This window comes from Mycobacterium sp., from assembly GCF_032159775.1.
In the GTDB taxonomy this organism is placed as follows: Bacteria; Actinomycetota; Actinomycetes; order Mycobacteriales; family Mycobacteriaceae; genus Mycobacterium.
This window is the reverse complement of record NZ_JAVHWK010000131.1, coordinates 1-43,089: the sequence shown is the minus strand read 5'-3', so window position 1 is coordinate 43,089 and position 43,089 is coordinate 1. Positions and strand designations below refer to the sequence as shown.

The window sequence follows — 43,089 nt, the reverse complement described above, 5'->3', positions numbered from 1 at the left end:
TTGACGCCGCGAGTGCCGAGGACGACTTCGTAATGGCCGATCAACTCGTCGCAGATCGCGGGCCAGGTGCGGCCGAGCACGCTGCGGCGGGCCGCCACCGAATAGCGCTGCCTCTCGGCGAGTAGGTGATCGACGGCCGTCGTCAGCCGTGCCTCGAACTCGATGACCGGCAGCAGCAACCCGGTGTGCATGGGCGCCACCAGATCTCGGGGTCCACCCGCATCGGGCGCTACGACCGGCAATCCCGACGCCATCGCTTCCTGCACCGCCTGGCAGAAGGTCTCGTGCTCGCCCGGATGGACGAAGACGTCCATGCTGGCGTACGCGGCGGCAAGTTCCGCGCCGTAGAGCGCACCGGTGAAATGGGCGGTCGGCAGCGCGGATTCGAGCTTGGCCCGGTCCACGCCGTCGCCGACGATGACGAGTTGCAAGTCGTCGCGTCGGCCCAGCACGGCGAGGCGGTCGACGTGCTTCTCCGGCGCGAGGCGGCCCACGAAGCCGACGATGGACTTGCCGTGGGGTGACCAGGTTTGGCGCAGCCGCTCATCACGGGCCGATGGCGCGTATCCCGCGATGTCGACCCCTCGCGCCCATTTGTGGACTCGGGGAATGCCGTGTGCAGCAAGGTTTTCCATCGCCGATACCGACGGCGCGAGCGTCATGTCCGCGCGGCTGTGCAGGTGACGCGTCCAGGCCCAGGCGGCTCGGGCGGCGATGCCCATGCCGTAGCTCTGCGCGAAACCCGCTACGTCGGTCTGAAACACCGCGACGGTCGGCACGCCGAGATGGCGCGCGGCGTGTAGACCACCGTAACCGAGCAGTGCCGGCGACGCGAGGTGCACGACGTCTGGGTCGAATCCCCTCAGTACCTTCACCATTCGCGGCCGCGGCACACCTAGGGGCAGCGAGGTGACTTTCGGAAACATTCGTGACGGCACCCGGTGAACACGTACGCCGTCGTGGACGCGATCCGCGGGCGGCTGGCCCCGCGGTGCGTCGGGCGCGATCACGAGGACTTCGTGACCGTGGTGGCGGAGGTGCTCGATGACCCGAAGCACCGAGTTGGTGACGCCGTTGACATTCGGGAGGAAGGACTCTGCGACGATCGCAACGCGCACACCAAGATGGTGACATCGTCGGCTGTCGGCAAGGTTGCGTCTTGGGATACGACACGCAAAGTTTGCATGCCAACAGGTCAGAACATCGGGCGTCCGCGGGCGGGTAGTGTGCGCACAAGGAGGACGGTTGACATGCGAATTCCTCGCCTGATGGCGGTAACGGCGGCGGCCGTGCTGATGTGCGCCGTCGGTTGCACCAACCAGATCAGCGGCACTGCGACACAGGATCCGACCCAGCCTCCGCTGGCCCTCAGCGAGGACGGATACGGCATCGTCGCGGGCGATCCCGACGCCCCGGTGCAGATCGAGCTGTACACCGAACCGCAGTGCAGCCACTGCGAAGAACTGCAGTCGTCCTTCGGCAACGACATCGAGCACTACATCAACCTCGGCGAGCTTGTGGTGACCTACCGCCCGCTGACGTTCCTGGACACGCCGACCACGGACCGCCATTCGGCGCGGGTCGCCAATGCGTTGTTCCTCGCGGTCGGGGCGCCCGGCTCGACCGACGAGGCCGACAAGTCGTCGGGGCCGGAGTTTCAGCGTTTCGTCGAAGACCTATGGGCCCATCAGCAGCCCGGCGGCCCCGGACCCAGCGACGAGGCGATGGCGAGGATGGCGCAGGAGTCCGGCATCCCCGACAGTGTCGCGAGCAAGATTCGCGACGGTGCCGCTCCCGACAACCTCGACATCGACGAGATGTCCGCCTACAACTACGGCGGGTTGATCGGCATAGATCCGATAACCACCGGAACCCCAACGGTTTACGACCTCAACACGCAGGAGAAGGTCGACGTTCACGACGACGACTGGCTGGACAGTTTGATGGGTTCGTCGGCCTGACCCGCTAGCCGTCGCTCGAACAGCGACAACCCCATCAACGCCGCCCCTGCGATGAGCCAGCCGACCACGGCGATCGATCCGGCCGGAATGATCGCCAGCGCGGCGTTGCGATGCTGCACTCGGACCAGATCGGGATTGTCTTTGTCGTACTCGACGTAAATTCGCATGCCCGTGTCCAATTCGGACGGATACAGCACACCTAGCTCGGGCCGGTAGGTGACGCGGTCGGGTGTGACGAACTCGATCGTCGAGCGTCGCGGTCCCGCACTCAGCACCTCAGCCTCGGCTACCCCCATGTTGCCCGCGATCTGCCGGTCGTTGCGCCATGCGCCGAGCACCAGCAGCAGGGACTGCAGTGTCACCAGGCACGCCACGATGACGATTGCGATCCTCATCCGCCGAAAGTTCCGTGCGGTGCGGGTCTCTCCGGGTTCGCCGTACAGGTGCGGATTGACGATGCGCACCAACCGCTTCACCGGTTCGATCACAACGCCGCCTTGATCGACGCGTGCAGCGCCCGCAGCGACGACCGGTCGGCCTTCACCTCCAGTACCCGCATACCGTCGAACGGTTCGTCCAGGGCGGCGGCAAGATCGCCGATCTCCATCTGCCGGCTATCGACGTGGTAGGCCCGGCACAACGCGCCGACATCCACGTCGTGCGGTGTGCCGAAAATTCGCGACGACACATCGGAGAACCGCGGATCACCCTGCTCGAGCAATTCGAAGATGCCGCCGCCGTTGTCGTTGGACACCACGATCGTCAGATGCCGCGGCGTCGGCTCGGTCGGCCCGATCAGCAGCCCCGAGCTGTCGTGCACGAAGGTCAGGTCACCGATCAGCGCGACGGTCCGGCCGCCGGTGCGGTCGTGTGCCAAAGCCGCGCCGATCGCCGTCGACACGGTGCCGTCGATACCGGCGACGCCGCGATTGGACCGCACCGTGATGCCACGCGGGTGCAGGCCGACCAGCGCGACATCGCGCACGGGGTTCGACGCCCCGAGCACCAGCTGATCACCAGCACGCAGTGCGTCGGCCACTTTCGCGGCGACATGCAGCCCGGTGGTCAACGGGTGCGCCTCGAGTTGATCGCGGACCGCCTGGCAGGCCTGGCTGTGGACGGCGGCGCAGCGACGCAGCCAGGCCGGGTTCGGGGCACCGCTGGTAGCCGCACGGGTGCCGGTGGCCTGCGAGTTTCCCGAGACGTCTGGCCACCGCGGCCCGGTCGTCAGTGCGAACACCGGCACCGACGAGTCGGCCAGCAGCGCAGAGACAGGGCGGTGCAGCGTGGGCCTGCCCGCCATGATCACCTGTTGCGGACGCAGCAGCGCCAGCGCCATCGGATGCAGCGGGTTCTCGGCGGGCGGGGCGGTCGGTTCGGCGACCGTCGGAAGCGCCGCAAGGTTCGGATGCACGCCTGCGCCGTGCCCGGCGATGACGACCGTGTCCGGGGTCAGGTCGATGTCCAGGGGCTGATCGAACGTCACCGGCGGGGTGTAGGTCCACGGCTTTCCGCCCGGCCGGCCCTGCGGCGCGTACGACGTCGAGGCATCCTGGTCGCGGTCGGGCACCAGCGGCTCGCGCAGTGGAATGTCGAACTGCACCGGCCCGGCGTTCGCTGTTCGAGAACCGGTGGCGGCCACCAACACTCGACAGGTCGCCGAGCGCCACTGCGCATTGAATTCGTCCATCCGCTCCGGTGAGGCTTCGGCCAGCCCGAGGCTGATGTTCTCCCTCACCTGCGTGCCGAAATAGCCGAGCTGTTCCATCGTCTGGTTCGAGCCGGTGCCCAGCAGTTCGTAGGGCCGGTTGGCTGACAGCACGATGAGCGGCACCCGCGCGTAGTTGGCCTCCACCACTGCTGGGCCGAGGTTGGCAACCGCGGTGCCCGACGTCATCGCCACGCAGACCGGGGCGCCCTCGGCGACCGCCAGCCCGATGGCCAAGTAGCCCGCGGTGCGCTCGTCGATGCGAACGTGCAGCCGAACCCGGCCTGCGCGGTCGGCGTCGTGCAGTGCGAATGCCAGCGGCGCGTTACGCGAACCGGGGCACAGCACGATGTCGCGCACGCCGCCGCGAATGAGTTCGTCGACGACGACACGTGCCTGTGCCGTCGATGGGTTCACCACTACAGCCTATTCGCCGAAAAATTTCAGCGCCGCCGCGTTCACCACCTGCGGTTTCTCGATGAACCCGAGGTGTCCGGTGTCGGAAATCTCCAGGTAACGGCCGTTCGGCAGGGCGTCGGCGACCTCACGGCCAAGGTGTGGCGGCAGCACAATGTCGTCGCCGAACCCGAGGACCAGGACCGGCGCCGTAATACTTCGGTAAGCGGGTAGCCGGTTGTCGCGCGGGCCGACGTCGAGTTGGGCCCGGATGCCCGGCGTCGGCTTGCTCGGCCACATGGTGAACATGTCGATCCAGTCGCGGACCGCGAGGTCGTCGTTGAGCGTCGCAGGCGAGAAGCTCTCCAGCAGCCGCAGCTTCGCGTCGTAGGCGGCAGGCAGCTCGACGCCGGAGTCGGCCAGCTCGGCTTCGGCCGCGCGGAAGAACTCGCGGGCCCGGTCGTGACGGCCACGGGTGGCCATCAATACTGCCGAGCGGACCAGTTCGGGACGGGCCAACATCAGCTCCTGCGCGATGAAGGAGCCCATCGAAACCGACACGATCCGCACGGGTGCGGCGTCCAGGTTCTCGATCAGCGCAGCGGTGTCGGCGACCATCTGCTCGACGCCGAACCCATCGGCCTGCTCGGTGGCGCCGATCCCCCGGTTGTCGAAGGTGATCGCCCGGTAGCCGGCCCGAACGAAATCGGGAACCTGATACAGCTGCCAGGTACGCCCCGCGCCGCCTCGACCGGCGATGAACAGCACCGGTTCGCCGGAGCCGCGTTCGTCGTAGGCCAGATTCACCCAGCAGAGGCTACGCGAGCGCGGCCCTTGCGGCGCTTCGTCCGGGCCCGCTCGATCGCGTGGTCCCACAACAGTCCGGTCGCGGCTTTCAGCTGCTTGGGTTTGACCAGATCCTTGCCCATCAGCGCGACGGCCCCCGCCTTGGTGGTCGCCGACGCCTTCGACATGTGGCCGGAGTCGAACGGCGGCTGCGGGTCGTACTCCATCGACAGCTGGATGACCTTGGCCCGTCCTTCGCCGCCGATCTGGCCCGCGAGCCACAGCCCGAGGTCGATCCCTGCCGAGACACCGGCACAGGTCACGATCCTGTTTTCGGCGGAGTCCTCCGCCGATACGATGCGCTCATCGCCGACAGGTTTGACGCCCAACGCCTTGAGCGCCGACAGCGCCGCCCAGTGCGAGGTGGCTCGCTTGCCCTCCAGCAGCCCGGCCGCCGCGAGCATGATCGAACCCGAGCACACCGACGCCGTCCACATCGCGGTCTCATGCGCCTTGCGCAGCCAGTCGAGCACCTTCTCGTCGCGGGCATGCTCCATCGTGGAGAACCCGCCCGGCACGAGAATGACGTCCGGAGAGGGAGTTTCATCGAACGAGTGCGTCGCACCGACCACGAGCACGCCGGAGTCGGCGGTGATCGGTCCCGGCTCATGCCACACGAAGCGCATGTCCGCGTCGGGCAGCATGCGCAGGCTTTCGTACGGTCCGATGAAATCCAGTGCGGTGAAGCCGGGGTACAGCACGATGGCGATCTGCATGATTCCTCCTCTAGGCGAATGTCTTGCGGTACTGGTCGGGCGAAATGCCCATTCTTCGAACGAAATTGCGGCGCAACGTCTCTGAGGTGCCGAAGCCGCAGCGCGCTGCGATCACTGTGACGGTGTCGTCGGTCTCCTCCAGCTGTCGACGCGCAGCCTCGGTCCGGATGCGCTCGACGTACGCACCGGGCGCCTCACCCACCTCGTCGGTGAACACCCGGGTGAAATGCCGAGGGCTCATCGCGGCCCTGCCTGCCAGATCGGAGATGGTGTGTGCAGCACCGGGTTGCGCCTCGATCGACTCCTGCACCTCTCGGATCGGCGCCCGCTTGGCGCGAGGCATCCACACGGGTGCGGCGAACTGGCTCTGCCCGCCCGGCCGACGCAGATAAAGCACCAGATAGCGGGCCACCGTCTGGGCCACCTCGGTGCCGTGGTCCTGCTCGACCAGCGACAGCGCAAGGTCGATTCCAGCGGTGACACCGGCCGCCGTCCAGACCGTCGGCGAGCTTTGCACGAAGATGGCATCGGGATCGACTGCGACGGAGGGAAACTGGCGTGCCAGCTCATCGGCGAACGCCCAGTGCGTGGTCGCCCTGCAGCCGTCGAGCAGACCCACCTGCGCGGCGAGGAACGCACCTGTACACACGCTGACGACGCGGCGGGCGGTTCCCGACACCGCCTTGACCCAGTCGACGACGACGGGGTTCTTGCGCGCGTCGTCGAGACCCCATCCACCGGGGAGCACCACGGTGTCGATGGGCCCGTCGGGATCAGGCAGCGGTTGGGCGACGAGCACCAGGCCGGTGCCGGTCGCGATTTGCGCCCCGCCGACGGACGCGATCGTCACGTCGTAACCCTCGTCGGCGCGGTTCAGTGCGGCCAGGTTCTGCGTCGCGCCGGTGAACACGTCGAACGGCCCCACCACGTCCAGCGCCTGAACGCCGGGGAAGCCGAGGATCACCACCGATCGCGTCACCGTCTCAGTGTTGGCTACTCCGGCGATGGCGTCTATGCCCTGTACCCCACAAATTAGGCCATCGTGTCTCTATGTCGGCGAAAGCGCTGAACAGAGCGGAATGATCATTAACATAGGCGCCATGCTTGCCACGCTGCGAAAGCTTCTTGCCGTCAAGATGACGATCGCCGAGTGGATCGGGACGGCCATCCTGGCCGCCATTCCCTACCTGGTGATCGGCATGCTCTGGACGCTCACGCACATCGACCACCTCAACGAGCTTGGCCGCGTCGACCAGGTGGCGTCACTTGTGGTTTCGGTCATCAGCTGGCCGGTACTGCTGTTCTCAGACGTGTGCGTGGCATGACCGGCACCCGGATCTCGGTGACGAGACAGGCCGCGCGCTGGGATCCCGAGGCCGAGGTTTCGGTGAAAGAGGCGATGGACTTCTGGTCGTTCGCCGCCGCGGCGGCCAACGTCGTCATGCAACTGGCGTCGCCAGGAGTTGGATACGGCGTGGTCGAGAGCAAGGTCGACGCGGGCAGCATTCTCAAGCACCCGTGGAAGCGACTCCGGACGACGTCCCAGTACCTCGCCGTCGCGGTGTTCGGATCCGAGGAGGACCGCGCCGCGTTCCGTGCAGCCGTCGACGGAGCACACCGCCAGGTGATCTCCACCCCCGAAAGTCCGGTGAAGTACAACGCCTTCGACCGCGAACTCCAGATGTGGGTGGCGGCATGCCTTTTCGTGGGCCTCGAGGACACCTATAAGCTGCTGCGCGGTGAAATGACAGCCGAACAGGCCGAACAGTTCTATCGCTCCTCGTGGACATTGGGAACCACCCTGCAGGTCACCGAGGACCAGTGGCCCGCAACCCGTGTCGAGTTCGACGCGTACTGGGATGACGCATGCTCACGGGTGGTCATCGACGAGTCGGTCCGCGAATATCTTTCCGACCTGATCAACCTTCGGATGATCAACCCTGTGCTGGGGCTGCCATTTCGGCCGCTCCTGAAGTTCCTGACCGTCGGATTTCTCGCGCCCGTTTTCCGGGACGCGTTGGGTGTGCGTTGGAGCAGCGGCAAGCAGCGCCGATTCGAATGGCTGTTCCTTCTGGTGGCATTCGTCAACCGATTCCTGCCGGTGTTCATCCGTCAGGGCGGCAGCCACATCGTGCTGGCCGATGTGCGCAGGCGGGTCCGCGCGCACAGCAGCCTGATATGACGATGACGGGTCTGCGTCGGCTGCTCAGCCGCAAGGTCAGCATCGAAGCGATGCTCGAGTTCGCACTGTGGATGGCGATCCCCTACCTGGTCATCGGAATCGCGTGGACGTTCGTCAACGCCGACGACGTCGCTCGGGTCGAAAGCCACTTGGAGACGCGCCTTCCCGCCGGCTCCGAGCTGGCCGCGTTCGGCGCGACGACCGTGCTGTGGCCGCTTCTCCTATTCGGCCCCGAGATCTGTGCGCCCTGATGCGTAGCACGCCGTGATCCGGCCGATCCACCACTGCCGCCGCTGCGGTGACGCGGCCAATCCCTGCAGCCGGGCGGGATCCGGTGTCACCGTCGCGACGGGCAGATAGCCGTCGACGGGCGTCAGCGGTTCGGCGACGTCTTCGACGAACAGTCCGCCCGTCCCCAACCCGCATGCGTGCGGCAGCTCCGGTAGGGCGCCTGCGGCGAGAAGCCCCCGGCTGATACCGACCGCAGAGTCCAGCGCGCTGGAGACCACGACCGGTATATCGATCTGCCGGGCGATGTCGAGCATCTTGGCTACTCCACCCAACGGCGCGACCTTCAGCACGGCGATGTCGGCGGCGCCCGACCGTACGACATGTAACGGATCATCGGCCTTGCGGATACTTTCGTCGGCAGCGATCGGCACGTCGACAAGGCTGCGCAGTTCGGCTAGTTCCGGGACCGTCGCGCAGGGTTGTTCGAGGTACTCCAGCGGCCCGTCGGCGGTCAGCGCCCGCGCGGCCTCGAGTGCCTCAGCGACAGTCCAGCCGCCGTTGGCGTCGACGCGCACCGCGAGCCCCTGATCACGCACGGCGTTGACGCGGGCCACGTCATCGGCGAGCGTCTGGCCCGGCTCGGCGACCTTCACCTTGGCGGTGCGCGCGCCGGGGAAGCGGGCCAGCACCTCGGGCACCCGCCCGGCGGCGACGGCGGGCACGGTGGCGTTGATCGCGATGCGGTCGCGGTGCGTCGGCGGGGGCGGTGTGTATGCGGCCTCGATCGCCGCCGCCAACCACGCCGCAGCTTCGGGCGGGTCGTATTCGAGAAAGGCGCCGAACTCGCCCCAGCCCGCAGGGCCGTCGAATAGCGCCAACTCGCGGACGGTGATGCCGCGAAACTTCACCCTCATCGGCAGGGCGACCACATGCAGACGATCGACGATGTCGGTTACCGACGGCACGATGTCATCGCTTTCTGGCGCCACTCCTCGGTCAGAAGATGCAACTTACTCTCCGTTCTCCGTCGCCGCAGGCTCGCCGCCCTGGGCGCCGGTGTCATCGCCGCCGGTGCCACTTCCACACCCGCACCGGTGGCCGTACCGCAGACCGCATCACCCAATGTCGCACTGGGTGCACTCGCTGACCTTCTGCCGCCGCCGAGCGTCGGCTCGCAAGCGCTGCTGGCAATCGGCGATGCAATCGCCTTCGGAGCCGGCGTCGCCGTCGCGCCCGCCGTGGCTGTGTGCGGGGCACTGCCGCCGTTGCCGCTCGTTCCGCCTAACGTGCAGCTGAGCCTGCTGACCGGCACGCCCAACCTGGGTGCCGGCAACAACGGCGACTTCAACGTCGGCCTCAACAACACCGGCTCCCGCAACTTCGGGAACAACAATATCGGTGCGTTGAACTTCGGCTCCGGCAACGAGGGCGCGTTGAATGGCGGTATCAACAACGTCGGTGCTGGCAACGTCGGAGTTGGTAACCAAGGCGTCGCCAATGTCGGCTTCTTCAACCAGGGCAGCGGCAAAATCGGCGCCTTCAACACTACGAACAACAACATCGGTGTCGCCAACATCGGCATCCGTAACCCGTTGGGGCCTGCGGCATCCAGTGCGGTTGGCAGCCAGGCAGCGGCTAAGCAGACCAACGCGACCGTCGGAGCGAAGAAGAGCAAAGACGACTAACCACTGATCAGTCTCACAGCGTCATCGCCCAGCTGCGACCACGGTTGCCGCTGGGCGATGACGTGTCAGGTTTAGTTTCGAACCTGTTGGGATATACTTAAGATACTTAAGTATTGAATCCAAACAGGAAGGGGCCGCATGCAGCTCCGGACTTTGTCTCTCAACGCGCTGGCCGTCGCCGCAACCGGTGTTCTCGGCGGACTGGCGAGCCGGCCTGCGCAATCGGCGTGGTATGCAGCGTTGAAGAAGCCCGCGTATCAGCCTCCGCGACAAGCGTTTCCGATCGTCTGGCCGATCCTGTATGCGGATATCGCCGCCGTGTCGGCGTCCACCATCGACGACCTCGATGCGCGTCATGAGAACGACAACAAGCGGGCATACACCGCGGCGCTGGCCGCCAACCTCGTTCTCAACGCCGGCTGGTCCTGGCTTTTCTTCACCAAGCGACTGCTCGGAACGTCGGCGATTGCAGCCGGTGTGCTGACAGTCAGCAGCGCTGATCTGACTCGGCGCGCCGCGGCTGTCCGCGGTACCCGGGCCGCACCGCTTGCCCTCTATCCGCTGTGGTGCGCGTTCGCCACCGTGCTGTCCACCCACATCTGGAAGCTCAATCGAAACCGATGAACATCACCAAGCTGCCCGGCCAGATTGCGGAGTCCGTCCTATCGATCGTCGGCATTCGACTCGGCACCGAAGAGCCACACCACATCAGCACGCCGTTGACCGACGATGTCGAGCTCCGCAGGTACGGTCCCCGCATCGCCGCGGAAACGACGGTCGTTGCCGACGACGAGGATCGCGCCCGCAGTATCGGGTTCAGACGCCTCGCCAGATACATCTTCGGCGGCAACCACCGCGATCAAACGATCGCCATGACGGCACCGGTGGCCCAGCAGTCCGATCGGGGCGGCGACGACATCGCGATGACGGCTCCGGTCGGCCAGTCCCGGGTGTCCGACGACCGTTGGACGATTCGGTTCTTCATGCCGTCCAAGTGGACGATCGACACGCTGCCGACGCCAGACGACGACGAAGTCGCGTTGGTGACAGTCCCGGGAGAGACAGTGGCGGTACTGCGATTCAGCGGCGACCGTAGCTCGACCGCCGTCACCGCCAAAACCGAGGAGCTGCAGAGGAGCCTGCGCGACAAGGGAATCGACACAGCGGGCGAACCCGTTGCATGGTTCTACGATCCGCCGTGGACTCTGCCGTTCCGTCGCCGCAACGAAATCGCCATCCCGGTAGCGGGTTGACCCCGGATCAGGCCGTCTCGTAGCAGGATTGCAGCTTCATCACCTTCCATGGCCGCCGTCCGCCGACGACGCGGAGCCCTCGCCGCGTGGCGGTGACAGGCCCGATACGGCCCATGAGCATCCTCATCATCGTCGACGCGGGCGCCCTCAGGACGGCGTCGGGTCTGTCGGTCGGTTGACGAGGGCGCATCTCGGCGGTCCCGTCATGCACATGAATCACGTATGGTCGGGCACCCGGAACTTTGAGTGCCACACACATGTCGATGGCGGGGTCGAGGTCTGAACGCACGTACGCGGGTGACACCTCCGCACCTTCGCGGAGCATCAGCAACATGTCGCGTTCGCGAATCTCCCATGGCACCCCAACAGCTCGCGCGATGTCCTCGCCGTGGAAGGCCAGCTCCAACAGCCAGTTGATCTGCGCAACGATCCCGGAAACCTCTATGCCGTAGTGGAATTCGACGGAGTAGTCCTTGGCCAGGCTGTCGAAGAGTTCATCCATCAGCGGGTCGAGCGACTTGAGTTGGTCGACGAGTACAGGGATGGGCGCGAGCAGCGCTTCCATCTCCTCCTGGTTGATCTGGTCCAGCTCACGCGGCGTGCGGGCGCGCCGAAAATCGCCGGTCTCGCCGACCGCACGATAACGCTGGGCGACCGACACGACGTGGGCCACGATGTGCTGAACATCCCACGCCGAGTCCGGGCATTGAGCACTCGGGTCTGCGGCGAGCGCGAGTTGATAGAACCGCCGGCGCATGTCCTCGATGCGGTCCCTCAACTCGGCGCGGTCGGTGTCCACGATCGCGTCGTGGTCCGTTTGGTTCATGTCGCGCCCCCATACTCCAATGTGGAGCATAAAGTTACTCCACATTGGAGTATTGTCAAGAGATGCCTTCCAAGCCGACGACCACATCGTTCGCGCTGCTCGGCTTGCTGGCCCTGCAGCCGTGGACCGCATACGAGATCGTCGCCCAGATACGACGGGGCCTCTACCTTTTCTGGCCACGCTCTGATGCCCACTTGTATGCGGAACTCAAGCGGCTCGTCGAGCGCGGGCACGCCACCGCGGAGGTGGTCGATGGGCCGCGTCGCCAGCGCACGCGCTACACGATCACACCGGAAGGCCGCGCGGCACTGCAGGAATGGTTCGGCACCGAGCCCGGCCCCCCCATCGTCGAAGTCGAGGGGTTTCTCCGGATGTTCCTCGGGGACCAGACCACCAAAGACAGCCTGCGCGACTCGCTGGAAGCCACCGCGCGGCAGGCCCGCGAGTTCTACGTCAAGGGTTACGCGGTGGTCCGGGACGTGCTCGACACCGGCGGGCCGTTCCCGCAACGGCTTCATCTCGTCGAACCGATGGGCATGTTCATGAACGACTTCTACCGCTTGCTCATTCAATGGTGCGAACGCACGATCGCCGAAATCGATGAATGGCCGGACACCAAGGACGTCGGCCTGACACCGGAAACGCGAGAGCGGTTGGAGCGGATGCTCGCTCAGCCCGAGCCGTAGACCTTCCGTCCAGCGAGATAGGTTGCGCGGATTTCGAGGTCGGCGATGTCCTGGGCCGCCACGGTCCGCGGATCCGCCGAAAGGACAACGAAATCCGCATATTTGCCGACTTCCAGCGAGCCGATCACGTCGTCGCTGAAAAGCTGCCATGCCGCGTCGATCGTCTGGGCCCGGATGGCCTGATCGACGGTGAGCAACTGCTCAGGTCCGAGCACCCGACCACTGGGCGCGGTCCTGGTAGCCGCGACGCTGATGTTGCGCAGCGGCTCTTCGGGCGTTACGGGCGGATCGTTGTGCAACGAGATGCGCATACCGGTGGCGACCGCGGATCCGCATGGCATCCATCGTGATCCGTGTTCGGCCCCGAAGAGCCCGTCGACGATGATGTCGCCCCAGTAGTGGATCTGGTCGACGAAGATGCTGCAGGTGACGCCGAGATCGGCTGCGCGCTGGAGTTGTTCGTCACTGATCGCGCCGACGTGCTCGAGCCGCAGCCGGTGATCGGTGCGCGGGTGCTTCTCCAACGCCTCCTCGTAGACGTCGAGAATCGTGTCGACTCCCTTGTCGCCCTGGACATGGCAGGCCATCTGCCAGCCCAGCGGGAAGTAGGCCTCGACGATTTCGGCGAGCTGTTCGCGGGTGTAGTTGGCGTGCCCGCACGACCCCGGCACCACACCAATGGCACGCGTCGCGGCGGTGTCCAGGTACGGGAAGGACAGATCGATGTTGCCGACCCACGGCGAGCCGTCGACCCAGATTTTGATGCCCACCTGACGCACGGTGTCGTCGCCGTTTGTCACAGACTCGTCGGTGGTCATCTCGGCGGTCGACATCTCGTAGGTGCGCAACCGGACCGTCAGTTGGTCGCGCAGTTGGTCGAGCATCGGCCGGAACATCGGGTCGAAGGCCATCTCCGAACACGTTGTCAGCCCGGCCCGGTTCAGCCGCGCGCATTCGGCGAGCAGCATCGCCGGGTAGTCGCTGGGCTGTATCGCGCCGGCCAGCAAGGGAAACACCGCGCCGGTCTCCTCGGCGGTGCCGTCCAGTTCGCCCGAGGCGTCGTGACCGTATTGGGCGCCCTTCGGGTCCGGGGTGTGGCGGGTCAGCCCGCTTCGAGCCGCCGCCGCCGAGTTGAAGTACGCCTTATGGCCGGAGTTGTGAATGATGACCAGCGGGGTGTCGGGCGCGATGCCGTTGAGCCAGTCGAGCGTCGGCTCGGGAAGCCCGTTCTGCAGGAGCGGATCCCAGCCGTTGAGATACGCCCCGTCGTCTCCGCGTTTGGTCACCTCGGCCTTGACCGCAGCGACGACGGTGTCGGCGTCGGCGATCGTCACCGGCCGGATGTCGACCAGCCGGTCCGACAACGCGATCGCCTCCATCAGCGGGTGCCCATGCGCCTCGATCAGCCCCGGCAGCGCACAGCCATCGCCGATGTCGATGACGTCGGTGTCGGGCCCGATGAGCGGTTGGATGTCGGCCCGGCTGCCGACGGCTGTTATTCGACCGTCGGCCACTGCCATCGCCGCAGCGGTGGGTTGTGCGTCGTCGACGGTCAGAACTGTTCCGTGGATGACAAGTTCGGCTTTGGGCACACCGTCATCTTGCTGGACGACGGTTGGTTGACGGCAGAAATGATCCCAGCCCAGGCGGGAGAGGCGCCTGGGCCGGGGAGTACGTGGCTGATCAACCACCGAGCGCGGCTGCCTCGGCATCCTTCTCGGCGGCCTGAGCCTCGATAGCGTCCGCCGCGGCCATGCCCTTGGCCACCGCATCCTTGTCCGGGCTCAGCAACGAAGCATCCAGACGCGCCTGGTTGGCCTGTGCACGCAAGCTTGTGGCTTCAGCTTTGAGCGAGGCGGCCTTCTTCTGGTTTGCAGCCTTCGTCTCTGCGTCTGCTTTCGCCTTCGCTTCCGCGTCGGCTTTCGCCTGCGCGTCCGCCTTGCCCTGCGCGTCAGCCGCAGCCTGCGCATCTGCCTTGGCCTGGTCGCCGTTGCCGGTGACCGGAGCCTGCTGCACGGGCGCCTGCTGCACCGGGGCCTGCTGAACTGGGGCCTGCTGGACCGGGGCCTGGCCGGGGATCGTGATGACGCGCGGAGCCGGGTTGTTCACCACGACCGGGGCGCTCGGCGACGAGGTGGTGTCCAGCGACGGGATGTTGATCTCCGAAGGGATGTTGAAGACCGTCGACGGTGCGCTCTGCGCGCTGGTGGTCTCCACGTTCGAGTTCTTCATGCCGAGCATGAGCGCGAAGGCGCCGATGCCGATGGCCAGCAGGGCCAGCGCGCCCGCGGCCATCTTCATGCCCGAACCGGAGTTCTGCGGCGCGACCGGCATCGGCGCGTACTGCGGCTGCGGGGCAGGCGCGTAGTAGGTGTTGGGCTGGCCGTAGTAGCTGTTCTGGGGGCCGTAGTAGCCGTTCATGATCTCTCCCGTTGGTGCTGGCGCTTCCCGGTTCGGGCTGCTCTCACGGGTAGGAGCGCTGGGCGTACGCGACTCGCACGCTTTTCTCGAAGACTTTTGAAAGTTTTTTTCGGGCCGTGTCGATTCGGCGGGGTTGTCGTTCGACGTGTCAACGAGGGCACGATGGACGTGCCCCTTCACCACAGATCGAAGGAGACAGAAATGTCGCGCTACATGCTGATCATGCGGTCCACCCCCGAGGCCGAGGTCGCGATGCAAGAGGCCAACATCGACTTCAGCGAGATCATCGAGTCGATGGGCCGGTTCAATGAGGAGCTCATCAAGGCCGGTGTGATGCTGGCCGGTGAGGGCCTGACCGGACCTGAGGACGGCTTCGTCGTCGACTACAACGCCGATCCCCCGGTTGTCACCGACGGGCCTTACACCGAGGCCAAGGAGCTTTTCAACGGGTTCTGGATCCTCGACGTGTCCTCGAAGGAAGAGGCCAAGCAGTGGGCGCAGAAAGCGCCGCTGGGCAAAGGCGTGAAGCTCGAGGTGCGTCGGGTCTCCGAGTCGGACGAGTTCCCGATGGACAACCCGTGGATCAAGAAGGAGATCCAGTGGCGGGCCGACCTGGCCGAGAAGATCGCCGCTCAGGCGCGCGCGGACGCCGACAAGCTGGCGCGCTGATCCTCGCCGAAACGGAATTCCAGCACCGGAAGTGCGAGTAACAGCGTGCTGGAATTCCGTTTCGCGAGGACGCCGTTTACGTGGCGCGGATCCGGATGGGTCCGCGCCAGGCAGCGTCCGGGTCGAGCACCTCGCCCTTCTGGGAGATCTCCACGTCGCCCGAGCGGGCCAGCTGGCGTGCAATGTCGCGGGCGTCGTCCATCAGGTCGCGCCAGTCATCGCCGCCTACCTGTCGCGCCGCGTCGGACGGACAGATGGTCTTGGCCGGACCGCGCTCGCGGGCGAGATCGAGGATCGCCGCGCGCAGCTGCTGATTCACGCTTTCAGTCAAGCCGATATGCCCGGCCCTTGAAACCATTTCTGTAACACGTTCTAATCTGAAGGCATGAGCGACCTGCTGCGCCATCCTCTGCACTCCGGCCACCTGACGGTTGATGCCCTCAAGCGCAACAAGAACAAGCCGGTGCTGTTCCTCGGCGACACCACCCTGACCGGTGGCCAGCTGGCCGATCGCATCAGCCAGTACATCCAGGCGTTCGAGGCACTCGGTGCCGGCACAGGCGCGGCTGTCGGCCTGCTGGCGCTGAACCGGCCCGAGGTGCTGATGATCGTCGGCGCCGGCCAGACGCAGGGCTATCGACGAACCGCCCTGCACCCGCTCGGGTCGCTGGATGACCACGCCTACGTGCTGAACGACGCCGGGATCACGTCGCTGATCATCGACCCCAACCCGATGTTCGTGGAACGGGCGCTGGGTCTGCTGGAGAAGGTGCCGGGTCTCAAGCAGATCCTGACCATTGGGCCGGTGCCGCCGGAGCTCTCCGACGTCGCGGTCGATCTGAACGCCGAGGCAGCGAAGTACGCCCCGCAGCCGTTGGTCGCCGCGGAGTTGGCACCGGACACCGTGACGGGGCTCGCGTTCACGGGCGGCACGACCGGCAAGCCCAAGGGCGTCATGATGACCGCCCAGGCCACCAGCACGATGACGACGATCCAGCTCGCCGAATGGGAGTGGCCGGAGAATCCCAAGTTCCTGATGTGCACCCCGCTGTCGCATGCCGGTGCGGCATTCTTCGTGCCGACGATCGTCAAGGGCGGCGAGATGGTTGTGCTGGCCAAGTTCGATCCAGCCGAGGTGCTCAAAACCATTGAAGAACAGAAGATCACAGCGACGATGCTGGTGCCGTCGATGATCTACGCACTGATGGATCACCCGGACTCGCATACCCGCGACCTGTCGTCGCTGGAGACGGTGTACTACGGGGCGTCGGCAATGAACCCCGTCCGCCTCAAGGAGGCGATCGCGCGGTTCGGGCCGATCTTCGCGCAGTACTACGGCCAGTCCGAGGCGCCGATGGTGATCACCTATCTGGCCAAGGCCGACCACGACGAGAAGCGGCTGACCTCATGCGGGCGTCCGACATTGTTCGCCCGTACGGCACTGCTCGGCGAGGACGGCCAGCCGGTGCCCCAAGGCGAGGTCGGCGAGATCTGCGTTTCCGGTCCTCTGCTGTCGGGCGGGTATTTGAACAAACCGGAGGCGACGGCCGAGACGTTCCGCGACGGCTGGATGCACACCGGCGATCTGGCCCGCGAAGACGAGGACGGCTTCTGGTACATCGTCGACCGCACCAAGGACATGATCGTCACCGGCGGCTTCAACGTGTTCCCCCGCGAAGTCGAAGACGTTGTCGCCGAACATCCTTCGGTCGCACAGGTCTGTGTCATCGGCACCCCCGACGAGAAGTGGGGTGAGGCGGTGACCGCCGTCATCGTGTTGCGGCCCGATGCACCGACTGATGACGAGGCGGTGGCGAAGGTGACCGCCGAGATCCAGTCCGCCGTCAAGGACCGCAAGGGTTCGGTGCAGTCGCCCAAGCAGGTGATCGTCGTCGACTCGGTGCCGGTGACCGCATTGGGCAAGCCGGACAAGAAGGCCGTGCGCGCACAGTTCTGGGAGGGTGCAGGCCGCGCCGTCGGCTGACTTCTCCGCCGCGAGGTGACCCCTCGGCACAATGGGCACGTGTCATCGACTGAGATCCGCCAGACCGTCGACGCGGTGTGGCGAATGGAGGCCGCCAGGATCGTGGCCACGCTGACCAGGGTTGTCGGCGACGTCGGGCTCGCCGAGGATCTGGCGCAGGAGGCGCTGGTGGACGCGCTGACCCAGTGGCCGGACACCGGCGTGCCGCGCAACGCGGGCGCGTGGCTGACCACCGTTGCCAAACGCAAGGCGATCGACACCTGGCGAAGGCAGGACAGCCTGGACGCCAAGTACGCGACGCTGGCGCGCGATCTGGAGACCCGAATCGACGGGCCCGCTTGGGATCCCGACCGGATCGACGACGACGTGCTGCGGCTGATCTTCATCTCGTCTCACCCGGTCTTGTCTCGCGAAGGCCAGATCGCGCTGACCCTGCGCGTGGTCGGCGGCCTGAGCACCGACGAGATCGCCAGGGCGTTCCTGACGTCGACGCCGACGGTCGCGGCGCGGATCACCAGAGCCAAGAAGACGCTTGCGGCGGCCGACGTGCCGTTCGAGGTGCCCGACCGATCGGAGTTTCCGCAGCGGCTGTCGGCCGTGCTGTCGGTGATCTACCTGATCTACAACGAGGGCTACTCGGCCTCGTTCGGTCAACGCTGGGTCCGCGACGAGTTGTGTACCGAGGCGCTGCGCCTCGGCCGGGTGCTCGCCGCTCTGGTGCCCGACGAACCCGAGGTGCACGGGCTGGTGTCGTTGATGGAGTTTCAGTCGTCGCGGTTCGGGGCGCGCACCGACGCGGACGGCACACCGATCCTGCTGGAGGACCAGAACCGCACGAAGTGGGATCGTGCGCAGATCGGGCGCGGGATCGCTGCGCTGGAGCGCGCCGCGCAGGCCGTCGAAAAGCGGGGCACCGGCTGGGGACCCTATGCGTTGCAGGCCGCGCTGGCCGAATGCCACGCAAGCGCGCCGACGGCTCGCGACACCGACTGGCGCCGGATCGTCACGCTGTACGACGGATTGATACAGATCGCGCCCTCCCCGATCGTCGAGCTGAACCGGGCCGTCGCGGTCGCGATGGCTGACCCCACCGAAGGGCCCCGCGTGGCGCTCGAGATCGTCGACGGGCTGACCGGGCTCGACGGGTCCTATCTGCTGCCCAGCGTGCGCGGGGAGCTGCTGGCCCGCGTCGGCCGCAACGACGAAGCCGCAGCCGAATTCGTCAGGGCCGCCGAACTCACCGACAACGAGCGCGAGCGAGAGGTATTGACCGACAAAGCTGTTCGGGTGCAGACGGGCTAGTTCCGGGCACGCCGGTGCGTGCCGCAACCGACGGGACCGGCCGCTGTGTCGAAGACGTCGTCGGTGTCGCCGCCCGTCATCCGATAATTGCCGACGGGTGCCGTGAATTCCACACGCGCGCGCCGTGACAGGATTCCGGCATGCAGGTACGTGCCGTGATGTTCGACTATTCGGGCACCCTGTTCCGCCTCGAAGAGGACGACAGCTGGTTCGAGGGCATGACCGTCGACGAGCGCGAGGTCGACGGACACGTGCAGGCCGAGTTGATGCGCAGGCTCACCGCCCCGACCGGTCGCTCGGTCGACATGACCCCGCAGGCGTATGAAGCGTGGGTCAATCGCGACCTGGCGCCACATCTGCACCGCGAGGCGTATCTGCATGTGCTGCGCAAGTCGGGACTTCCCGACGAGCACGCCGTCGCGCTCTACGAGCGGGTGATCAACCCTGGGTCGTGGACCCCGTATCCCGACACCGCAGAGGTGCTCGAGAGCCTTCATCGTCAGGGCATCAAGACCGCGGTGGTCTCCAACATCGCCTTCGACGTCCGACCCGCGTTCGAGGCGATCGGCGCGGCTGAGCACGTCGACGACTTCGTGCTGTCGTTCGAGGTAGGCGCGGTCAAGCCGTCGGCCGCGATCTTCCAGACCGCGCTGACACGGCTGGGCGAAATGCCCGAGTACACGGTGATGGTCGGCGACAGCGAGGAAGCCGACGGCGGCGCCCGGGCACTCGGCTGCGGGTTCTTGCTGGTCGACCCGCTGCCGACCGCGCAGCGACCCCACGGCCTGCGCAGCGCGCTGACCGGCTACGGCATCGACCTGCACAAGCAGTAGCGTCGGGACATGCCCGACGGCGAGCGCATCCGGCCACCGCGGTGGCTCAAGCCGGTCAACAAGGTGTTCATGGTCATGCTGCGGCTCGGCGTGCCGATTTCCCGCGTCGAGTCACCGGTGGTGCTGACGGTGCCCGGCCGCAAGACGGGTAAGCCGCGCTCGACGCCGGTCACGCCGATGGATGTCGACGAAAAGCGCTACGTCGTCAACGGCTATCCCGGTGCGGACTGGGTCGACAACGTACGCGCCGCGGGTGAGGTCACGCTCACGCAGGGCAGACGGACCGAGCGGGTTCGAATGGTGGAGTTGGCGCCCGAGGATGCGCGCCCGGTGCTGCGGGCGTTTCCGGCCGCAGTGCCCACCGGGGCGGATCTGATGAAGCGGGTCGGCCTCCTCACCGAGGGCACCCCCGAGGAGGCCGAGGGCTTGGCGGGCCGCTGCCCGGTGTTCCGCATCGAGCCGGTCACGTAGCGTCGCGGTATGTCCAACAGCGAGCGCATTCGGCCGCCGCGGTGGCTGAAGTACGTCAACAAAGTGATGATCGGCGTTCAGCGGCTCGGTTTCGGATTCGGTGGTAAGGGGCCGGTGATCCTGACGGTCCGCGGCCGCAAATCGGGCAAGCTGCGCTCGACGCCGATCACCCCGATGACCGTCGACGGCACACGGTATGTGCTCGGGGGCCTACCCGGCGGCGACTGGGCGGCCAACGTACGCGCCGCCGGCGTCGTCGAACTGCGCCAGGGTCGAAACACCGAACAGGTTCGGTTGGCGGAACTTTCACCCGAGGAGGCCCGGCCGCTGCTGCGGCTGTTCCCGACCGAGGTGCCGACCGGTGTGAGCTTTCTCAAGAACGCGGGCCTGGTGACGGGACCCAACCCCGACGAGTACGAGGCACTGGCCGGCCGCTGTCCCGTCTTCCGCTTCGATCCGGTAAGCCCATGAGCGAGAACCCTTTTGACGCCGCGCGCTGGCAGCCCGTCGCCGGCGTCGAGCTGACCGACATCACGTATCACCGCCATGTCGTCGACGGTGCGCCGCAGCCGACCGTGCGGGTGGCGTTCGACCGGCCCGAGGTTCGCAACGCGTTCCGCCCGCACACCGTCGACGAGTTGTACCGGGTTCTGGACCACGCTCGGATGTCACCCGATGTCGGCGTCGTGCTGTTGACCGGCAACGGGCCGTCGCCGAAGGACGGCGGCTGGGCGTTCTGTTCCGGTGGCGACCAACGCATCCGGGGCCGCACCGGCTACCAGTACGCCGAAGGCGATACCGCCGACACCGTCGACGTCGCCCGCGCCGGACGCCTGCACATCCTCGAGGTGCAGCGGCTGATCCGGTTCATGCCGAAGGTCGTCATCTGCCTCGTCAACGGGTGGGCCGCAGGCGGCGGGCACAGCCTGCACGTGGTGTGCGACCTCACCCTTGCCAGCCGTGAACACGCCCGGTTCAAGCAGACCGACGCCGACGTCGGCAGCTTCGACGGTGGTTACGGCAGTGCGTATCTGGCCAAACAGGTGGGGCAGAAGTTCGCCCGCGAGATCTTCTTTCTCGGCCGCCCGTACGACGCGGAGCAGATGCATGCGATGGGCGCGGTGAACGAAGTCGTCGACCACGCGAACCTGGAGACGGTGGCACTGGACTGGGCCACCACAATCAACGGCAAGTCGCCGCAGGCCGTTCGGATGCTCAAGTACGCGTTCAACCTGAGCGACGACGGTCTGGTGGGCCAACAGCTATTCGCCGGTGAGGCAACGCGATTGGCGTACATGACCGACGAGGCCGTCGAGGGCCGCGACGCGTTCCTGGAGAAGCGCGACCCCGACTGGAGCCCGTTCCCCCGCTACTTCTAGCGAAATCACTCGGCGGCGGCGGCGGCGCGGCGGGCATCGCGGCCCGTCTTGAGCAGGCTGACCACCGTCGTGACGGTCAGCGTCGCGACGATGAACAACAGCGACGTGACGATTCCGATCTCGGGCAGATGGAACGAGCCCAGGTGGTCGAGGCGGGAGTGGTGCAGAGCCTCGACGATGAGCTTGATCCCGATGAAGCCGAGCACGACGGCCAGTCCCTTGCTGAGGTAGACGACCTTCTCCAGGAGCCCGCCGATCAGGAAGTACAACTGCCGCAGACCCATCAGCGCCAGCGCGTTGGCAGTGAAGATGATGTACGCGTCGTTCGTCAGCCCGAAGATCGCCGGTATCGAGTCCAGCGCGAACACGACGTTGGCAATGCCGATCGCGGCGATGACGATGACCAGCGGGGTGAACATGCGCCGCTTGTCGACACGGGTGAGGAGCTTGCGTCCGTCGTAGTCGTCGGTGAGCGGGAGGATGCGATGCAGGAACCGCAAGACGGGGTTCTTGTGGACGTCCGGCTCGTCGTCGGGATCCTCGAGCGCCAACTGGATCGCCGTATAGACCAGGAAGCCGCCCAGAATGTAGAACACCCAACTCCAGGCCGCAATCGCCGCGGCGCCGGCGAAGATGAACACGGCACGGAGTACCAGCGACAGCACGATGCCGATGTAGAGCACCTTGTCCTCGGCCAACTCGGGCACTCCGAACCGGGCCATGATGATCATGAACACGAACAGGTTGTCCACGCTCAGGCTGTACTCGGTGATGTAGCCGGCGACGAACTCCTGCCCACTGGAGCCCGGCGCGAAGACGAAGAGCCCGACGGCGAACACCGCCGCGAGGCCGATGTACACGAGGACCCAACGGACGGCGTCCTTGGTGGTGACCGTGCGCTGTCGCCTGCCGATGACCGCCAGGTCGATGACCATGATCGCGACCAGCACCACGACGGTGATGATCCAAATCAAAGGGGATACGGCTGAAATCACGGTCGACCTCCGGACGGCATGACGCAACGGCCCGAAGGTCTCTTCCGCCTCTGGCACTCGCCAGAGACCGGCACCGCCGGGTCGGCCGTGGGGCCTTCCGTGATGACGACGAGTGCCGCGGAGGAATACTCCCCTTCACGAACATGCAGAACTATAGTCCGCGTTCCAGAACTTGTCGCGTCCCAAGGCGCCCTAGAAGCGGAACGTCGTCTGCCCGTGCGGTGACTTCGCGAACGCAAGCACTTTGCCGGGTGGCACGCGGAAGACATGCGCGATGTGACTCTCGCCGCCTTCGTCGGAGTGGCTGAAGCCGTCGTCGGTCGGCGTGTAATCCCAGTCGCCGTGGTACTTTTCGCGGATGGTGTCGGCGAGTTTGGTCAACCTGTCGATACCGGTGACCCGTTGCGCGTTGCCTTCGACGACCACATCGAGCCCGTCGTTCCATGTGTTGACACCTGTCGTGACGGCCACCGCCGTGTTGCGGTTGAGGTTCTGCGCCTTCTGCTCTTCGGGGCCGGTGCAGAACACGAAGGCGCCGTCCACCCACGCCCCGACGAGCGGGGTGATGTGCGGTCGTGCGTCGGCGCGCACGGTGGTCAGCCAGTAGAGCTCGGCGGACGCGAGCGCGTCGCTGACTCGCTGCCAGCCGACGGCTTCGGAGGCTTCGCTGAACCGGGTATCGAGCTTTCCCTTGATCGCCATACCCATACCGACCCTGCGCAGGCGCCCGATTCATCGCGAAACGGAATTCCAGCACCAGAAGTGCGAGAAGGGCGGTGCTGGAATTCCGTTTCGCGGAGGTTCATAGACTCTGCGGGTGAGTAGAAGCCCACTGCGGCGGCTGACCGACGAGCTGGTGCTGGCCAGCATGCGACCACCGATCGCTCCGCAGTTGATGTCCCGCCGGGCCGGCCAGCGCGACATCGACCTCGACGGCAAGCGCATCCTGATCACCGGCGCATCGTCGGGCATCGGTGAGGCGGCAGCTATCAAGTTCGCCCGCCTTGGCGCCACCGTCGTCATCGTCGCCCGCCGTAGGGACCTGTTGGACGACGTCGCCGACCGGATCCGCGCCGACGGCGGCGACGCGCTCGCCATCGACTGCGACCTCGCCGACCTGGACGCCGTCGACGCACTCGCCGCCCGAGTGGAAAAGGAAATCGGCGGCGTGGACATTCTGGTCAACAACGCGGGCCGGTCGATCCGTCGCCCGCTGGCCGAGTCGCTGGAGCGCTGGCACGACGTCGAGCGCACGATGACCCTCAACTACTACTCGCCGCTGCGGCTGATCCGCGCCCTCGCTCCGGGCATGCTCGAACGCGGCGACGGCCACGTCATCAACGTCGCGAGCTGGGGGGTGCTGAGCGAATCCACCCCACTGTTCGCGGTTTACAACGCGTCGAAGGCGGCGTTGTCGGCGGTGAGCAGGGTCATCGAAACCGAATGGGCGCACAGCGGGGTGCATTCGACGACGCTGTACTACCCGCTGGTGGCGACTCCGATGATCGCGCCGACGAAGGCGTACACCGGGCTGCCTGCACTCACGCCCGCCGAGGCCGCCGACTGGATGGTGACCGCCGCCCGTGTTCGGCCGGTGCGCATCGCCCCGCGGATGGCCGTGACCGCCAGAGCTCTCGACACCGTCGCCCCCGGCTGGCTCAACGCGCTGATCAAGCGGCAGCGGCTACAGCCGGGCGCCTGACGCCCCTGTGCCGGATCGCGCATGGGACGTGATAAACCAGAGTCATGGAGATCCTGGCGAGCAGGATGCTCCTGCGGCCCGCCGACTATGACCGCTCGGTGCGGTTCTACCGCGACGAACTCGGCCTCGCGATCGCCCGCGACTACGGGGCGGGCACCGTCTTCTACGCGGGTCAATCACTGATCGAACTGGCCGGCCACGGGGAACCGAACGCGAGCGGCGCGCTGTGGCTGCAGGTGCGCGACGTCTACGCCACCGAGAAGGAACTGACCGACCGCGGTGTTCCCATCGCGCGCGAAGCCCGGCAAGAGCCCTGGGGCCTGCACGAGATGCATGTGGCCGATCCCGACGGCGTCATGCTGATCTTCGTGCAGGTTCCCGAGAACCATCCGCTGCGCCGCGACACAAGGAACTGACGCCGCCGGCGTGAACCAGTTCAGTGTGAGCAGTCCGCCAGTGGCCAACCGACGGAGGCCAGCCGAGCCGCGACCTGGTGGATCTCCTCCGGGTTCGGCTCCTTGGCGATCAGGTTGTGCACGGCGGTGCGGATCTCGTCCTCGCTCACGGAGTCGGTCGCGGCCGATTTCTTGAGGACCGCCTGCGCAGCCTGGACGACCTCATCCTCGGTCAACGACCGCTTCAAGAGAGCAAGCAGCGCAAAGTAGTCCTTCTGCGGCACACCCTCGGGATATCCCTGGTGCAGCCATCCGAGGACGTTGCTCAATACGCCCTGGTTTGTCTCGGTCATGTGATCTCCAGTCACTTCTTGGGCATGAACGGGAACGGATCGAAGCCGAAATGGTGGAGGATCGTCGCCCTGGTGATCCAGACGACAGCGGTGATGATCACCCACGCGACAAACACGAACAGCGCTATACCGAAGTACTTCATCGCCGGGTTGGACGAATGGGTGGTGCCGTCGGCCTCCGTGACGCCTGCCCCGTTGGAGTAGGCCACCAGTCCTCCGGCGAAGACTGCGGGCAGACCGGCGCCGAGAACGAGCCCGATGATCAGCACCTTGAAGATGCTTTCGAAGTAGGTCATCGTCTTCCTTTGTTTCAGGGATCAGCGCGGTCAGACCGCGGACGTGTCCTTGGGCTTAGTGGCTTCGCGCACTTCTGCCGGAACGACCGAGTTGGTCGTGGCGTCCCAATCGGCGTTGACGTTGCTGCTGTCGACCTTCTGCTTCTGGGCGCGCCACCAGATGTAGGAGGACAGCGCGCACAGGATGACGAAGATCAGCCCGTCACCGACGAGGTCGGAACCGGTGAGCGACTTGACGCCGTGGGAGAGCCAGTAGGACAGTGCGCCCATGATGCCTGCGGCGGGCAGCGTGATCAACCATGCGATGGCCATCCGGCCCGCAACCGCCCAACGCACCTCCGCGCCGGGCTTGCCGACGCCGCTGCCCAGGATCGAGCCCGTCGCGACGTGCGTGGTCGACAGCGCCATACCGGCGGCACTGGAGCTCAAAATGATTGCGGCCGAGGATGCTTCGGCGGCGAAGCCTTGCGGCGACTCGATTTCGACAAGACCCTTTCCGAGGGTCCGGATCACCCGCCAGCCTCCGATGTAGGTGCCGAGGCCGATGGCCAACGCGCAGCTGAAGATGATCCAGAACGGCAGGCCGTCTTTCTTCACATCGCCGGTGAGGTGGCCGGTGGTGATGAGCGCGAGCGCAATGACGCCCATCGTCTTCTGCGCGTCGTTGGTGCCGTGCGACAGCGCGACCAGCGAGGCGGTGGCGATCTGGCCCCATCGGAAGCCCTGTTCACGCCGCTTCTGCAGCACGCTGCGGGTGATCCGGTACACCAGCCAGGTGCCGCATCCGGCGACCAGGCATGCGATCAAGGGCGCGGCGATCGCCGGAATCAGCACCTTCGAGGTGACGCCGCTCCAGTTCACGCCCGCCATACCGAGTGCGGCAAGGCCGGCGCCGATCAACCCGCCGAACAGCGCGTGCGACGAGCTGGACGGAATGCCGAACAGCCAGGTGAGCAGGTTCCAGAGAATTCCGCCGATCAGGCCGGCGAAGATGATCGTCAGGCCCATGGACGCGTCGATGTTGGGGATGAGTGCGCCGGTCTTGCTGTCCTGCACCTTCAACACCGACGTGGTCACGGTGACCGCGACCTCAACCGACAGGAACGCACCGACCAGGTTGAGAACGCCTGCCAGCAGCACGGCCGTCTTGGGCTTCAATGCGCCGGTGGCGATCGACGTCGCCATCGCGTTCCCGGTGTCGTGGAAGCCGTTGGTGAAGTCGAACGCCAGTGCCGTAACGATCAGCAGCACCAGGATGATCATCTCTGCGCTCATGATTGCCAATTCTGATGGATTCTCAATGGATTTGACCAGCCGCTAGTCACCCTAAAGGCCCCTTCCGAACAGGCACTTTGCCGTATCCCGGTAGGTGTTCATTCACTGTTCACCTTCCGTCTCGGGCATGTTTGCCTGCGGCGACGACCCGGGCCGCCGAAGCGGTGTTTCCACTATCGTGCTTTCGTAGTGTCAGTTTCGGTCAGCCACGCCGTCGGGAGTGCAAAACGGTGAACAAATTTCTCACCAAGATCGTCGCGTGGATCACCGCGGGATATCCCGACGGCGTGCCTGGCCCGGACCGCGTCCCCCTGTTCGCTCTGATGAGGCAACGCCTGACCGAGGACGAGGTCAAGGCGGTCACAAAGGAATTGACGAATCGCGGCGAGTTCGACCATGTGGACATCGGGGTTTTGATCACCCAGCTCACCGACGGACTGCCCACACCCGCAGACGTCGAACGGGTCCGTGCCCGGCTGGCCGCCAAGGGCTGGCCGCTCGACGATCCCCGGGATGCCGAGGAGACGGAATAGCCGTCCTCCGCCCCGTCCCCGTGCCGCCAGGACCGGCGGCATTGTCGGTGCTGCCCATCGTGGAGTCAGTGTTGGCCGGCGAGTCCGCGATGCTGCCCGTTCCCGCCGACGATGACCGCCAAACCCGTTTGCTGACAACCTCATTGAGGGCCGGCGAAGAAATCGACGACGATGTTGCGGTCGTCGTCTCGACGTCGGGAACCACAGGCCATCCGAAGGGCGCGATGCTCACCGGCGCCGCGCTGACAGCCAGCGCGGATGCCACGCACCGGCGACTCGGCGGTCCGGGCAGGTGGCTGCTCGCGTTGCCCGCCCATCACGTCGCAGGGTTGCAGGTGTTGGTGCGCAGCGTGATTGCGGGTCGCGCGCCGGTCGCCGTTTCGCCCCGGTTCGAGGTGTCTGAACTGCCCGCGGCGGTTGCGGCGATGGGGCCCGGCCCCCGCTACGCGTCGCTGGTGGCTGCGCAACTGGACAAGGCGCTGGCGGATCCGTCGGCATGCGCTGCGCTCGCCGAACTGGACGCCATCTTGATCGGAGGCGGCCCGATGCCCCCGCGTATTGCGGAAAAGGCTGCCGCAGAACAGCTTTCGGTACACCAGACGTACGGCATGAGCGAGACGGCGGGCGGGTGCGTGTACGACGGCGTTGCGCTGGACGGAGTGCTGGTACGCATCGGTTCGGATGGTCGAATCGCCCTCGGTGGCGCCACCCTGGCCAAGGGGTACCGAAATCCGCCGGAACCGGATCCGTTCGCCGAACCCGGCTGGTTCGTCACCGATGACGTTGGCGCTCTTGATAGTTCGGGTGTGCTGCGGGTACTCGGTAGGACCGATGACGCGATCAGCACCGGCGGGCTCACCGTCTTTCCGCACCTGGTTGAGACGGCGTTGGCGTCACATCCTCGGGTGGCCGACTGCGCGGTTTTCGGCGTTCCCGACGCGACCTTGGGCCAGCGGGTGGTCGCCGCTGTGGTGGCAGCCGACGGTTACGCGCCTCCGACGCTGTCCGAACTGCGAACCCACGTCAAGACGACGCTGGACCCGACGGCCGCGCCGCGCGAGGTGCACATCGTCGATGAGCTTCCCCGACGCGGCATCGGCAAAGTGGACCGACGCAAGCTGATCGCTGAATTCGGCGACTGAGCTAGCATCGAAGAAATGATTCGTACACTTGCGGTCGCCGCAGCCGCGTCCGCCGTCCTCGCCGCGGCCGCGCCCGCCTCAGCGGATCCTGCGGACCTGGACACCACCACTTACGCGATCGGCAAGTGCTACGACCCAGGTCAGCCCGTGGAGGGACGGCCCACATCGTTCGCGTACAACTGCAACAACACCGGCGTCATACAGGACATGACCTGGAGCGCTTGGGGGGCCGACGGGGCACAGGGAACCGGCACCGACAGCTCGGTCGAGTGCCAGCCCAACTGCGCACAGGGCGCTACGCTCGTCAACCCCATCATCGTGCACGCCTGGAACCCGGTGCCGTCACGCAGTGCCGCGTGCCCGCAGGACGTGGAGTTCTACAGCGACCTGACGATCGCCTACCCGCACGGTGTGCCTCCGTGGATCAAGCCGGACACAACATGGTCTCCCGGAACCGATTTCGTCACCGTCGACGGTATGCCCGCGGTGCACTTCTCGGGCTTGACACCTACCTGCGAACCCCTGTGAGGCGCTGAGCGCTCTCAGGCGGGAACCGGCTTCAGCGGGTCGTGCCCGATCGTCATCATGCGGTGCCGCCAGGCCTCGTCACCGGCCGTCGGTGTCATGTCCGCGCTGCGGCCGCTTTCGGGGCGCGTCGTTGAGGGTGGTGGCGGGCGGTCGCACGACGTCGGTCATCGGCGCAGTGTCGCAGAAAAGGACGTCGCACAAATGAACTTCCGTCGAGCATGATGTAGCCATGCGTCGTGAAGTCACCAACGTCGAGGACCTGCGGAAGGTCGTCGGGCAGCCCAACCACTACGTCGCGAACAAGGTCGGCAGGCGCCTCTCCACCGCGCAGCAGGATTGGCTCGCGCACTCGCCGCTGTGCTTCGTGGCGACGACGGACGCGGACGGCCGCGTCGACGTGTCACCCAAGGGCGATCCGCCGGGCTTCGTGCATGTCATCGACGACGCCACGATCGCGATTCCGGAGCGGCCGGGCAACAAGCGAGTGGACGGCTACCTCAATGTGCTCCAGCGCCCTCACGTGGGCACGCTGTTTCTGATTCCGGGTCGAGGGGACACCCTGCGAATCAACGGGTCTGCACGCATTCTCGCCGACGCGGACTACTTCGACGAGATGGTGGTGCAGGGAAAGCGGCCGATCCTGGCACTGGAGATCGACGTCGAGGAAGTGTTCTTCCACTGCGCCAAAGCATTTCTACGGTCCGACACCTGGAAACCGGAGAGCTGGAATCCGACCGCTGTGCCCAGTGCCGCGCGGTTGGCCCAGGCGTTCAAGACCGACATCAGCCTCGACGAGCTGGAAAAGTACTACGCCGAGGACAACTACCGCACGATGCTGTACTAGATCTGGTTGATGCCCCCGTCGACCGGAATGTCGGCACCGGTGGTGAATCTAGCCGGTCGGTATGAGGGACACCATCTCGTCGGCGGCGGCCTTCAGCTGTGCGGGCTTGGCGCCGCCCTTGTGCAGCGCCTCCTGGCCGCGCATGAAGGCGAGAAGCGTGCCCGCCAGCGCCTGAGGGTTCTGCCTGGCGTCAACGGTTCCGTCACGCTGCGCTTCCTTGATGCACGCGACGAGTTCGTCGCGCCACGTCGTGTACGCGAGCTCGACCTTCTTCTCGACGTCGTCGTCGGTGGCGCCGAGTTCGGCGGCGCTCTTGGCAATCAGGCAGCCGCGCCTGTCCTTGTCTGCGACAAGCGCTTTGGCCTGCAGCCGGATGTGACCGGCAAGCCGTACGTAGGCGCTGCGTTTCGGGTTGCGCAGGCTGGCGCGGACCTCGTCGAGTGACGACGAGATGTAGTCGTCCAGTGCCCGCAGGTAGAGCGTGTGCTTGTCGCCGAACGCGCCGTAGAGGCTTCCTTTACCGAGCCCGGTGGCGGCAGTCAGGTCGTCAACCGACGTCGCGGCATAGCCACGCTCCCAGAACTCATCGCGGGCAGCCGCGACGACCTCGTGCTCATCAAATGTCCGGGGACGCGCCACACCAATACAATACGTCCGTTCTGGAACGAATATTCCGAATCACTTGACGAGCACCGCCCGCGTGTAGAGCAGCTGGAAACCCTGCCGTTGCACGTTCTGCTGAGATTTCGAACCCGGCGCCGTGGTGACGACGGCGATGTCACAGCCGGCCGCGGCGGCGTCGGCGAGGCGGGTCGACAGCAGCGCGGACTGCACGCCCTGCCTGCGAAACTCCGGTGCCGTTGCGGCGCCGACCAGTTGCGCGACCCCGTTGGTAATGCGCAAGCCGCCACCGCCTGCAACGACTCCGTCCCGCAACGCGAGATATGTCCGCGCGCCCGCCGCGACGAGGTCGCGTTCGGCCCGCTCGACGATTTCGAGGGGAAAGTCCTCGTGGGTGGCGACTCCTTGCTCGTCGGGGTGGGCGAAGCCCGCGACCACCACCTCGAGCCAATCGTCGAGCTCATCCTCTCCGCTCATGCGAATGTCGATCGCGTCGAACACCGGCGGCTTCGCGGAGGCGTTCAGCGACCTGCCGAGTACGTTCTCGAACGCGACGAGCCGGTAGCCCCGGCCGGTCAGCATCGCGCCGATCTCGGGATCGGCCAGATTGGTCAGCTCCACCTGGGTGGAGGCGCCACGGGTGGCGTACGCCCCTTCGATCTCCCCGATGAGGTCGTCGCTCGGCAACCCGCCGAAGCCGAGGCCGACGACCTTGTTGAACGGTGCGCCGGCCTCGCCAAAGCACGCGAACCCCCCTGCGACAGGTATGACGAAAGCGAGGTGGGGGTGGCGTCGAAGCGCCGCATCCGTGCCCGCGGCGATCAGCTGCGCCTCAGCCGACTCGATGCGCGCGGCGAGTTCGGTGCTGCAGAAGAGGGGTTCGGTCACGGCACCCATGAAACACCGTGGCAGTTATCCACCCCCTACCCTGGCGGTCGTGCCCAAGCTGCAGATAGGTCGCAGGGAGTCGGTGGCGGTCGGTGGCGCGGTGCTCCTGCTGGTGGCGGCCTTCGTCGTCCCGCACCTACACCTGGGCACCGTCACACCGCTGATCGACGCCACCCCGGAACGCTTCCGCGATTTCGCGGGAACCGCTCCGATCTTCGGGTGGTGGAAGGCCCATGTCGGGTGGGGTACCGGTCCGGCGATCCTGATCGGTGTCGCCGCGGTGCTGTGGGGGCCGAGCCTCGCGCAGCGGCTGCCGTGGCGCGCCGTGACGCTCACGGTGTGGGCGACGTCCTGCTTGTGGGCCTTCTCGCTGGCGATGATCGACGGCTGGCAGCGCGGCTTCGCGGGCCGGCTCACCGCGCGCCACGAGTATCTGCGCCAGGTGCCAACCATCACCGACATACCCGCCGCGCTCAGCAGCTTCTCCCGCAGAATCCTCGACTACCAACCCGATTCGTGGATCACGCACGTGTCCGGCCATCCGCCGGGCGCGCTGCTGACGTTCGTGTGGCTGGACCGTATCGGCCTTGGCGGCGGCGCGTGGGCCGGGTTGCTGTGCCTGCTGGTCGGGTCCAGCGCGGCGACCGCGATCATCGTTGCGGTCCGCGCGGTGGCCGACGAAGAGGCGGCGCGGCTTGCTGCACCGTTTGTCGCGGTGGCGCCGACGGCCATCTGGGTCGCGGTCTCGGCCGACGGGTATTTCGCGGGCGTGGCCGCGTGGGGCATCGCCCTGCTGGCGCTGGCCGCCAGACAGAAGGTGCGAGTACCGCTGCTGGTCGCAGGCGGCGCCGGAGTGTTGTTGGGCTGGGCGATCTTCCTCAACTACGGCCTCGCGCTCATCGCGTTCCTGGCGCTAGCAGTGCTGATCACCGCCGTCGACTGGCAATCGGCATTACGCACACTCGTGCCCGCCGCCGTGATGGCGGGGTTCGTCGTCGGCGCGTTCTTCGCCTTCGGCTTCTGGTGGTTCGACGGCTACCACCTTGTGCAAGAACGCTATTGGCAGGGCATCGCCCTTGACCGGCCTTTCCAGTATTGGTCGTGGGCCAACTTCGCGTCGGTGGTGTGTGCGATCGGGCTGGGCAGCGTGGCAGGCATCGGCCGGGCACTCAACATAGCGGCCATCCGTAAGAATCCGGGTCTGCACGTGCTGGTTCTCGGCGCGCTGCTGGCGATCGTCTGCGCCGACTTGAGCATGCTGAGCAAGGCCGAAACCGAACGCATCTGGCTGCCGTTCACGATGTGGCTGACCGCGGCGCCCGCCCTGCTCCCCCCGCAGTCACACCGCTTCTGGCTGTCCCTCAACGTGATCGGAGCTCTCACGGTGAACAGTTTCATTCTGACGAACTGGTAACACTCTGGCCCATATCGGACACTCACCACGAGTAACCGATGTGGAATGGAGTGATGACGGTGGACGACGAACCCAGCCGGCCGCCGCCGGCGGACTTCCGCCGCGAACTTCCCCGTTGGCGCAGCCCGCTGCGCGGGCTCTGGCTGACATCGATGTTCGGCTCGGTGCTGCTGGTGGTTCTGCCCGTCGTGATCCTCACCGGCCTGCTGTCCTATATCGCCTACGGACCGCAGTTCGGGCAGGCCATCCCCGGCGATGTGGGATGGCTGAAGCTACCGACCTTCGACTGGCCGGCCGAGCCGGCGTGGATCTACCGACTCAACCAGGGCTTGCACGTCGGGCTCGGCCTGATCCTGATACCCGTGGTGCTCGCGAAGCTGTGGTCGGTCATCCCCCGGCTCTTCGCCTTCCCGCCGGCACGATCGATCGCGCAACTGCTGGAACGCATTTCACTGCTGATGCTGGTCGGCGGGATTCTGTTCGAGATCATCACCGGCGTCCTCAACATCCAGTACGACTACATCTTCGGGTTCAGTTTCTACACCGCCCACTACTACGGCGCCTGGGTCTTCATCGCCGGCTTCGTGGTTCACATCACGATCAAGATTCCCAGGATGTGGACCGGTCTGCGGTCGATGTCGATGCGGGAGGTATTGCGCACCAACCGTGCAGAGACCGTGCCCGAGCCCTACGAACAAGACGGTCTGGTGGCCGAGAACCCCGCAGCTGCGACGATCAGCAGGCGGGGAGCGCTCGCACTGGTCGGGGGCGGGGCGGTTTTCATGGCGGTCATCACCGCGGGACAGACGCTCGGCGGATTCACCCGGCACGCCGCGCTGCTGCTTCCGCGCGGCCGGACGCGTGGCGACGGGCCCAACGACTTCCAGGTGAACCGGACCGCGTGGGCGGCGGGAATCACGCCGGACGCCACCGGTGAACAGTGGCGCCTCACGCTGACCGGCGGGCCGACGAAGGTGGTGATCGACCGCGCAGCCTTGACCGCGATGCCGCAGCACACGGCCCGGCTGCCGATCGCCTGCGTCGAAGGTTGGTCGACCACCGAGACCTGGTCCGGCGTACAGCTGGCCGAGTTGGCGCGACGTGCCGGTGTACCGAACCCGACGTCGGCGTTCGTGCGATCCGTTGAACGCCGCGGCGGGTTCAACCGTGCGACCCTGCAGGCGAATCAGGTGATCCACCCGGATTCCCTTCTGGCGCTGCGCGTCAACGACGCTGACCTGTCACCCGATCACGGCTATCCGGCGCGGATCATCGTCCCCGGCCTGCCTGGCGTTCACAACACCAAGTGGGTCGCCTCCATCGACTTCAGGACGGGCTGACCCATGCGCCCGGTGCTGAACCGATTCCGCACGGTGTACGGTTCGAATCCGCTTCACCTGCTGACACTCGTCGCGGGTTTCGCGCTGTTCGGTTACGTCGTGGCGACCATCAAGCCGACGACGCTGTGGAACACCAACACCTGGTGGCAGTCGATCCTGGTCTGGTTCGCGGCGGCCATCATCGCTCACGACCTCGTGTTGTTCCCCGTCTACTCGCTGATCGATCGGCTCTTGGTGACAGGCAGTCGATTACGGCCGCGCGCGAAGGCATCGGTATCGGCGCTGAACTACGTTCGGATACCCGCGATGGGAGCAGGGTTGACGCTGCTGGTTTTCCTTCCGGGAATCATCGAGCAGGGGGCGCCGGCGTATACCGCAGCCACCGGACAGAATCAGGAGCCGTTTTTGGGCCGTTGGCTGATGTTGACCGCGGTGATGTTCGCCGTCAGCGCCGTGCTGTACGGGGTCAGGTTGGCCGTAGCGCGCCGAGTCAAGACAATGTCAGACTAGCGACGACGCGTCCATGGATGGGGTGAATTCCGGTCAGGGACAAGCCCGCTTCTTCGGCGAGTTGGGCCGCGCAGTCGATCCCCACCGAGGCCCAGCGGAACCACGGACCGATTGTTCGCGACGATTCGAGCCGCACCCAACCGGTGCGGATACCGGTCACCACGGATTCGAACTCGACGACGCAATGCCCGCCACGCTTGAGCAACTCGGCGGACCGCCGAAGGACACGAAGCGGGTCACCGCCCAGCCCGACATTGCCGTCGGCAAGCAGCACCGTCTGCCAGCGGCCGGTACCGGGCAGGGGTTCGAAAACGTCCCGACGAAGCACCGGCGCCCCGCTGCGGCGCGCCATCCCGACGGCCGTCGCAGACTGATCGACTCCCAGCGCCGGAACACCCCGTCGAACGAGCTCAGTCACCAAACGTCCCGGACCGCAACCCAAGTCGATTGTCGGACCCTTGCACAACGTCAACACGGCGAGATCGAAGTCGCTGTCGGCATGCCTGCCACCAAGCCACTTCCGCACCGGGAGATGTCGAACTTCGCCGTCGTCGTGGCGGACCCAACACCGCTCACCGCCCAGAGCCCTGTCGTAGAGATTCCCCAGCATCTACAGCCCCGCAGCCTTGATCGCGTGAATGAAACGACTATCCGGTGCGCACTCGGCTCGAACGACATCCACGTCGTCGACGGTGTCGACGTCCGACAGCTCGGCCACCAGAGACACAGTTAAGCCGTTGTCGCGCAGCGCTTCCAACGTGGCGGGTCCAGTGTCCGAGCGCGACGTCGGAATGGTGTTCAGGCACTGGGCCATGGCCGGGTCCGTTACCCCGAGCAGCCACCAACCACCGTCGCGGGCCAGGCCGAAGACGACATCGGTCTGGAGCAGAGCTTGCGCACAATCGGCGAGCAGAGTCGCGGTCACCTGCGGCGTGTCGGAGGCGATCAACACCACCGGTCGGTCGGCCGCCGTCGCCGCCGCGTCTGCGATCGCATTGGCCAATCGCGCCGAGAAGTCGTCGCCACGCTGCTCGACAACGATTAAATCGGCCAAGCGAGAACGGATTTGGCGGCTGCCGCTGGCCTTCCCGACATCGCCGGTCAAGGCCACGACCTTATTCGCGACGGGCGTCGCATCGACGGCGTCGAGGGTGTCCAGCAACGTGGCGGCGGCGATGTCCGCCGCTGCCTGATCGCCGACACTAGCGGCCAGCCGGGTTTTCGCCTGGCCGGCAACCGGCGCCTTCGTGATCACGGCCAGGGTCACAGGTATCACGAGATCGCCCGCCAAAAGTCCAGCCCTGCATGGATACTGCCGCGCAGCGATCCGCTGACCTTGGACTTCCCGCCGGTGCGCGGACCGTAGAGCACATCGCGTTCGACGACCGTCCAGCCCGCCTCCGCCGCCCGGACCATCAGCTCAACCGGGTAGCCGGTTCTGCGATCGGTGATGCCCAGCGCGAGCAATGGGTCGCGGCGCGCGACCCGCATCGGGGCGATGTCGTGCACGGGCAGCCCGTATCGGGTGCGTAGGCGCCAACACACCGCCGCTGTGCCCAGCCGCGCGTGCCAAGGCCAGCGCAACCCTGGCGCGGGGCGTCGTCGGCCGATCGCCATGTCGGCGCCGCGGTCGAGCTCGCCCACCAAAGCGGGGAGCTCGGCGGGGTCCAGTGATCCGTCGGCGTCGACGACCGCCACGATCGGCGTCGTCGCCGCCTCCACGCCGGCGTGCACAGCCGATCCGTACCCGGGGCGTCGTTCGGTGACCACGTCGGCGCCGTGGCGACGGGCCACCTCGGCGGTGTCGTCGGTGCTGTTGTTGTCGACCACAAGTGCCCTGTACCCGGTTGGCAGGGCCGCGAGCACCCCCGGCAAAGAGGCGGACTCGTTGAGACAGGGCAGCACCACTGTCACGGGTCCGTCGGCCATAGGTACCGACGCTAGGCCAGGTACAACGCGGGCACCAATGCCAACGGTGACAAAAGCGTGACATCAGTGCTGGTAGCAGCGGCTACACAGCTAGCCTGAGAGGTAATGACACGGGTGATGATTGCCGACGACGACAACGTCGTCCGCGATGTCGTGCGCCGATACCTGGAACGCGACGGTCTCGAAGTCGCAATCGCACGCGATGGCAACGAGGCGCTACGGCTACTTGGCACGCAGCGAATCGACGTTGCGGTCCTCGATGTGATGATGCCCGGCCCCGACGGCCTGGCGCTGTGCCGCAGCCTCCGCCAGCGAGGCGACTACACGCTGCCGGTGATCCTGCTGACCGCACTCGGCGAGGAGGATGACCGGATCGCGGGGCTCGAGGCGGGTGCCGACGATTATCTGACGAAGCCCTTCAGCCCGCGTGAACTCGCGCTTCGGGTGCGCTCCCTGCTGCGAAGGGCTCCGACGCCGATGGGGGCATCCCCTGTCGATCTGACAGCTGGAGAGCTGACCGTCTCCACCGCATCGCGTTCGGCGACCGTCAGGGGCGAGCCGGTCAGCCTGACCAACCGCGAGTTCGAGCTGCTGCTGTTCTTCATGACCCACGTCGACATTGTGTTCTCGCGCGAGGAGCTCCTCAAGCAGGTGTGGCGGTGGGACTTCGGCGATCTGTCCACGGTGACCGTGCACGTCAAGCGGCTGCGGTCGAAGCTCGGCGACCAACACCGCGTGCAGACGGTGTGGGGCCGCGGCTACCTGTGGAGCAGTAGTGCCGGCGGCTGACTTCTGGGAAATCATCGGGTGGGCATTGGCCTGTTCGGTCCCGGTAGTGCTGGCAGGTGCGCTCATCATCCGGTTGGCCCGGTCATGGTCGCTGGCTGTCAGCATGGTCGCGCTAGTGTTGATCCCGACCATCGCGACGTTCACCGGGGTTATCGGCGCCAGCGGCTTCATGATCACCGAGACGTTCGAGAGCACCGCCGTCGTGCTGGTCATCGTGTCGATCGTGACGATCCCCGCTGCAATCATGATGGCCCGCTACCAAGCCCGCAGGACCGTGTGGGAGCAGGAGATCCGCGATTCGGAGCGCGCCGCCGAGGTATCGCGGCGACGGCTGGTCGCCTTCGTCAGCCACGACCTGCGCACCCCGCTTGCCGGGATCCGCGCCGTCTCCGAGGCCATCGCCGATGGTGTGGTGCCCAACGAGGAGGTCCGCGCACACGCCAAACACATCGAACAGGAATCAATCCGGCTCTCTGACATGGTCGACGACCTGTTCGAGATGTCGAAGATCAACGCGGGCGCGATTCAGCCCGCTTTCGACAAGGTGGCCCTCGACGAGGTCGTCGACGACGTCATGGCCGCGCACCGCATCGCGGCGGAACGCGCCGGGGTCGTGCTGACCGCTGACCTGCCCACCGAACCGGTTCGGGTGGTCGGCAGCGACCGTGCCCTGGTGCGGGTGCTGTCCAATCTGGTGGCCAATGCGATCGCGCACACGCCAGAGGGCGGCAAGGTCGAGCTGGCGCTGGGTTGCGACGAGAACGGCGCGTGGGCGCGCGTCGACGACACCGGGGTCGGTATCGATGAGGCCGACCTGCCCAGGGTGTTCGACGTGGCCTACCGGGGGTCGAACGACCGGGTGCCACGAACGGACGCGTCGTTGCCAAGCGGCTCGGGGCTCGGCCTTGCCATCGCTGCCGGGCTCGTGCAGGCACACCGCGGCACGCTGTCGGCACGCAATCTGGATACCGGCGCGCGGTTCGAGGTGCGGCTGCCACTGGCCGTCGACTGACCTAGTTGCGATTGTCGGCCGTTAGTCGTCGCACAGCAGATAGTTCTCCGGGTGGTGGTAGTCGTTGACACGCGCTTGCCCGGAATCAAGTTGCGGCGGTGGGATCCATTCGACGCGACCGTCTGCCCGTATTCGAGTCACCCAGCCCGCCTTTTCGACGAGGCGATTATGGGGAGGGCAAGCGAGGACTACTTCGTCGACATTGGTTTGGCCACCGCGCGCCCAGCCTCGCTTGGCGTGATGGACTTGGCAGCCATAGCCGGGCACTGTGCAACCGGGGAAGGTGCAGCCGCGGTCGCGCGCATGCAGGATGATACGTTGGCCGCGCGAGGCGAGCCGTTTGGTACGGCCGAGGTAGAGGGGCTCTCGCGTGTGCTCCTCGAAGATCACCAGATAGTGGTACGCGTGGCTCGCCATCCGAATGACATCCGACATCGGGAGTAGAGATCCGCTGGCGGTAATACCATGTCCCGCAGCCGATTCGAGCTCCTTGAGAGTCGTGGAGACGACGATGGTGGCGGGCAATCCATTGTGCTGACCCAGTTGCCCCGACGCCAACATTGCACGGCCCATTGCAGTGAGTGCATCGTGATTGCGTTGAGGCTGGGTTCGAAGATCGGTTTGCGAGGCAGCGTCTGGTGGTTGCTCATCAACACAGGGCTTGATGTCGTCAGGATTGCACATCCCGGGGGCCGCCGTTTTGGCCAGGACGGCTTCCATCGTCGCGCGGCCCTCGGGGTCGAACAGTCCGTGGAATGGGGTCATTCCGTCGGCTCGCTGCTTGCCGATGGTAAAAAATCGGCGCCGCGCCCGGTCGGCGTCGGTGGGAACGGGGCCGTCCTGGTCGAGCACGTAAGCCAGTCGATCGGCGGCCCTGCGTAGTTCGGCGGGACCGAATTCAGTGGCGAGCCGACCCAGATCTTTTTCGGCTTCTTCGCGGGTCTGATAATCGATAGCATCGGGCAACTTTGAAAAGAACTTGCGGATCACTTCGATGTGCTCGGCTCCCACCAGCCCGGCCGCCTGAGCGGTCGCGACCGTCGGTAGCACCGGGTCGAGTAGATCACCCGACAGCGCGGTGCGCCGACCCAGCTCGTCTGCTTCGGAGATGCGTTGCTTTGCCATGCTCTTGCTGATTCGCAGTCCCGTGGCCAGCGCCTCGGCGAGGCTGGCGGCGCCGAGCGCTTCGGGAGCAGGCTCGGCGGCGAGCTGGTTGATCAGCGGATGTTCGACAGCGGGCAGGCGACGACGATGAGTTTCTAGTCGAGCAAGGAGCCTCTGCCTTTCGCAGGCCGTGATGGCGTCGAAGGACAACTCGGCAACCGCCTCGAACGCCGCGTCGAGGTCGGCGAACGCCGCCTCGATGTCTTCACGGCAAGAACTCATACATCGAACATTAGTTCGAGACACCGACAATCCAGATACGGTCGGCGATCGCTGCAGTGGATGCGACGGAAGTGGTTTTGCGGCCGCGATAACGTCGAGTTACGCCCCGATGAGCATGTCATCTGACCGGCGGCTTCACGCCTGACTATTGTATTTGAGAGATCGTTCAACTATCTTCGAGCTCAGCTAAATGGAGGTTCTCAATGACTGCTGCCGATTCCCGCAAGGCGCTGCGCAAGTTCAAGTTCGAACGACAGGTCGGTCGCACGATCGTCAATCCGCTGGTCGGCGCGCTGGACAAGATCGGCATCCGCGCCTCGTCGACCGTCGAGCTGGAGACCACCGGCGCCAAGACCGGTCAGCCGCGCCGCGTGCCGCTCACCGGTCGTGCCGACGACGGCGGCGTCTGGGTGATCTCCCAGCACGGCAAGCGGGCCGGCTGGGCGCACAACATCACGGCCAACCCGAAGGTTCGCGTCCGCGTCGACGACGAATGGCGCGATGGCACAGCGGCATTCGTGCCCGACGACGATGTCGTGGCGCGAGCCCGCAGCTTCGGCGGTAAGAGCAAGGTCAGCCAGTCTGCGACGCTGCTCGGAATGCGCGCCCTGCAGAGCGACCCCATCTCGGTGCGCATCACGTTCGACTGATCGCGACAATGGGTGCGTGCAAATTCGAATCGTCGGTACAGACCTGCCCGGCCGCGACTGCCCGCCGGGCCACAACTTCCCCGGCTACACGAACGTGCATGTCGCGGTGCAGAGCAAGAAGCGTCCGCCCGAGCTGCTGGATTTGCAGCCCGGCGACGCAACCGAGGTGACCTGGACCGTCGACTGCGAGGTGATCGGCTCCGATGTGCGCGGACCGCACATCCAGGGCCGGCCCGGCGATCGGTTCATCTACCTCAACTGGGGCAGCGTCGACGGCGACGGCCGAATGGATATGTTCCGACGGGCCAAGCTGATGCTCGACGACGTGCCTGCCGAGGTGCTCGCGCAGGCGGCCAAGACCGGGCTGCTCATCGGCCGACTCGGGCTCACCGACGCCAAGGGTCAACCACAGTGCGCGTCGGTGCGGCCACCGCTCATCGATTGGTCAGTCGGGTAGCGAGTTGCTCAGCCGCTCGGTTGCGGCGAGATAGTCCTCGATGAACTCGCGGACGACTTCGCGTGCGGGCTTGACCTTGTTCATCAAGCCGACGCCCTGCCCGACGAAATAGGTCGCCAGCGCCTGTGCACCCGGATGTCCCTGCGACGCAAGCACATCCACTCGACGGATGATCGGCTCGCAGAGCATCGACTGCAGCGGAAGCGGCAGCGTCTCGTGGCCGCCGTCGTTCGGCTTCCAGGCGTCTGTCCATTCCGACTTCAGTTGACGCGCAGGCTTTCCCGTCCGCCCCGTCGAACGTATCGTGTCGCGCGACGTGGCAGCCAGGAACTTGTCCTTGGTGTGGGGGGCGGTCTCGGCCTCCTCGGTGGTCAACCACACCGATCCCGTCCATGCCCCGTCGGCGCCCATTGCAACGGCGGCCGCCATCTGCCTGCCGGTGACGATTCCGCCTGCAGCCAGCACGGGCACCGCCCCGTCGATGGCCTCGATCACCTCGGGGATCAGGACCATTGTCGTGACCTCGCCGCAGTGGCCGCCAGCCTCAGTGCCTTGCGCGACAATGAGATCCACGCCTGCCGCGACCTGTTTGACCGCATGCTCCTTGGCGCCGACGAGCGCCGCGACGGGGATGCCGCGTTCCTTGCCCGCGTCGATCATGTAGTCCGGCGGCACCCCCAACGCGTTGGCGATCAACTTGATCGGATGGCTCATCGCCGCCTCGAGCAGTTCACGGCCCGTAGTGCCGGCCAGCGACGAGCCTCCGATGAACGGCTTGGCGTCAGACTCGATGTCGTGCTTCGCGAGCAGGTCGGCGACGAAGCCACGCACCTCGTCCGGAATCCGAGCGGCGAGATCTGACGAACTGACCTTCTCGCCCTTGCCCTCGAACTTGGTGGGCACGATCAAGTCGAGGCCGTACGGCTTGCCGCCGACCTGTTCGTCGATCCACCTCAGTTCCTGGTCGAGTTGTTCGGGGGTGAACGCCGTTCCGCCGAGCACGCCGAATCCGCCGGCGTTGGTCACCGCCGCGACCACATCGCGGCAGTGGCTGAAGGCGAAGAGCGGGAAATCGATGCCGAACTGTTCACAGATCGCGGGCTTCACCCGTTCAGTATCACTACCGCACGTTTGCTTCTGACAAGAACCTGCCGACCTCGTCGAGCAGGCGGTCGCCACCGACAAGCTCAGGGTCATTGTGACCGGTGCCAGGCACAAGCAGATAGCGCTTCGGGTCTGGCGCGGCGACGTACAGCTTCTTGCTCAGCGACTCGGGGACGACGTCGTCACGGTCACCGGCGATCACCATGACCGGCGTCGACAACGACCCGATCCGGTCGATCGACGGGAAGCGGTCGACGAGCAGGCGCCCGACCGGCAGCCAGGGGTAGTGCACCTTCGCGACGTCGGCCAGCGACGTGAACGGCGAGCGGAGCACCAGCGCGGCGGGCGGGCGCTCGGTGGCAAGGCCGACGGCGACCGCGGCGCCGAGTGACTCGCCGAAATAGACGATCCGGTCAGGGTTCACCTCGGGCTGCTTCGCAAGCCAGGCCTGAGCCGCCCGCGCGTCGGCGGCCAGGCCCTTCTCCGACGGGCTGCCGGGGTTGCCACCGTATCCGCGGTAGTCGAATAGCAGAACCGACAAGCCCAGACGGGCGAGGCCTTCAGCTAGCAGCGCACGCCCGGCCCGGTCTCCCCCGTTACCGTTGAAGACGACGACACCCGGTCCGCCTTTGCCACCGACGGCTGGGAGATACCAAGCGCCCAAGCGCTTTCCGTCCTCGGTGTGCAGGACGACGTCGCTACCGCCGGGAAGATGCGTCGACGCGGACGGCACAGGTTCCCGCGTCGGAAAGTAGATCAGCCGTCGCTGCTGCGTCTGGATCGCGACAATGAGTGCGGAAGCCACCAGCGTGACGATAAGCGCCGCGCCGAGAATCCGCCGCTGTCTACGAGCCGTTCTTCGCGCCTGTGAGGCCGCCGGTCACCTTGTTGACCGCGTCCTTGACCTGATCGGTGAAGTTCTTCAGGCCATTGGCACCCGTTGCCGCCGAACTGCTCGAATTCTTGTTGCCCGTTCCGGGCAGCACCGGCACGAACATGTTCGGGCTGTTGGGTTTGGCCGTGTTCGCCGAGACTGACTGGTTTGTGAGCGACGGCAACGACGGCAGCGATGAGATGCCCGGCAGCTTGCCTGCTTCGCCGAGGGGCTTGGTGACGAAGTTGGTCGGGTTAGTGATGTCTTGAATCGCTGTAGTAGCACCTGTGGCCGCCCCTGCCGGAACCGATGCCGGCACGCCGCCCAACGCCGATAGCGACGAACCCGGCTTCATCGGCCTGGTCACGGTCGGATCCTTCGGAATCGCCGGGTCAGTCGCCGTGCCTTTGCCGTCTGCGTAACCCGCATCCACTAGCTCCGTCAGGGTCGGATCGATAGCGTTGGCAAGAATGTCACCGCCAGGAATCAGCCTTAGCGGCCTG

Annotated in this window: 52 protein-coding genes and 1 pseudogene; 28 read left to right on the top strand and 25 right to left on the bottom strand. The window is 66.1% G+C overall.

Going from position 1 to position 43,089, the window contains the following annotated elements:
* Positions 1–1,118 (bottom strand): glycosyltransferase family 4 protein (locus tag QOJ24_RS16855; RefSeq protein WP_526263193.1); only part of this gene is annotated, 1,118 nt, incomplete at its 3' end.
* Between the two features lie 132 nt (positions 1,119–1,250).
* Between QOJ24_RS16855 and QOJ24_RS16850 the strand changes: the two genes are divergently transcribed.
* Positions 1,251–1,961 (top strand): DsbA family protein, encoded by a 711-nt coding sequence (locus QOJ24_RS16850; RefSeq protein WP_526263191.1) that lies wholly within the window; start codon positions 1,251–1,253, stop codon positions 1,959–1,961.
* Here QOJ24_RS16850 and QOJ24_RS16845 read toward each other — a convergent pair.
* The 5 genes from QOJ24_RS16845 to QOJ24_RS16825 are packed head-to-tail and all read right to left on the bottom strand — an operon-like array spanning position 1,916 to position 6,606.
* Positions 1,916–2,449 (bottom strand): DUF3592 domain-containing protein, encoded by a 534-nt coding sequence (locus tag QOJ24_RS16845; RefSeq protein ID WP_526263189.1) that lies wholly within the window; start codon positions 2,447–2,449, stop codon positions 1,916–1,918. The two genes, QOJ24_RS16850 and QOJ24_RS16845, sit on opposite strands and share 46 nt — an antisense overlap.
* Positions 2,446–4,086 carry a 2-succinyl-5-enolpyruvyl-6-hydroxy-3-cyclohexene-1-carboxylic-acid synthase gene (gene menD / locus QOJ24_RS16840; protein ID WP_526263188.1) on the bottom strand — a complete coding sequence of 547 codons (1,641 nt, stop codon included), beginning with the start codon at positions 4,084–4,086 and terminating at the stop codon, positions 2,446–2,448. The genes QOJ24_RS16845 and menD overlap by 4 nt, the downstream gene beginning before the upstream one ends.
* Before the next feature lie 9 nt (positions 4,087–4,095).
* Positions 4,096–4,872 carry an alpha/beta fold hydrolase gene (locus tag QOJ24_RS16835; RefSeq protein ID WP_526263186.1) on the bottom strand — a complete coding sequence of 259 codons (777 nt, stop codon included), beginning with the start codon at positions 4,870–4,872 and terminating at the stop codon, positions 4,096–4,098.
* A complete protein-coding gene (locus tag QOJ24_RS16830) occupies positions 4,869–5,627 on the bottom strand; it encodes a DJ-1/PfpI family protein (protein WP_526263184.1) in 759 nt (252 codons plus the stop codon). The genes QOJ24_RS16835 and QOJ24_RS16830 overlap by 4 nt, the downstream gene beginning before the upstream one ends.
* Positions 5,628–5,637: 10 nt before the next feature.
* On the bottom strand, positions 5,638–6,606 hold the full coding sequence (locus QOJ24_RS16825) for a GlxA family transcriptional regulator (RefSeq protein WP_526263182.1): 969 nt from the start codon (positions 6,604–6,606) through the stop codon (positions 5,638–5,640).
* A gap of 121 nt (positions 6,607–6,727) precedes the next feature.
* Here QOJ24_RS16825 and QOJ24_RS16820 point away from each other — a divergent pair, with 121 nt between their 5' ends.
* Genes QOJ24_RS16820 through QOJ24_RS16810 form a run of 3 tightly spaced genes read left to right on the top strand, consistent with a single transcriptional unit; the run spans position 6,728 to position 8,060 of the window.
* Positions 6,728–6,952: a hypothetical protein gene (locus QOJ24_RS16820; protein ID WP_526263181.1), complete on the top strand. Its 225-nt coding sequence runs from the start codon at positions 6,728–6,730 to the stop codon at positions 6,950–6,952.
* Positions 6,949–7,809: an oxygenase MpaB family protein gene (locus tag QOJ24_RS16815; protein ID WP_526263179.1), complete on the top strand. Its 861-nt coding sequence runs from the start codon at positions 6,949–6,951 to the stop codon at positions 7,807–7,809. Before QOJ24_RS16820 ends, QOJ24_RS16815 begins: the two co-directional genes overlap by 4 nt.
* The gene (locus QOJ24_RS16810; protein WP_526263177.1) at positions 7,806–8,060 is read left to right on the top strand and encodes a hypothetical protein; all 255 of its coding nucleotides are present in this window, start codon (positions 7,806–7,808) and stop codon (positions 8,058–8,060) included. The genes QOJ24_RS16815 and QOJ24_RS16810 overlap by 4 nt, the downstream gene beginning before the upstream one ends.
* Here QOJ24_RS16810 and QOJ24_RS16805 read toward each other — a convergent pair.
* Positions 8,031–9,005 (bottom strand): o-succinylbenzoate synthase, encoded by a 975-nt coding sequence (locus QOJ24_RS16805; RefSeq protein ID WP_526263175.1) that lies wholly within the window; start codon positions 9,003–9,005, stop codon positions 8,031–8,033. The genes QOJ24_RS16810 and QOJ24_RS16805 overlap by 30 nt on opposite strands.
* A 129-nt stretch (positions 9,006–9,134) precedes the next feature.
* Here QOJ24_RS16805 and QOJ24_RS16800 point away from each other — a divergent pair, with 129 nt between their 5' ends.
* The 3 genes from QOJ24_RS16800 (at position 9,135) to QOJ24_RS16790 (ending at position 10,978) form a co-directional block, all read left to right on the top strand.
* Positions 9,135–9,725, top strand: coding sequence for a hypothetical protein (locus tag QOJ24_RS16800; protein ID WP_526263173.1), 591 nt, complete (start codon positions 9,135–9,137; stop codon positions 9,723–9,725).
* A gap of 138 nt (positions 9,726–9,863) precedes the next feature.
* Positions 9,864–10,349: a TspO/MBR family protein gene (locus tag QOJ24_RS16795; protein WP_526263171.1), complete on the top strand. Its 486-nt coding sequence runs from the start codon at positions 9,864–9,866 to the stop codon at positions 10,347–10,349.
* The gene (locus QOJ24_RS16790) at positions 10,346–10,978 is read left to right on the top strand and encodes a heme-binding protein (RefSeq protein ID WP_526263169.1); all 633 of its coding nucleotides are present in this window, start codon (positions 10,346–10,348) and stop codon (positions 10,976–10,978) included. The genes QOJ24_RS16795 and QOJ24_RS16790 overlap by 4 nt, the downstream gene beginning before the upstream one ends.
* Positions 10,979–10,985: 7 nt before the next feature.
* Here the strand turns inward: QOJ24_RS16790 and QOJ24_RS16785 are convergent, their stop codons facing one another.
* A complete protein-coding gene (locus QOJ24_RS16785; protein ID WP_526263168.1) occupies positions 10,986–11,804 on the bottom strand; it encodes a maleylpyruvate isomerase N-terminal domain-containing protein in 819 nt (272 codons plus the stop codon).
* 62 nt (positions 11,805–11,866) lie between these two features.
* Here QOJ24_RS16785 and QOJ24_RS16780 point away from each other — a divergent pair, with 62 nt between their 5' ends.
* Positions 11,867–12,490 (top strand): PadR family transcriptional regulator, encoded by a 624-nt coding sequence (locus QOJ24_RS16780; protein WP_526263166.1) that lies wholly within the window; start codon positions 11,867–11,869, stop codon positions 12,488–12,490.
* Here QOJ24_RS16780 and QOJ24_RS16775 read toward each other — a convergent pair.
* Entirely contained in the window at positions 12,475–14,082 is a 1,608-nt protein-coding gene (locus tag QOJ24_RS16775) for an amidohydrolase (RefSeq protein ID WP_526263164.1), read from the bottom strand. The two genes, QOJ24_RS16780 and QOJ24_RS16775, sit on opposite strands and share 16 nt — an antisense overlap.
* A 91-nt stretch (positions 14,083–14,173) precedes the next feature.
* Entirely contained in the window at positions 14,174–14,911 is a 738-nt protein-coding gene (locus QOJ24_RS16770) for a hypothetical protein (protein ID WP_526263162.1), read from the bottom strand.
* A gap of 201 nt (positions 14,912–15,112) precedes the next feature.
* On the opposite strand from QOJ24_RS16770, the gene QOJ24_RS16765 reads away from it, so the two are divergent.
* Complete coding sequence (locus QOJ24_RS16765; protein ID WP_526263160.1) at positions 15,113–15,580, top strand: YciI family protein; 468 nt, start codon at positions 15,113–15,115, stop codon at positions 15,578–15,580.
* Positions 15,581–15,656: 76 nt separating this feature from the next.
* On the opposite strand, the gene QOJ24_RS16760 is transcribed toward QOJ24_RS16765, so the two are convergent.
* Complete coding sequence (locus tag QOJ24_RS16760; protein ID WP_526263158.1) at positions 15,657–15,938, bottom strand: DUF3253 domain-containing protein; 282 nt, start codon at positions 15,936–15,938, stop codon at positions 15,657–15,659.
* 27 nt (positions 15,939–15,965) lie between these two features.
* Between QOJ24_RS16760 and fadD8 the strand changes: the two genes are divergently transcribed.
* The 6 genes from fadD8 (at position 15,966) to QOJ24_RS16730 (ending at position 21,549) form a co-directional block, all read left to right on the top strand.
* Positions 15,966–17,564, top strand: coding sequence for a fatty-acid--CoA ligase FadD8 (gene fadD8, locus QOJ24_RS16755; RefSeq protein WP_526263156.1), 1,599 nt, complete (start codon positions 15,966–15,968; stop codon positions 17,562–17,564).
* Positions 17,565–17,648: 84 nt separating this feature from the next.
* On the top strand, positions 17,649–18,866 hold the full coding sequence (locus tag QOJ24_RS16750) for an RNA polymerase sigma factor (protein ID WP_526263199.1): 1,218 nt from the start codon (positions 17,649–17,651) through the stop codon (positions 18,864–18,866).
* Between the two features lie 140 nt (positions 18,867–19,006).
* A complete protein-coding gene (locus tag QOJ24_RS16745) occupies positions 19,007–19,699 on the top strand; it encodes an HAD family hydrolase (protein WP_526263154.1) in 693 nt (230 codons plus the stop codon).
* Positions 19,700–19,708: 9 nt separating this feature from the next.
* Positions 19,709–20,170, top strand: coding sequence for a nitroreductase family deazaflavin-dependent oxidoreductase (locus QOJ24_RS16740; protein WP_526263152.1), 462 nt, complete (start codon positions 19,709–19,711; stop codon positions 20,168–20,170).
* A 9-nt stretch (positions 20,171–20,179) separates the two neighbouring features.
* Complete coding sequence (locus QOJ24_RS16735) at positions 20,180–20,641, top strand: nitroreductase family deazaflavin-dependent oxidoreductase (RefSeq protein ID WP_526263150.1); 462 nt, start codon at positions 20,180–20,182, stop codon at positions 20,639–20,641.
* Positions 20,638–21,549 carry a 1,4-dihydroxy-2-naphthoyl-CoA synthase gene (locus tag QOJ24_RS16730; protein ID WP_526263148.1) on the top strand — a complete coding sequence of 304 codons (912 nt, stop codon included), beginning with the start codon at positions 20,638–20,640 and terminating at the stop codon, positions 21,547–21,549. Before QOJ24_RS16735 ends, QOJ24_RS16730 begins: the two co-directional genes overlap by 4 nt.
* 5 nt (positions 21,550–21,554) lie before the next feature.
* Here the strand turns inward: QOJ24_RS16730 and QOJ24_RS16725 are convergent, their stop codons facing one another.
* Both QOJ24_RS16725 and QOJ24_RS16720 read right to left on the bottom strand, forming a co-directional pair.
* A complete protein-coding gene (locus QOJ24_RS16725) occupies positions 21,555–22,544 on the bottom strand; it encodes a TerC/Alx family metal homeostasis membrane protein (RefSeq protein ID WP_526263146.1) in 990 nt (329 codons plus the stop codon).
* A gap of 192 nt (positions 22,545–22,736) precedes the next feature.
* Positions 22,737–23,246, bottom strand: a complete 510-nt coding sequence (locus tag QOJ24_RS16720) for a pyridoxamine 5'-phosphate oxidase family protein (RefSeq protein ID WP_526263144.1) — start codon at positions 23,244–23,246, stop codon at positions 22,737–22,739.
* A 115-nt stretch (positions 23,247–23,361) separates the two neighbouring features.
* On the opposite strand from QOJ24_RS16720, the gene QOJ24_RS16715 reads away from it, so the two are divergent.
* Positions 23,362–24,246 carry an SDR family oxidoreductase gene (locus tag QOJ24_RS16715; RefSeq protein ID WP_526263142.1) on the top strand — a complete coding sequence of 295 codons (885 nt, stop codon included), beginning with the start codon at positions 23,362–23,364 and terminating at the stop codon, positions 24,244–24,246.
* 44 nt (positions 24,247–24,290) lie between these two features.
* The gene (locus tag QOJ24_RS16710) at positions 24,291–24,662 is read left to right on the top strand and encodes a VOC family protein (protein ID WP_526263140.1); all 372 of its coding nucleotides are present in this window, start codon (positions 24,291–24,293) and stop codon (positions 24,660–24,662) included.
* A gap of 20 nt (positions 24,663–24,682) precedes the next feature.
* Here the strand turns inward: QOJ24_RS16710 and QOJ24_RS16705 are convergent, their stop codons facing one another.
* From QOJ24_RS16705 to QOJ24_RS16695, 3 genes are read right to left on the bottom strand one after another with little or no spacing between them, the layout of a single operon-like run.
* A complete protein-coding gene (locus QOJ24_RS16705; RefSeq protein WP_526263138.1) occupies positions 24,683–24,994 on the bottom strand; it encodes a DUF3349 domain-containing protein in 312 nt (103 codons plus the stop codon).
* Between the two features lie 11 nt (positions 24,995–25,005).
* On the bottom strand, positions 25,006–25,290 hold the full coding sequence (locus QOJ24_RS16700; protein ID WP_526263136.1) for a hypothetical protein: 285 nt from the start codon (positions 25,288–25,290) through the stop codon (positions 25,006–25,008).
* Positions 25,291–25,320: 30 nt separating this feature from the next.
* Entirely contained in the window at positions 25,321–26,565 is a 1,245-nt protein-coding gene (locus QOJ24_RS16695) for an inorganic phosphate transporter (protein WP_526263134.1), read from the bottom strand.
* Between the two features lie 230 nt (positions 26,566–26,795).
* Between QOJ24_RS16695 and QOJ24_RS16690 the strand changes: the two genes are divergently transcribed.
* From QOJ24_RS16690 to QOJ24_RS16675, 4 genes are all read left to right on the top strand, one after another.
* Positions 26,796–27,098 carry a DUF3349 domain-containing protein gene (locus QOJ24_RS16690; protein WP_526263132.1) on the top strand — a complete coding sequence of 101 codons (303 nt, stop codon included), beginning with the start codon at positions 26,796–26,798 and terminating at the stop codon, positions 27,096–27,098.
* 20 nt (positions 27,099–27,118) lie between these two features.
* Positions 27,119–28,240: an o-succinylbenzoate--CoA ligase gene (gene menE / locus QOJ24_RS16685; protein ID WP_526263130.1), complete on the top strand. Its 1,122-nt coding sequence runs from the start codon at positions 27,119–27,121 to the stop codon at positions 28,238–28,240.
* A 15-nt stretch (positions 28,241–28,255) separates the two neighbouring features.
* Positions 28,256–28,768 (top strand): hypothetical protein, encoded by a 513-nt coding sequence (locus QOJ24_RS16680; RefSeq protein WP_526263128.1) that lies wholly within the window; start codon positions 28,256–28,258, stop codon positions 28,766–28,768.
* A 229-nt stretch (positions 28,769–28,997) separates the two neighbouring features.
* Positions 28,998–29,612, top strand: a complete 615-nt coding sequence (locus tag QOJ24_RS16675; RefSeq protein WP_526263127.1) for a pyridoxamine 5'-phosphate oxidase family protein — start codon at positions 28,998–29,000, stop codon at positions 29,610–29,612.
* Between the two features lie 48 nt (positions 29,613–29,660).
* Here QOJ24_RS16675 and QOJ24_RS16670 read toward each other — a convergent pair whose 3' ends face one another.
* Together QOJ24_RS16670 and QOJ24_RS16665 are read right to left on the bottom strand one after the other, a co-directional pair.
* Positions 29,661–30,251 carry a TetR/AcrR family transcriptional regulator gene (locus QOJ24_RS16670; protein WP_526263125.1) on the bottom strand — a complete coding sequence of 197 codons (591 nt, stop codon included), beginning with the start codon at positions 30,249–30,251 and terminating at the stop codon, positions 29,661–29,663.
* Between the two features lie 39 nt (positions 30,252–30,290).
* Complete coding sequence (locus QOJ24_RS16665; protein ID WP_526263123.1) at positions 30,291–31,130, bottom strand: GNAT family N-acetyltransferase; 840 nt, start codon at positions 31,128–31,130, stop codon at positions 30,291–30,293.
* Positions 31,131–31,179: 49 nt separating this feature from the next.
* Here QOJ24_RS16665 and QOJ24_RS16660 point away from each other — a divergent pair, with 49 nt between their 5' ends.
* The 3 genes from QOJ24_RS16660 to QOJ24_RS16650 are packed head-to-tail and all read left to right on the top strand — an operon-like array spanning position 31,180 to position 34,385.
* Entirely contained in the window at positions 31,180–32,535 is a 1,356-nt protein-coding gene (locus QOJ24_RS16660) for a hypothetical protein (RefSeq protein ID WP_526263197.1), read from the top strand.
* Between the two features lie 53 nt (positions 32,536–32,588).
* Positions 32,589–33,875: a molybdopterin-dependent oxidoreductase gene (locus QOJ24_RS16655; RefSeq protein ID WP_526263121.1), complete on the top strand. Its 1,287-nt coding sequence runs from the start codon at positions 32,589–32,591 to the stop codon at positions 33,873–33,875.
* A gap of 3 nt (positions 33,876–33,878) precedes the next feature.
* On the top strand, positions 33,879–34,385 hold the full coding sequence (locus QOJ24_RS16650) for a hypothetical protein (protein WP_526263119.1): 507 nt from the start codon (positions 33,879–33,881) through the stop codon (positions 34,383–34,385).
* On the opposite strand, the gene QOJ24_RS16645 is transcribed toward QOJ24_RS16650, so the two are convergent.
* From QOJ24_RS16645 to QOJ24_RS16635, 3 genes are read right to left on the bottom strand one after another with little or no spacing between them, the layout of a single operon-like run.
* Positions 34,366–34,995 (bottom strand): methyltransferase domain-containing protein, encoded by a 630-nt coding sequence (locus QOJ24_RS16645; protein WP_526263117.1) that lies wholly within the window; start codon positions 34,993–34,995, stop codon positions 34,366–34,368. The two genes, QOJ24_RS16650 and QOJ24_RS16645, sit on opposite strands and share 20 nt — an antisense overlap.
* Positions 34,996–35,661, bottom strand: a complete 666-nt coding sequence (locus QOJ24_RS16640; protein ID WP_526263195.1) for a TIGR04282 family arsenosugar biosynthesis glycosyltransferase — start codon at positions 35,659–35,661, stop codon at positions 34,996–34,998. It abuts the gene before it with no gap.
* Positions 35,658–36,314, bottom strand: coding sequence for a glycosyltransferase family 2 protein (locus QOJ24_RS16635; protein WP_526263115.1), 657 nt, complete (start codon positions 36,312–36,314; stop codon positions 35,658–35,660). Before QOJ24_RS16635 ends, QOJ24_RS16640 begins: the two co-directional genes overlap by 4 nt.
* Before the next feature lie 105 nt (positions 36,315–36,419).
* Between QOJ24_RS16635 and QOJ24_RS16630 the strand changes: the two genes are divergently transcribed.
* Positions 36,420–37,103, top strand: a complete 684-nt coding sequence (locus tag QOJ24_RS16630; RefSeq protein ID WP_526263113.1) for a response regulator transcription factor — start codon at positions 36,420–36,422, stop codon at positions 37,101–37,103.
* Positions 37,090–38,115 carry a sensor histidine kinase gene (locus tag QOJ24_RS16625; RefSeq protein ID WP_526263111.1) on the top strand — a complete coding sequence of 342 codons (1,026 nt, stop codon included), beginning with the start codon at positions 37,090–37,092 and terminating at the stop codon, positions 38,113–38,115. Before QOJ24_RS16630 ends, QOJ24_RS16625 begins: the two co-directional genes overlap by 14 nt.
* Positions 38,116–38,136: 21 nt before the next feature.
* Here the strand turns inward: QOJ24_RS16625 and QOJ24_RS16620 are convergent, their stop codons facing one another.
* The gene (locus tag QOJ24_RS16620) at positions 38,137–39,501 is read right to left on the bottom strand and encodes an HNH endonuclease signature motif containing protein (RefSeq protein ID WP_526263109.1); all 1,365 of its coding nucleotides are present in this window, start codon (positions 39,499–39,501) and stop codon (positions 38,137–38,139) included.
* Positions 39,502–39,704: 203 nt separating this feature from the next.
* On the opposite strand from QOJ24_RS16620, the gene QOJ24_RS16615 reads away from it, so the two are divergent.
* Together QOJ24_RS16615 and QOJ24_RS16610 are read left to right on the top strand one after the other, a co-directional pair.
* Positions 39,705–40,151 (top strand): nitroreductase family deazaflavin-dependent oxidoreductase, encoded by a 447-nt coding sequence (locus QOJ24_RS16615; protein ID WP_526263107.1) that lies wholly within the window; start codon positions 39,705–39,707, stop codon positions 40,149–40,151.
* Positions 40,152–40,167: 16 nt separating this feature from the next.
* Positions 40,168–40,608: a DUF5990 family protein gene (locus tag QOJ24_RS16610; protein ID WP_526263105.1), complete on the top strand. Its 441-nt coding sequence runs from the start codon at positions 40,168–40,170 to the stop codon at positions 40,606–40,608.
* Here QOJ24_RS16610 and QOJ24_RS16605 read toward each other — a convergent pair.
* From QOJ24_RS16605 to QOJ24_RS16595, 3 genes and pseudogenes are all read right to left on the bottom strand, one after another.
* The gene (locus tag QOJ24_RS16605; RefSeq protein WP_526263103.1) at positions 40,597–41,715 is read right to left on the bottom strand and encodes an NAD(P)H-dependent flavin oxidoreductase; all 1,119 of its coding nucleotides are present in this window, start codon (positions 41,713–41,715) and stop codon (positions 40,597–40,599) included. The genes QOJ24_RS16610 and QOJ24_RS16605 overlap by 12 nt on opposite strands.
* 13 nt (positions 41,716–41,728) lie before the next feature.
* On the bottom strand, positions 41,729–42,517 hold the full coding sequence (locus QOJ24_RS16600) for an alpha/beta hydrolase (RefSeq protein WP_526263101.1): 789 nt from the start codon (positions 42,515–42,517) through the stop codon (positions 41,729–41,731).
* Between the two features lie 40 nt (positions 42,518–42,557).
* Positions 42,558–43,089 (bottom strand): annotated as a pseudogene (locus QOJ24_RS16595) (PE-PPE domain-containing protein); the annotation flags it as partial.

Excerpts from the sequence above, each read along its gene's own strand:
- QOJ24_RS16735 (WP_526263150.1), top strand. The coding sequence starts at position 20,180 with ATGTCCAACAGCGAGCGCATTCGGCCGCCGCGGTGGCTGAAGTACGTC.
- QOJ24_RS16650 (WP_526263119.1), top strand. The coding sequence starts at position 33,879 with ATGCGCCCGGTGCTGAACCGATTCCGCACGGTGTACGGTTCGAATCCG.
- QOJ24_RS16795 (WP_526263171.1), top strand. The coding sequence starts at position 9,864 with ATGCAGCTCCGGACTTTGTCTCTCAACGCGCTGGCCGTCGCCGCAACC.
- QOJ24_RS16675 (WP_526263127.1), top strand. The coding sequence starts at position 28,998 with ATGCGTCGTGAAGTCACCAACGTCGAGGACCTGCGGAAGGTCGTCGGG.
- QOJ24_RS16810 (WP_526263177.1), top strand. The coding sequence starts at position 7,806 with ATGACGATGACGGGTCTGCGTCGGCTGCTCAGCCGCAAGGTCAGCATC.
- QOJ24_RS16730 (WP_526263148.1), top strand. The coding sequence starts at position 20,638 with ATGAGCGAGAACCCTTTTGACGCCGCGCGCTGGCAGCCCGTCGCCGGC.
- QOJ24_RS16710 (WP_526263140.1), top strand. The coding sequence starts at position 24,291 with ATGGAGATCCTGGCGAGCAGGATGCTCCTGCGGCCCGCCGACTATGAC.
- QOJ24_RS16780 (WP_526263166.1), top strand. The coding sequence starts at position 11,867 with ATGCCTTCCAAGCCGACGACCACATCGTTCGCGCTGCTCGGCTTGCTG.
- QOJ24_RS16620 (WP_526263109.1), bottom strand. The coding sequence starts at position 39,501 with ATGAGTTCTTGCCGTGAAGACATCGAGGCGGCGTTCGCCGACCTCGAC.
- QOJ24_RS16760 (WP_526263158.1), bottom strand. The coding sequence starts at position 15,938 with ATGGTTTCAAGGGCCGGGCATATCGGCTTGACTGAAAGCGTGAATCAG.
- QOJ24_RS16635 (WP_526263115.1), bottom strand. The coding sequence starts at position 36,314 with ATGGCCGACGGACCCGTGACAGTGGTGCTGCCCTGTCTCAACGAGTCC.
- QOJ24_RS16740 (WP_526263152.1), top strand. The coding sequence starts at position 19,709 with ATGCCCGACGGCGAGCGCATCCGGCCACCGCGGTGGCTCAAGCCGGTC.
- QOJ24_RS16720 (WP_526263144.1), bottom strand. The coding sequence starts at position 23,246 with ATGGCGATCAAGGGAAAGCTCGATACCCGGTTCAGCGAAGCCTCCGAA.
- QOJ24_RS16700 (WP_526263136.1), bottom strand. The coding sequence starts at position 25,290 with ATGACCTACTTCGAAAGCATCTTCAAGGTGCTGATCATCGGGCTCGTT.
- QOJ24_RS16815 (WP_526263179.1), top strand. The coding sequence starts at position 6,949 with ATGACCGGCACCCGGATCTCGGTGACGAGACAGGCCGCGCGCTGGGAT.
- QOJ24_RS16790 (WP_526263169.1), top strand. The coding sequence starts at position 10,346 with ATGAACATCACCAAGCTGCCCGGCCAGATTGCGGAGTCCGTCCTATCG.
- QOJ24_RS16830 (WP_526263184.1), bottom strand. The coding sequence starts at position 5,627 with ATGCAGATCGCCATCGTGCTGTACCCCGGCTTCACCGCACTGGATTTC.
- QOJ24_RS16850 (WP_526263191.1), top strand. The coding sequence starts at position 1,251 with ATGCGAATTCCTCGCCTGATGGCGGTAACGGCGGCGGCCGTGCTGATG.
- QOJ24_RS16770 (WP_526263162.1), bottom strand. The coding sequence starts at position 14,911 with ATGAACGGCTACTACGGCCCCCAGAACAGCTACTACGGCCAGCCCAAC.
- QOJ24_RS16820 (WP_526263181.1), top strand. The coding sequence starts at position 6,728 with ATGCTTGCCACGCTGCGAAAGCTTCTTGCCGTCAAGATGACGATCGCC.
- QOJ24_RS16745 (WP_526263154.1), top strand. The coding sequence starts at position 19,007 with ATGCAGGTACGTGCCGTGATGTTCGACTATTCGGGCACCCTGTTCCGC.
- QOJ24_RS16630 (WP_526263113.1), top strand. The coding sequence starts at position 36,420 with ATGACACGGGTGATGATTGCCGACGACGACAACGTCGTCCGCGATGTC.
- QOJ24_RS16785 (WP_526263168.1), bottom strand. The coding sequence starts at position 11,804 with ATGAACCAAACGGACCACGACGCGATCGTGGACACCGACCGCGCCGAG.
- QOJ24_RS16645 (WP_526263117.1), bottom strand. The coding sequence starts at position 34,995 with ATGCTGGGGAATCTCTACGACAGGGCTCTGGGCGGTGAGCGGTGTTGG.
- QOJ24_RS16765 (WP_526263160.1), top strand. The coding sequence starts at position 15,113 with ATGTCGCGCTACATGCTGATCATGCGGTCCACCCCCGAGGCCGAGGTC.
- QOJ24_RS16695 (WP_526263134.1), bottom strand. The coding sequence starts at position 26,565 with ATGAGCGCAGAGATGATCATCCTGGTGCTGCTGATCGTTACGGCACTG.
- QOJ24_RS16680 (WP_526263128.1), top strand. The coding sequence starts at position 28,256 with ATGATTCGTACACTTGCGGTCGCCGCAGCCGCGTCCGCCGTCCTCGCC.
- QOJ24_RS16655 (WP_526263121.1), top strand. The coding sequence starts at position 32,589 with ATGACGGTGGACGACGAACCCAGCCGGCCGCCGCCGGCGGACTTCCGC.
- QOJ24_RS16750 (WP_526263199.1), top strand. The coding sequence starts at position 17,649 with ATGGAGGCCGCCAGGATCGTGGCCACGCTGACCAGGGTTGTCGGCGAC.
- QOJ24_RS16705 (WP_526263138.1), bottom strand. The coding sequence starts at position 24,994 with ATGACCGAGACAAACCAGGGCGTATTGAGCAACGTCCTCGGATGGCTG.
- QOJ24_RS16615 (WP_526263107.1), top strand. The coding sequence starts at position 39,705 with ATGACTGCTGCCGATTCCCGCAAGGCGCTGCGCAAGTTCAAGTTCGAA.
- QOJ24_RS16665 (WP_526263123.1), bottom strand. The coding sequence starts at position 31,130 with ATGGGTGCCGTGACCGAACCCCTCTTCTGCAGCACCGAACTCGCCGCG.
- fadD8 (WP_526263156.1), top strand. The coding sequence starts at position 15,966 with ATGAGCGACCTGCTGCGCCATCCTCTGCACTCCGGCCACCTGACGGTT.